The sequence below is a fragment of the Cyanobium sp. ATX-6F1 genome, from assembly GCF_047395825.1.
In the GTDB taxonomy this organism is placed as follows: Bacteria; Cyanobacteriota; Cyanobacteriia; order PCC-6307; family Cyanobiaceae; genus ATX-6F1.
This window is the reverse complement of record NZ_JBCEBF010000001.1, coordinates 53,795-108,951: the sequence shown is the minus strand read 5'-3', so window position 1 is coordinate 108,951 and position 55,157 is coordinate 53,795. Positions and strand designations below refer to the sequence as shown.

Here is a 55,157-nt window from a genome sequence, read left to right as displayed (position 1 = left end):
GGGCTCAGTTCGCCCGCATGCACAAGCTCCAGATCCAGCTCGGCGCCGGCCCCATCCAGCAGCTCCAGCTCTTCAAGGGCCTGATGCAGCAGCTCCGGCTCCACGGCGCCCGTGGCGCGGGCCTGGGCCACCGAAAGGCGCCGCTCGGCGGCCTGCTTGCCGCGCTCGGCCCGCTCGAACAGGATCACGTCGCCGCTGCGCCGGTCGATCACGCCACGGAAGCGGTCGCCGCTGCCGATCGGCCAGTTCACCGGCCAGCAGGTGAGGCCCAGCTCGCTCTCGATCTCATCGATCAGCTCCAGGGGCTCGCGCCCCGGTCGGTCCATCTTGTTGATGAAGGTGAAGATCGGCACCCGCCGCAGCCGGCAGACCTCAAAGAGCTTGCGGGTCTGGGGTTCGAGCCCCTTGGCGGCGTCCTCGAGCATCACCGCGTTGTCGGCGGCGGCCAGGGTGCGGTAGGTGTCCTCCGAGAAGTCCTGGTGGCCCGGGGTGTCCAGCAGGTTGACGGTGTTGCCGGCGTAGTCGAACTGCAGAACAGTGGAGGTGATCGAGATGCCGCGTTGCTTCTCCAGTTCCATCCAGTCGGAGGTGACCTTGCGCTGCTCGCCCTTGGCCTTCACCGCGCCGGCCTGCTGGATCGCGCCCCCGTAGAGCAGCAGTTTCTCGGTGAGGGTGGTCTTGCCCGCATCCGGGTGGGAGATGATCGCGAAATTGCGCCGCCGGGCCACCGCTTCGGCCAGGGACAAGGTGCTGCCTGGGGCCGAGGCGGCGGCGGTGCTGGAGCTGCTGGTCATCGCCCCAGCCTGCCAGCCCCCGGTTCCCTCAATCGCTCTGGTTGGCCACCAGCAGCAGCCCACCGATGATCGCCACGTTTTTCAGCAGCTGAATGCGCTCGGGGAGTTCGGCCACGGCGCCGTGGAAGATCAAGGTGGTGGGGATCAGGAACACCAGCAGCAGCACCGCCCCGAGTCGCCGCTTCCAGCCGCTGATCAGCAGCAGCGAACCCACCGCCAACAGCAGCACCGCCGCCCCCAGCAGCAGGGAGGGGAACGGCAATCCCTTGGCGGCGATCTTGGCGGCGACGGCCTCGAAGCCCGTCAGTTTGCCCAGCAGGGCATGGACGAACACGAGGCTGAGCAGAACCCTGGCGATGCCATCCACCAGGGGGTTGCCGGCGGTGGGGGAGGAGCGCGTCATCCGTCTGACCCGAGGACATCGGTGGGGGCCCAACCCTGGGCAGGGCTGTGGGGCCTGTCAAGGGCGCTGGGCCCACCGACTCCAGCACCTATGCCCCTGACTCGGACAGGTCCTCGAAGCGCTCCACGGCCCGCTCCACGTTGAACAACAACCGCTCGCGGCCGAGGCGCGCTCCCAGCTCCGACTTCTGCACCACCTCCAACACGTGGGGGTTGAGGGCCGCCAGCCAGAGGCTGACGCCATGGCGGGCCATGTTCTGATCGGCTTCGATCATCATGCGCAGGGCCGAGTACTCGATGTCGATCACGGCGCTGCAATCGAGCACCACCACCTTCGGCTGGACCGCATCGATCAGGTGGCGCATCAAGGTGGCCACGGACTGGGCATTGGCAAAGAACAGGCGGCCCTCGGCCCGCAGCAGCAGCAGGCCTGGCCAGGTCTGGTCTTCGGGGTGTTCCGGCGAGATCGGCCGGAACACATCGCTGCCGGGTTTACGGGCCAGGGCGTAGACGGGCGGGTTCACCTCCTGCTGGGCCAGGGCCAGCAGCGACACCACCACCGCCACCAGGATCCCCTTCAAGGTGCCCAGCAGCACCACCCCGGCGAAGGCGATCAGGGCCCAGTGGAACTCGGTGACACGCACGCGCCGGATCGCCAGGAACTCCCCAGGCGCGATCAGCTCGAAGGAGTAGACGACCACCACCGCCGCCAGGGCGGCGATGGGCATGCGGGCGATCAGGGGGCCAGCAGCAGCAGGGTGAGGGCGGCGCCGGCGGCGGTGATCAGTTCCGCCATCTGGGAGCGCGCCCCCGCCAGGCGGTTCACGGCCGTCTGGGTGGTGCCACCGCCGGCGGCCATGGCGCCGAAGCAGGCGCCGCCGATGTTGGCCAGCCCCAGGGCCACCAGCTCCTGGTTGGCCGCGGGCCGGGGCTCGTTGCCGTTGCCGAAGGTGCGGGCGGCGGCGATGCTCTCGGTGAAGCTCATCAGGGCAATGCCGGCGGCGGCGGGCCAGAGCCGCAGCACGTCATCCAGATGGGGCAGCACCAGCGGCGGCAGGCCCGTGGGCACCGGGCCCACCACGGCCACCCCGAAGCGATCAAGCCCCAGCAGGGCCGAGGCGCCGATCGCCACGGCGATCGCCAGCAGCGGGGCGGGCAGGCTCGGATGCCATCGATGCAGCCCCACCAGGAGGACCAGTAACACCAGGGCCAGGGCCGTGGTGGCCAGTGAGGTCTGAGGCAACTGCTGGAGGAGAGAGGAGAGATCGCGGAAGAAGCCGATCTTTTCGACGTGCAGGCCGAGAAGCTTCGGCAACTGGTCGGCCACGATCACCAGACCGATGCCGCTCTTGAAGCCCACCAGCACCGATTCGCTGATGAAGTTGGCGACGAAGCCCAGCCGCAGCAGCGCCGCCAGGGTGAGCATCACCCCCACCAGCAGGGTGAGCGTGGCGCTGGTGGCCAGCAGGCTGGCGGGATCACCGTCCGGGGCGCTGCGCTGCAGTTCCGATCCCACCAGGATCGCCAGGGTGGTGGTGGTGCTGACGCTCAGGGGCCGTGAGCTGCCCAGCAGCGCGTAGATCACCATCGGCACCAGGGCGGTGTAGAGCCCCACTTCCACGGGCAACCCGGCGACGGTGGCGTAGGCCATTGCCTTGGGCAGCACCACCGCTGCCGCCGTCAGGCCGGCCAGCAGATCGGGGCGAAACCACTCCGCTCGGTAGTGGCGCAGCCAGGCGGCGGGGGCGGGGAGGTTCAGCTGGTTCATCTCGGCTCCCCTTGGGCGATGGTGCTGCTTGAGGCGCCCGAGGGCCCCGAGCCATCCGAATCCTTCCTAGGCGCCCCAGGCCCGCTTGCTCGCTTGGACAGCAACACCTGTTGCCCCAGGCCCAAGCCGCTGCCCATGGCTCCACCTGGGAGGTGATCAGCGCCGGGAAGCCTGAGCTGGGAGTGCCGTTCACGGCGTGATCGTGTCGGGCCTCAGCCGAGTGGCTCCTCGATCACCGGGTTGTCCAGCTGGCCGATGCCCTCAATCAGCACACCGACGCGATCGCCGCTCTGAAGCCAGCGGGGTGGATCAGCGGCCATGCCGACGCCGCTGGGGGTGCCGGTGAGGATCACGGTGCCGGGCAACAGGGTGGTGCTGCCGCTGAGGAATTCGATCAGCGCCGGCACATCGAAGATCATGTCGCTGGTGCTCGCGTCCTGCACGGTCACGCCGTTGTGGAGTGTGCGCAGGCGCAGGCTGTTGGGGTCGGGGATCTCATCGGCCGTCACCAGCAGCGGGCCCAGGGGGCGAAGGTGTCGAAGGTCTTGCCGCGGCACCACTGGCCGCCCCCCAGGCGTTTCTGCCAGTCGCGGGCGCTCACATCGTTGGCGCAGGTGTAACCGAGCACCACCTCGAGGGCCCGCTCACGCGGCACGTTCTTGCAGCGGCGGCCAATCACCACCGCCAACTCACCCTCAATGTCGACGGAGTCGCTGGCCAGCGCCCGGGGCAGTTCGATGGGCCCACCGGGGTGCTGCAGGGCGGAGGCGGCCTTCATGAACAGCACCGGCCGCTCAGGCAGGGCGGCGCCGGTTTCGGCGGCGTGCTGGCGGTAATTGAGGCCGATGCAGTAGATGGTTCCTGGCTCCAGGGGCGCCAGCACCCGCTTGACGTCGGCAGCCTCCCCACTGGGGTTGAGGGCGCCGAACAGCTCGCCGTTCAGGCGCTCGTGGGAGCCGTCGGAGTGCTGCACCGCCAGGTGGATGATGCCCTGGGGATCGACGTAGCGAAGCACCTTCATCGGTTCAATCCTGGCCCAGCGGCGGCCTGCCGGGCCTCAAAGCAGATTCGCCGCCAACTCCGCCAGCTCCGAGCGCTCGCCCCGCATCAAGGTCACATGGCCCGCCAGGACCTGGCCCTTGAAGCGCTCCACCAGCCAGGTGAGGCCGTTGCTGTCGGCATCCACATAGGGATTGTCGATCTGATAAGGGTCGCCGGTGAGCACGATCTTGGTGCCCTCACCCACCCGGGTGACGATCGTTTTGACCTCGTGGGGGGTGAGGTTCTGGGCCTCATCCACCACCATGAACTGCCGTGGAATCGAGCGGCCGCGGATGTAGCTGATCGCCTCCACCTCCAGCAGCCCCATGCCCTTGAGGTCGGCCCAGTTGCTGCGCTGGGCCCGGTTCCCCGCCCGCGGCCGGCCCCTGGTTCATCGCTGGCGCTGGATCCGAGCAGGAAATCGAGATTGTCGATGATCGGCTGCATCCAGGGGCCCAGCTTGTCCTGCAGATCGCCGGGCAGAAAGCCGATGTCCTTGCCCAGGGGGATCACCGGCCGGGTCACCAGCAACCGGTCGTAGAGGTGGTCATCGGCCACCTGGTGCAGCCCCGCCGCCAGGGCCAGCAGGGTCTTGCCCGTGCCCGCCTTGCCCACCAGCGTGAGCAGCTGGATGGCCGGATCCAGCAGCAGATCGAGGGCGAAGGTCTGCTCGCGGTTCCGCGGCAGGATGCGCCCCAGCTTGATCCGATGCACCTTCTGCAGCGGCTGCAGGCGGCGGGTCGCCCCGTCGTAGCGGGCCAGCAGGGTGTGGTTGCCCTGGAGTTCATCCACCAGCGTCACCCCTTCATTGGCCTGGAGCGTCACCCCCGAGCGCGCCCCGTCGGGCAACTGATCGATCCCCAGGCCCCCGCCGCCCTTAAACTGCTCCATCAGAGCGGCACTCACCGGCAGTTCACAGAACCCCGGGTAGAGGTCCGCCAGGTCCACCTTGTCAGTGCTGTAGTCCTGGGCGATCAGCCCCACCGCATCGGCCTTGATGCGCAGGTTGGTGTCCTTGGTGACCAGCACCACCGGTCGCTTGCTGCCCATCACCTCCTGCAGCCGCTGCTCCAGGGCCACGGCCAGGATGTTGTTGTCGCCGTTGCCCGCCTTCAGCTCCGGCGGCAACTGGCTGAGGGTCTCGCTCCGGCAGAACACCACCTTGAGGAGGCCGTGGTGAACGTCGTCGATCTCCACCCCGTCGGACAGGTTGCCCTTCTGCCGCAGGCCATCCAGCAGCCGTGACACCTGACGGGCATTGCGGCCTTTCTCGGAGGAGTCCCGCTTGAAGCGGTCGATTTCCTCGACCACCTCGATCGGGATCACCACATCGTTGTCTTCGAAGCGGGTGAGGGCACGGGGGTCGTGCAGCAGGACGTTGGTGTCGAGAACGAAGGTCTTGCGCATGGCGCCCCCTGGGCCTGGCCTGGTTGAAAACCTACCCCCGCCTTGGCCCGACCTACGCTCCCGCAGACCTCACCAGCCCGGCGTGCCTGCCCTTTCCCTTCCGCTCAGCCTGCTCCTGTCGGTGGCCCTGCTGTTCGGGCTCACGCTGCTGGTGCTGGAGTTGCGCCATCGGCTGCGGCCCGCCTCGCCGCTGATCCTGCGTTCGGGTCCCTGGTCCGTGCGCCCCTTCGATCAGGGCCTCAAGGCGATCGGTGAGATCGAGATCGCCAACCCCCACCGGCGCATGGAGGTGATGGTGCCCGAACTGCGCGTGCTGCCCACCCTGCTGGGCACGGGTCGGCTCGACCAGCTCAAGGTCAGCACACGCATCGAGGCGCTTCACCCCGATGAGGAGGCCCGAGCCGATGGCTACTGGGCCGCCTACATCGTCAAAGGCCACAAGCGCACCCGGGCGAGGTTGACCGTGCGCATCGAGGCCCCCGCCGGTATCGATCTCAACTCCCTGATCGACACCCTCTGGGTGGATGTTTTTGGGTGAATTACGGCCCCTTCGGCCGCCTTGAGCGCCGTGATGGCCTGTTGGTGCCCCTGCGCAGGCCCGCTCCCGTGGCACCGGAGGCGGCCCAATGGCGCCTGGGGGATGGCTGCCGCGTTCTTCCGGTGCGCACTCACCTGCTGGGGGTGCTTGACGATCCGATCGAGGTGCTCCGGCGTTATGCGGGCGCCGTGCTCCAGCCGGGCGACATCCTCACCATCGGCGAGACGCCCCTGGCGGTGATCCAGGGGCGTTACCACCACCCGTCCACTGTGCAGCCCTCGGCCCTGGCCCGGCTGCTCTGCCGCGTGTTCCATCCCACCAGCAGCCTGGCCACCGCCTGCGGCCTGCAGACCCTGATCGACCAGGTGGGTCCCGCCCGGGTGCTCTTGGCCTGGATCCTGGGCAGCCTGCTCAAGCTGGTGGGCAGCAAAGGGGGCTTTTATCGCCTCGCCGGCTCCCAGGCCCGGCTGATCGATGACATCACCGGTACCACCCCCTATGACCAGACGATCGTGCTGGGCCCTGATCAGCCCGAGCGCACCTGCCGCGAGCTCGCGGCGGAGCTGGGGGTGCCCGTGGCTGTGGTCGATGTGAACGACCTGGGGCGGGTCAAGGTGCTCGCCTCCAGCGCCGGCTGCGATGAAGCGCTGCTGCAACGGGCCCTGCGCCCCAACCCCGCTGGCAATGCCAACGAGCGCACCCCGCTGGTGGTGGTACGACCCGCCTGATCCCGGCAATCGACCAGGGTCGATACAGTTGAAGCTCAGCGCGAGCCACCCATCAGCGCCACTGCCGTGCGTCACGACCCCCGGGGATTGGTGATCGAACCGCTGCAGGGTTGGCATCTCCCCCTGCTGCACGAGGCCGCCTACCTGGATTTGCAGCCGCTGTTGCAGCGAGCGCTGTTGCTGCAGGGACCGGACTGGCTGCTGAGCATGGTGGCCTCCCGTAGGCCCCTGGCGCCCCAGGTGCTGGTGGCCTCCGGAGCCGATCAGCGACTGTTCGGGCTGGTGGTGAGCCAGCGGCTCAACCGCAGCGGCAGCTGCTGGGAGTTGCGTCACCTGCGGGTGGCCGATGGTGAGGCGGCCGGAGGCGGTGACCGCCCCAGCACCCTGGCGGTGGAAACGGCCCTGCTGCGGGAGGCGATTCAGCGCAGCCATGGCGCCGCCAGCTGGATCGCCAGCGCCTCCAGCCTCGATGGTGACCGCCTGGCCCTGCTGCGCCAGCTGGGCTTCCAGCCCCAGCGCACCGAAATCCTGTGGCGCTGGTCCCCCGCCGCGATCTCCCCCGATCTGGCCGCGCTCCCGACTGATTTGCAGGTGCGGCCCCTCCAGCGCCGCAATGCCCCGCTGCTCTGGCACCTGGAGCAGGCCGCCTGTCCGGCCCACCTGCGCCAGTTGCTGGATCGCCGCGTCGAAGACCTGCTCGACCACAGCGGCGCCCCCAGCCTGTTGTTGATCGATACCAGCCGCCGCCAGGCGGTCGCGGCCGTGCGCCGACTGCGCAGTGAGCCGGGTCAGTCCCTGCCCGAACTGGAACTCACCATCCACCCAGGATGGGAGCAGATGCTGGGGGCGCCGGTTGAGCGCCTGATGTGGGAGGCGGCCGCTGGCCTTGATGGGGTGCTGCTGCGCAGTGATGTGCTCGATCAACCCCGCAACGGCTGGCTGCGCGGGCTGGGGCTGCGGCCCGAGGGAGAAGAGGTGCTGATGGCGCGCAGCGTCTGGCGGCGCCAGGAGCCCCAACCCTCCCGCCAGGCGGCTCGCCGGCTGGAGGCGATGCTCGAGAGCTGGCAGCCCCGTCGGCGGCCCCTGCCTACCCCCGTGCTCCAGCCCCGTTGAAGCCCCAGCTCCTTTGAAGCCCCAGCCCCAGTCCGTGCTGGCCCTTGATGTGGGCCGCCGCCGCCTGGGCCTGGCCGGCTGCGATCCCCTCGGCCTCACCGTCACTCCGCTGCCACCCCTGCTGCGGGGCCGTTATGCCCTCGACCGGGCCAAGCTGCAGCTGGTGGTGTCCCAGCGGCGGGTACGGGCGCTGGTGGTGGGCCTGCCCCTGGACGGGAACCAGCAACCCACCGAGCAGGCACGCCACTGCCGTCGCTACGGCGAACGCCTTGCCCGCGACCTTGATCTGCCCCTGGCCTGGGTGAACGAGCACGCCAGCAGCTGGGCCGCCGCGGACCAGCATCACCTGCACGGCGACCGCAGCGGCGCCCTCGACAGCGCCGCCGCCGCCCTGCTGCTGCAGCAGTGGTTGGTGGAAGGGCCTGAGCCGCTACCGGTCGGAGCGGCGGCCATCGATCCGGGCCGCCGGGACCACGCTGATTCATTCTGAGCAGATCTGAACTCGCACCATGAGCGCCGAAGGCCCCTCCATCTCCGGATCCGGTGACGTGCCCACGGTGCTGGTGCGTGAGCGCGGCAGGGAACTGCTGTGTTTTCTCGAGCAGCTGATTCCCCTCGACGGCCACGACTACGCCCTGCTCACCCCGGTGGACACCCCAGTGTGTCTGGTGCGTCTCGAAGACGACGCTGAACCGGAGGTGATCGAATCGGTGGACGCGGCCGAGCCGATCCTCTCGGTGGCCGATGTGGTCCTCCAGGAGCACGACCTCACCCTGGTGCGCTCTGCCGTCACGCTCACGGTCAGCGGTGAGCTCGAAGAGCCCGATCCCGATGACTTCGACGACGAGGAGGACGACCTCGACGACGACACCGACGCCTATGAACTGCTGATCCAGTTCCGCGCCGACGACCAGGAGTACGGCCTGTTCATTCCCCTCGATCCCTTCTTCGTGCTGGCGCGGATCACCGACGGCGAAGCGGTGCTGGTGGAGGGGAGGAATTTGATCGTGTCCAGCCCCGCATCGAAGCCGAGCTTGAGGAGAGGGAGAGCGAGGATTGAATCTCCCCCAGTTGCTGCAACCCGACTGGCTCGCCAGCGGCACCCTGGCGGAGCTGTCGCTGGAGCGGCTGCTGGCGGTGCCGCTGCGCGCCCTGGTGCTCGATGTGGATCGCACCCTGCTGCCCGCGCGGCGCACGGAGTTGCCGGCACCGATCGAGGCTTGGCTCCAGCGGGCCCAGGAGCACCTGGAGCTGCGGCTGTTCAGCAACAACCCCTCCAAGGCGCGCATCGGCGCCGTGGCCGAGCGGATCGGGGTGCCCTTCACCGCCTCCGCCGGCAAGCCCCGCCGCAGCGCCCTGCGCCGGGTGCTGGCCGAGCTGAATCTGCCCCCGCAGCAGGTGGCCCTGGTGGGTGATCGCCTGTTCACCGATGTGCTGGCCGGCAACCGGCTGGGTCTCTACACGGTGCTGGTCAAGCCGGTGAACGCGGTGGGTCAGCCTTGCGAGCACGACCGGCTGCAGAACTTCGAGCTCCGCCTGGCCCGCTGGGTGGGCAGCGAACTGGGCTGATGCCCGTGCGCCGTGTCATCAAGGTGGGAACCAGCCTGCTGCGGGGGATCGCCGGGCGCGACACCGCCGCCGTGATCGCTGATCTGGCCGCCAGCCTCAGCCGTCAGCGCGCGGATGGCCACAGCGTGGCCCTGGTCACCAGCGGTGCGGTGGGGCTGGGCTGCCGCGCCCTGGAGCTGCCGGGGCGCCCGAAGGAGGTGGCGGCGCTCCAGGCCGCCGCTGCCGTGGGTCAGGGACGCCTGATGGGCCTCTATGACGCCGCCTTTTCCGCCCACGGCCAGACGGTGGCCCAGGTGCTGCTGACCCGCGGCGATCTCGCCTCCCGCCGCCGTTACCAGAGCGCCTGCCGCACCCTGGAGCAGCTCCTGGCCTGGGGCGTGGTGCCGATCATCAACGAGAACGACACCCTGGCCACCCACGAGCTGCGCTTTGGCGACAACGACACCCTCTCGGCCCTGGTGGCGGTGGCGGTGGGGGCCAACGAGCTGATCCTGCTCACCGACGTGGACCGCCTCTACTCAGGGGATCCCCGGCGCGACGCCAACGCCGAGCCGATCGAGGAGGTGGGCAGCCTCGCGGAACTGGAACGGCTCAGCGGCGTGGCCACGGGCGGCGGCCAGTGGGGCACTGGAGGCATGACCACCAAGCTGGCGGCGGCCCGCATCGCCACCTCCAGTGGGATCCGCGTGCGCCTGGCCGATGGCCGCGATCCGGCTGTGCTCGAGGCCCTGCTGGCCGGGGAGAGCCTGGGCACCGTGTTCCAGCCCAGCCCCGAACCCCTGCCGGATCGCAAGGGCTGGCTGGCCCATGCCCTGGTGCCCAAGGGAAAGCTCTGGATCGACCCTGGCGCCGAGCGCGCCCTGCTGGAGCGCGGCGCCTCGTTGCTGGCGGTGGGCATCCGGCAGGTGGATGGTCGCTTCGAGCGCCGCGATGCCGTGCGCCTGATGGCCCTTGATGGCCGCGAGCTCGGCCGCGGCCTGAGCGCCCTGAGCAGTGAGGAGCTGGCCCTGGTGATCGGCCAGAGCAGTGAGACGCTCCAGCGCACCCTGGGCGCCGATGTGGGCGTTGCGGTGGTGCACCGCGACCACCTGGTGCTAACCGCCCCCGCCGCCCTGGCCTGAGGCCGACCTACCATCCGGCCGCGGCTGGCGATCGGCGGAATGCGCTTCAGTGAACTGCTGGCCCGGCTCAGCCCCGGCAACGCCGCCGGTGAGCCCCATCTGGCTGCGGATCCCGAGCTCTCCGGTGCCGCCGCCCTCGATCAGGCGGGCCCTTCCCAGCTCAGTTTTCTGGAGGCGGGCCACAGCCTGGCGGCCCAACTGGCGGCCAGCGGCGCCGGCGCCCTGCTGCTCCCCAGCGACCCGGCCCTGCAGGAGCAGGCGACGTCGGCCGGCCTGGCCTGGGTGGCCTTGAAGAACCCCCGCCTCGGTTTTGCCGAGGCACTCGAAGCGCTCTATCCAGCCAGGCCCCGGCCCAGCGGCATCCACCCCAGCGCCGTGGTCGATCCCAGTGCCAGCCTCGGCGCCGGTGTGTCCATCGCGGCCCATGTGGTGGTGGGTGAGGGCACGGTGGTGGGTGAGGGCTCCACCCTCCACCCCGGCGTGGTGCTCTACGACGACGTGGTGCTGGCGGAGGGCTGCGAGATCCACGCCAACGCCGTCCTCCACCCCGGTTCCCGCCTGGGACGCGCCTGCGTGGTGCATTCCAACGCGGTCGTGGGGTCGGAGGGTTTCGGCTTCGTGCCCACCGCCAGCGGCTGGCGCAAGATGCCCCAGACCGGCCTGGTGGTGCTTGAGGAGGGGGTCGAGGTGGGTTGCGGCAGCACGATCGATCGGCCCTCGGTGGGGAGACCCGCATCGGCGCTGGCACCAAGATCGACAACCTCGTGCACATCGGCCATGGGGTGGTGACGGGCCAGGGCTGCGCCCTGGCGGCCCAGGTGGGCATCGCCGGCGGCGCCCGCCTCGGCAACGGCGTGATCCTGGCCGGCCAGGTGGGCCTGGCCAACAAGGCCGTGATGGGCGACCGCTCGATCGCCTCCTCCAAATCCGGCATCCACGGCGAGGTGGCCGCCGGTGAGGTGGTGAGCGGCTACCCGGCGATCCCCAACCGGCTCTGGCTGCGCTGCTCGGCCGCCTTCAACAAGCTGCCGGAGATGGCACGCACCCTGCGCCAGCTGAGCCGCGACGCAAGCTGAGCCAGGACCGCCCGCCTCGGCGGGCCATCACCGCTGGGGTAGCTTCGCGCCACGCAACCGCCAGCCGCTCCTACCTGCCATGACCCGCTACCGCCTCACCCTGCTGCCCGGTGACGGCATCGGGCCGGAAATCACGGCAGTGGCCCGGCAGCTGCTGGATGCGGTCAGCGCCCGCCACGGCTTCGCGCTCGATTACGACGAGCAGCCCGTGGGTGGGGCCGCCATCGACGCCACCGGCGTGCCCCTGCCCGAGGCCACCCTGGAGGCCTGCCGCGCCAGCGACGCCGTTTTGCTGGCGGCCATCGGCGGCTACCAGTACGACGCCCTGCCCCGGGAACAGCGCCCCGAGACCGGCCTGCTGGCCCTGCGTTCGGGCCTGGGCCTGTTCGCCAACCTGCGGCCTGTGAAGATCCTGAGCGCCCTGATCGACGCCAGCAGCCTGCGCCCGGAGGTGATCAGAGGCGTGGATCTGCTGGTGGTGCGGGAGCTCACCGGGGGGATCTACTTCGGCACCCCCAAGGGCCGCGTCGAGGCCGATGGCCACGTGCGTGCCTTCAACACCATGGCCTACTCCGATGACGAGATCGACCGCATCGCCAGGGTGGGCTTCGAGCTGGCTGCCCAGCGCGGCGGCCGGCTCTGCTCGGTGGACAAGGCCAACGTGCTCGATGTGAGCCAGCTCTGGCGCGATCGGGTCGAGGCGATTCACGCCGACTACCCCGCCGTCGAGCTGAGCCACATGTACGTGGACAACGCCGCCATGCAGCTGGTGCGGGACCCTCGCCAGTTCGATGTGCTGCTGACCAGCAATCTGTTCGGCGACATCCTCAGCGACGAGGCGGCGATGCTCACCGGTTCGATCGGCATGCTGCCCTCGGCCTCCCTGGGCTCCGAAGGCCCAGGCCTGTTCGAGCCGGTGCACGGTTCCGCCCCCGACATCGCCGGCACCGACAAGGCCAATCCGCTGGCGATGGTGCTCTCGGCCGCCATGCTGCTGCGCATCGGCCTGCACCAGGGGCCGCTGCCGCCGATCTGGAGCGTGCCGTTGATCGGGTGCTGGAGGCCGGTTACCGCACCGGAGATCTGGCCGCCGAAGGCGCCACGGTGCTCGGTTGCCAGGCCATGGGCGAGCAGCTGCTGGCGGTGCTCTGAAGGCGGCTCAGCTCTGCCGGCAGCGGGGGCGGGCGGGCGATCTGCGACACTCGAATTCGCTTTTCCTCCCCTTGCTCCGATGTCGAAGCGTCACCCGGTTGTGTCTGTCACCGGTTCCTCCGGCGCTGGAACAAGCACCGTCAAGCGTGCCTTCGAATACATCTTCACCCGCGAGGGCATCCATCCCGCCGTGGTGGAAGGCGACAGCTACCACCGCTTCGAGCGGGGCCCGATGAAGGAAGCCATGGCCGTTGCCGTGGCCAATGGCGAAAACTTCTCCCACTTCGGCCCCGAGGCCAACCTGTTCGACAAGCTCGCCGAACTCTTCGAGACCTACGGCGAGACCGGCAGCGGCCAGAAGCGCTACTACCTGCACTCGGTGGAGGAAGCTGCCGAGCACAACGCCCGCCTCGGCACCAGCCTCCAGCCCGGCCAGTTCACCCCCTGGGAGACCATCCCCGCCGACAGCGACCTGCTCTTCTACGAGGGCCTGCACGGTGGCGTGGTTGGGGAGGGCTACGACCTGCCCAAGTTGGCGGACCTGCTGATCGGCGTGGTGCCGATCGTGAACCTGGAGTGGATCCAGAAGATCGCCCGTGACAACCAGGAGCGCGGCTACTCGGCCGAGGCCACGGTGGACACGATCCTGCGCCGCATGCCCGATTACATCAATCACATCTGCCCGCAGTTCAGCCGCACCGACATCAACTTCCAGCGGGTCTCCACCGTCGATACCTCGAACCCCTTCATGATTCGGAGTATTCCCACCGCAGATGAAAGCTTCGTGATCGTCCACTTCCGCAAGGGGGCTCGCGAGAAGTGGGGGATCGACTTCACCTACCTGCTCGACATGATCCACGACTCCTTCATGTCCAGCCCCACCTCCATCGTGGTGAGCGGCGGCAAGATGGGCTTCGCGATGGAGCTGATCCTCACTCCGATCATCCATCGGATGATTGAAGAGAAGAAGAAGCTGGCCTGATTGCAGCGTCAGCCCTTAGTCTGGTGCTGCCATTCGTACTGGTGAGGCCGATTTCCTTCGCCACACCCACGAAGTCTGCCCCCTCGTTTCTGATCTCGGGCGCCTCCACCAAGGCAGCCCCAGAGTTGCGTCTCGATCAGATCAACAGCCGATTGGTCATCCAGGCCGCCCGTCGGGTTCTGTTCCAGGCCCTCGATCACTGTTTCGCTGGAGCTGATGTCTGCGGCGTGGTGCTCAACGCCAGGTTGAGCACGCTCCAGGGGCGGATCGTCTTTGACCCGCCGGTGCTGCTGCCGGACGAGCAGTTTGTTCCGATCGAGCTGATCTGGGGCCGGCTGGGCCGCGGCGGTTCAGCCCGGCTGCGCCTCCCCCGCAAACCCTCCTCCCCGAAGTCCCTCTGAGGTCCGCTTGAGCGCCACGGCTCCGCTTCTTGCCAGCGTCCAGGTTCTGCCCCTTGGGGCGGCGCTGATCGGGGCCTGCGTCGGCAGCTTCCTGAACGTGGTGGCCTGGCGGGTTCCGCGGGAGGAATCGATCGTTTCCCCCCAGTCACTGCCCCCACTGCGGCACCCGCCTGCGCTGGTACGACAACCTGCCCCTGCTCGGCTGGATGCTGCTGCGGGGCCGCTGCCGCCATTGCCGGGGCCCGATCGCCATCCGCTACCCCCTGGTGGAGCTGCTCACCGCCGGGCTATGGGTGGCGGTGCTGCTGGCGGTTCCCTCGGCCATGGGAGCTCCAGCCCCTGGCTGCTGCTGGCGGCCGGCTGGCTGTTCGTGAGCTGGCTGGTGCCGCTGGTGCTGATCGACCTCGATCAGCTGTGGCTGCCGGAACCGCTCTGCCGCTGGGGGTGCTCCTGGGCTGGGCCGTGACGGCGGTATTGGGGTTCAGCCAGGGGGAGGCCATCGGCCGGCGGCTGTTGCTGGATCATCTGCTTGCCGCCGCCGTCGGTCTGCTGGCCTTTGAAGGGCTCAGTTGGCTGGCCGAGAAGGCCATGGGTCAGCCCGCCCTGGGCCTCGGTGACGCCAAGCTCACCGCCCTGCTGGGGGCCTGGCTGGGGCTTGCCGGGATGGGTCTGGCGGTGGCCCTGGCGGTGCTGGGCGGTGCCCTGCTCGGCAGCCTGGGGCGCCTCACGGGCCGGCTCAAGCGCCATGAGCCCTTTCCCTTCGGTCCCTTCCTGGCGGCCGGCGGCGTGGCCCTGTGGCTGGGGGGCAACGGCTGGTGGCTGCGGCAGTTCGCTGAGCGCCTGGGCTTTGCCGGCCTTTAATGGCTGATTCCCCCAGGGTCCGCTCCGCCGTGTCGCTGTTCGACTGGTTCGCCGATCGTCGCAAGACCACTCCGGTGGTGCGTGCCGCCCAGGAACCCGAAGAGGGGGACGGCCTCTGGAGCAAGTGCCCCGAATGCGGCCTGGTGGTCTACCGCAAAGACCTGATCGCCCATGCCAGCGTCTGCAGCGGCTGCGGCCACCACCACCGCATCCACAGCGAGGAGCGCATCCGGCTGATCGCCGATCCCGGCAGCTTTGAGGTGCTCGATGGCGAGCTCACGCCCACCGATCCCCTGGCTTTCAAGGACCGCCGCAGCTACGCCGATCGTCTGCGGGACAGCCAGCTCAGCACAGGCCTCAAGGATGCGGTGGTCACGGGACTGTGCCGGATCGAGGGTCTGCCCCTGGCCCTGGGGGTGATGGATTTCCGCTTCATGGGCGGCTCGATGGGATCGGTGGTGGGCGAGCGCCTCACCCGGCTGATCGAGGAGGCCACCGCCCGGCGGATCCCGGTGGTGATCGTCTGCGCTTCCGGTGGCGCCCGCATGCAGGAGGGGATGCTGAGCCTGATGCAGATGGCGAAGATCTCCGGGGCCCTGCAGCACCACCGCCAGGCGGAACTGCTCTACATCCCCCTGCTCACGCACCCCACCACCGGCGGGGTGACCGCCAGCTTCGCCATGCTCGGCGACCTGATCCTGGCCGAGCCCAAGGCGCTGATCGGTTTCGCCGGCCGGCGTGTGATCGAGCAGACCCTGCGGGAGCGGTTGCCCGACGGCTTCCAGACCGCCGAATACCTGCAGGACCATGGCTTCGTTGATCACATCGTGCCGCGCACCCGCCTGCGCTCCACCCTGGCGGGGCTGTTGCGGCTCCATGGCTGCACCACCGTCGCCGCGAAGGCCTGAACCTGGATTGAACGTGATGGGCCGTTTCAGACCAATCAAGCTCCTGTGCGCTCTGCTGCTGGCGCTGGTCGTCTGGATGGGGCTGCCGGCGGGGGTTGGGGCGGCCCCGCTGGAGTGGCGCTCGGTGGGCACCACGGCCGAGGGGGAGCAGTGGTGGGATGCGGGCAGCCTGCGGGTCGGCCGCGACGGCCAACTCACGGTGCTGAGCCGTTTCCGCACCGCCTCGGACGAAGCTGATTTGGAGGCCCGGCCCAAACTGGGCACCCTCTATGTGATGGATCTCGACTGCGGCCAGGGGCTCTACCGCGACACCTCCATCGGCGGTTGGCCCCAGTTCGGCGCCCAGTGGCAACCGGCTGGAGGCGATCCGTTGATTGCCGCGGTGCTGCAGGCGGCCTGTGACGCGGGAGCCCCGCTGCTGGCCGCCCGATGAGTGCCGTCCCCGCCACGGCAGGGGCCCCCTTGGCGGCTTCACCTGCGACCCCTTTGAGGGTGGCGATCGCCGGCCTGGGGTTCGGCGAGAAGGTGCACCTGCCGGCCCTGCGGGATCAGCCGCTCACCGAGCCGGTGGCCCTCTGGCATCCGCGCGCCGAGCGGCTGGAGGCCGCCTGTCGCGCCGCCGAGTTGCCCGGTACCTGCGATTTCGAGGCCCTGCTGGCGGATCCGGCGATCGAGGCCCTGGTGATCGCCACCCCCCGCCGTGCGCTTCGATCTGGCCTGTCGGGCCCTGGAAGCCGGCAAGCACCTGCTGCTGGAGAAGCCCGTGGGCCTTGGGGCAGGCCAGGTGGAGGAGCTGCGGCGGCTGGCCCTGGCTCGGCGGTGCTGTGTGGCGGTGGATTTCGAGTACCGGGCGGTGCCGGTGTTCCAGCAGCTCAAGGCGCTGCTGGAACAGGGCACCCTGGGGGAGCCCTATCTGGTGAAGCTCGACTGGCTGATGGGCAGCCGCAGTGACGCGAGCCGCCCCTGGAACTGGTATGCCCAGGCGGACCAGGGCGGTGGCGTGATCGGCTCCCTGGGCAGCCACGCCTTCGACACCCTGCACTGGCTGATCGGGCCCACCCTGGAGCTGACGGCCAGCACCCGGGTGGCGATCCCCGAGCGGCCGCTGTCCGATGGTTCCGGCCGGTTGGCCGCGGTCGATGCCGAGGACATTGCCCTGGCCCAGCTCAGCCTGGGGGCTGGAGTGAACGGAACGGTGCCGGCCCAGTTGACCCTGGCGGCGGTGACGCGGCGGGGGCGTGGCTACTGGATCGAGCTCTACGGCAGTGAGGCCACCCTGGTGCTGGGGTCTGACAACCAGGGCGACTATGTGCACGGCTTCCAGCTCTGGATCTCCCGCGGCGGTGAGCCGCTCCAGAGCGTGAGCCCCGATCCGGCCCTGGCCTTTGCGCGCACCTGGGTGGATGGACGGATCGCCCCGGTGCGGCGGCTGCTGGGCTGGTGGGCCGAGGCCGTCCGCGCTGACAGGCCCATGGTGCCCGGTCTGGCGGAGGCGGCCCTGAGCCAGCGCTGCTGCGATGCGGCCCAGCGTTCCGCCGCCAGCGGCCTGCAGGAGCGGCTCGGCTGAGTGAGGCCCTCTCTTCAGGGGCCCGCTCAGCGATCTCGTCAGGCCATCTGGTGAGAGCACTTTCGCTGTCTGGGGCTCCCTCGCAGGGGTTCAAGGGGCATCCCCTAGAGTTTGAACAGGCTCAGCAAGGTCGGCGTTCAACGCCGTTCAGGCAACCCAGGCAATCCAGGCGACCAAGCCTCCGGGTGAACGTCGTTCATCACGGCTGCCTTCATCCCTGTCATCTCTCTCCACACCCCCGAGGATTCTTCCCATGGCGCTCGTTCCGCTTCGGCTGCTGCTGGACCATGCCGCAGAGAACGGCTATGGCATCCCAGCCTTCAACGTCAACAACCTGGAACAGGTGCAGTCGATCATGGAGGCGGCCTACGAGACCGACAGCCCGGTGATCCTGCAGGCTTCCCGCGGCGCCCGTCAGTACGCCGGTGAGAACTTCCTGCGCCATCTGATCCTGGCGGCGGTGGAAACCTATCCCGACATCCCGGTGGTGATGCACCAGGACCACGGCAACAGCCCCGCCACCTGCTTTGGGGCCGCCGCCAACGGCTTCACCTCCGTGATGATGGATGGCTCGCTCGAAGCCGACGCCAAAACCCCCGCCAGCTACGAGTACAACGTGGCTGTCACCAAGGAAGTGGTGGATGTGGCCCATGCCATCGGCGTGAGCGTCGAAGGCGAACTGGGCTGCCTGGGCTCCCTGGAGACCGGCAAGGGTGAGGCCGAGGACGGCCACGGCTTCGAAGGCGCCCTCTCCCACGACCAGCTGCTCACCGATCCGGCCGAGGCGGCCGACTTCGTCGCCAAGACCAAGGTGGATGCCCTGGCGATCGCCATCGGCACCAGCCACGGCGCCTACAAATTCACCCGCAAGCCCACCGGTGAGGTGCTGGCGATCTCCCGGATCGCGGAGATCCACAAGGCCCTCCCCAACACCCACCTGGTGATGCACGGCTCCTCCTCCGTGCCCCAGGAATGGCTGGACATGATCAACAAGTACGGCGGCGCGATCCCCGAAACCTACGGGGTGCCCGTCGAGGAGATCCAGGAAGGCATCCGCAACGGTGTGCGCAAGATCAACATCGACACCGACAACCGCCTGGCTTTCACAGCAGCCGTGCGTGAAGCCGCCTTCAAAGATCCCTCCAACTTCGACCCCCGCCACTTCAACAAGCCCGCCCGGGCCTACATGAAGCAGGTCTGCCTCGACCGCTATCAGCAGTTCTGGTGTGCCGGCAACGCCAGCAAGATCAAGCAACGCGACATCAACTTCTACGCCGGCCTCTACGCCAAGGGTGCTCTTGATCCGAAGACCGCGGTGGCCGTCTGAATCCGAGACCAGCCCAAGGATGGGTTCAGGGGCCTTCGGGCCCCTTTTTCATGGGACGGTGCGGCTTCTCAGGGCGCTGCTTTGACGGGCGCGGCCGCCTGTTCCAGGGCGGCAAATCCCTGGGCCTCCTGGGCCTTGGGCCCCACCAACCGGGCGAGGGCGTCGTCGAGGCTGCGCTCCATCACGAAGCGGCGACCGTCGGTGACCACCACCCGCACCAGGGTGGGCAGATTGTTGTTTTTCGATTGCAGGTAGATGGGCTCCACGTAGAGCAGGCCCCGGCCCACCGGCAGCAACAGCAGATTGCCTCGAAGCAGCTGGGAGCCCGTGCGGTTCCAGAGGCCAAACTGAAAGCTGATCACCGGGTCCTGCTCGATCAGGGCCGAGATCTGCTGCGGACCCAGCAGCAGCCGCTGCTGGGGAAGCGCACTAGCACCAGCTCGCCGTAATGGGGGGATCGTTGCGCGCCGCCAGCCAGCCCACCAGGTTGGTGCGGCGCAGGGGCGAGAACGGCAGCAACAGCACGAATTCAGGCCGCTCCTTGCCTGGCAGCTGCAGGGTGGCGTGATACGGCTCCACGGGCACGTTGCTGGAGCCGTAGACCTCAAGCGGGATCGACCAGACGTCGTCACCGTTGTAGAAGGTACGCACATCGGTGACGTGGTAACGCAGCAGACGCTCCGACTGGATCGCGAACTGGCTGAGCGGCACGCGGATGTGGCTGAGCAGCGCCGCCGGCATCTCCTGCAGCGGGCGGAACAGCTCAGGGAACGCCCGCTGCCAGGTGCGCAGCACCGGATCGCTGGGATCGTTCACGTAGAGCCACAGGCGCCCGTCGTGGGCATCCACCACCGCCTTCACCGGGTTGCGGAAGTAGCGGATGCCCTTGGCGTTGGCGTCGCTGTAGGGGTAACTGCGGCTGTTGGTGAATCCGTCGAGCATCCAGTACTGATGCTGGGAGGGCTCGAAGCCGGGGAGCCCTCCACCCGCGCCGTGACCAGATACGGCTCGGCCTCGAAATGCAGGAACGGCGCCAGGGCCTCCAGCCGTTCGTTCACCTGCCTGCGGATCAGCAGCAGCGAGTCGGGTGTCAACGAACCGTTGAACAGCAGCCGCGGTTCGCGCAGGTAGACCGCTGCCTTGAGCCGTTGCCAGGAGGAGTCGAGGCGGATTCCGAGCCGCCCCGAGAAATGGGTGTAGACGTTCAGCTCCCCGTCGGGGAAGTCGAATTCCTGCACCTTGGTGGGGGCGATCACATAGGGAGCCGGCGCCGAGGCGTAGTACAGGCGCGGTTCCCCCACCGGCAGAGACGTCTCGGCGGCGGCGTTGCTGATGCCCAGCTTGGGGATGCCCTGCACCCGGCCGCTGCGGCCCAGGTCCTTGACGAAGAACAGAGGCAGGCCGTCAGGGCCGAAGACGTTCACCGGCGAGACGGTGAAGCCGTAGCCGTGGGTGAACACCAGATGGCGGTTGAGCCAGGTGCGCGAGCCGGTCGGCAGGGCGCCGCTGTCGAGTTCCCGCGCCGCGATCAAGACCTGCTGCGAGCCGCGGCGAAGGGGATCCCCCAGCAGCGGATAGCGGTCCACCGCCGCGGAGGGGAAGGTGTAGTACAGCCTTAACTGCTGCAGCTGCCGGTTGGCGGCCAGCAGGGGGCGACTGTCCCACAGGCGGATGTTGGCCAGGGTTCCCGGCGCCGATTCCAGATCGGCAGGGGTGAGCTTCTGCTGGGGATTGAGGGTGCCCTCCTGGATCGCCTCCAGCCCGAAGGCTCGGCGGGTGCCGCGGATGCTGCGCTCGATGTAGGGCGCCTCCATCACCAGCTCCCGCGGCTGCACCCAGAAGCGTTGCGCCAGAGGAGCGACCACGAACTCGGTGATCGGCACCAGCACCAGCGTGGCCAGCAGGGGGAGCAATGCCACTCGCCGCAACCAGTGACGGCGCACCGAGGCCAGCAGGCCCGTGGCGGTGAGCACCAGCAGGGCGGCGAGCAGCAGCCGCAGCGGCAGGCGCACATGCAGATCGACGAATCCGGCGCCGGAGGCCACCCCGCTGCCCTGCACCATCAGATCGAAGGGGGCCAGGGCGGTGCTGAAGGCGGCGAGCAGGCAGAGGACCGCGAACTGGGGCTTGAGCACCCCTTGCTGGGCACGGCTCAGGCCCACGAAGCGCAGATCGCTGAGGCTGGTTCCTTCGCTGAAGGTGAGCCAGAGGCAGGCGGCGAACCCCACGATCGTCTGGGCCAGAAGGATGCTCAGCAGCAGATTCAGCGCCGGCAGCCGCAAGACGGTGAAGCTGATGTCGAAGCCGGTGAGCGGATCCCCCTCGCCGAAGGGGACCGCCAGCAGCGCTGGCAACCAGAGGCTCCAGCCCCGCGCCAGGGCGGTGGCCGAACCGGCCAGGGCCGCCACCAGCGTGAGTTGCAGCGTGGTGAATGGACGGGTCAGCAGGGGCAGGGGTAGCGCCACCAGCAACGCGACCACGAGGGGGATCGGTAGATCGGCCAGGGCCGGCAGGCCGGTGATCACCTCGCCGCTGAACGGAGCGCTGATCAGCCCCTGGCCTGCATGAACAGGTAGGTGAGGCCACCGACCAGCAGCAGCAGCAGCACCGCCAGCATGATCACCAACGGTGCGGGCTCCAGCCGCAGCAAGGTCAGGCGCGGCAGGACCTTGGCCGGCGCGCTGCCGGTTCCGCCTGTGGACCGAAGGCGCCAGCAACGGCCCAGTTGCTGCAGTTGCAGCGGAACCCCCAACCCCATCACGAGCACGAAGGCCGTCAGCTGCAGCAGCCAGCGGCGGAGCAGCACCTGCTGGAAGTCGAACTGGGCGAACCATTCCCACTCGATCGACAGCCGCGAGAGGAGCAGCACCGCGGTGGCGGCGACAAGCAGTCCCAGGGCCGCGGCAAGCCACGGGAACGGCCGGCGAAAGGGACGAAAAGCCACGGCGTGAGGCTAGTTCGCGTCACCAGGGGCGCAAGGGTTCCCCAGGCCTCACTAATCCCGACCAAAAGAATCGGCTATTGAAGGCCAGCTTAGAGAGCGCTGCTAGCTTTCTTCAACTCAGTTTCCGGGATGTGACCGCCACCCTCTCCCGCGCCACCTTCACGGGCCTGCGTTGCAAGGAATGCGGCCATCCCTACGCGGCCACGGCCCGTCACGTCTGCGAAGACGTCTGTTTCGGCCCCCTTGAGGTCGTCTACGACTACGACGCCATCCGCGCCCGCGTCAGCCGCGCCTCGATCGAAGCCGGCCCCGTCTCGATCTGGCGCTACCGCGACTTCCTGCCGATCGAAGGCGATCCGATCGATGTGGGCACCGGCTTCACCCCCTGCTGCGCGCCAATCGCCTGGCCCGCCGCCTCGGCCTCAAGAAGCTCTACATCAAGAACGACGGTGTCAATTCCCCCACCCTCTCCTTCAAGGACCGGGTGGTGTCGGTGGCCCTCACCCGGGCCAAGGAGCTGGGTTTCTCCACGGTGAGTTGTGCCTCCACCGGCAACCTGGCCAACTCCACCGCCGCGATCGCCGCCTACGCCGGCCTTGAATGCTGCGTGTTCATCCCCGCTGATCTGGAGCTGGGCAAGGTGCTCGGCACCTTGATCTACAACCCCACCTTGATGGCGGTGAAAGGCAACTACGACCAGGTCAACAGGCTCTGCTGTGAGGTGGCCAACACCTATGGCTGGGGTTTCGTCAACATCAACCTGCGCCCTTACTACTCCGAAGGCTCCAAGACCCTGGGCTTTGAGGTGATCGAGCAACTGGGCTGGCAGCTGCCCGATCACATCGTGGCGCCATTGGCTTCGGGATCCCTGTTCACCAAGATCCGCAAGGGCTTCGACGAGTTCGTCAAGGTGGGTCTGGTGGACGAGAAGCCCGTCCGCTTCAGCGGTGCCCAGGCCGAGGGCTGCAGCCCGATCGCCCAGGCCTTCGCTGAGGGGCGCGATTTCATCACCCCGGTCAAGCCGAACACGATTGCCAAATCGATCGCCATCGGTAACCCCGCCGATGGCCCCTATGCCCTCGACATCGCCCGCTCCAGCGGTGGCTCGATCGCCGCGGTGAGCGACGCCGAGATCGTCGCCGGGATCCAGCTGTTGGCGGAAACCGAGGGGGTGTTCACTGAAACCGCCGGCGGTACCACCATCGCCGTGCTCAAGAAGCTGGTGGAGCAGGGCAAGATCGACCCGGAGGAGACCACCGTCGCCTACATCACCGGCAACGGCCTCAAGACGACCGAGGCGATCAGTTCCGCCGTGGGCGAACCGCTGACGATCGAACCGCAGCTGGCCAGCTTCAATGCGGCCTGGGAGCGGGCCCAGTCATTGCAACGCGCCTCCTGGGAGCAGCTCACCCCCTGAGCCCCGGCCTTCCCTCCACCATTGCCCATCCCCGAAGCTTCCCCATGGCCGTTCAGGTTCTGATCCCCACTCCGCTGCAGAAGTACACCGCCGACCAGGCCAGCGTGGCGATTGAGGCCAGCGATGTGGACGCGCTGATTCAGGCGCTCGCGGCCATGTTCCCTGGCATCCAGGAGCGGCTCACCGATGAGAACGGCAAGCTGCGCCGCTTTCTCAACGTCTACGTCAACACCGAGGACATCCGCTTCCTCGACAACCAATCCACTCTCCTCAAGGACGGCGATGAGGTGAGCATCGTGCCGGCGGTGGCCGGGGGCTGAACCCAGCTGAGTCGAGCAACCGGGTCGAACAACAAGCTCGAACAACCCTGTCGAAGCTGTTGGTCGCCCGCCCCGGCCTCTGGGTCAATAGGCTCATTCCCATCAAGCGGCTGGATCCATGACCCAGGCACCCCAGGCAACGAATGCAGGGTCTGCCGCCTGCCCAGGGAGCGCCAAGGCCCTGGTGTTCGATTACCGCCAGGCCGCCAATCCGATCCGCCACGGCCTCACCGAGCCGATGCGCGAGCACCGCTGGGGCGCCGCCCTCCATGCCCACGGGCCCACGGCGGTGCTGCCCCTGGATCTCAGCGCCGAGCTGGGCTGCGAGGGTCCGGCCACCAGCCCGGCCCTCTCGGCGAACTTCATCCGGATCCTCGCCGGGGAGGCGATCGAGGTCAGCGCCAAAGCCACCAGCCAACTTTTTTATGTTTGGCGTGGGGCCGGCAGCTGCCGGCGTCCCGCGGACGGCCTTGGAAATGAGTTCAACCAGCCCTGGAATGCCGGCGATCTGTTCGTGTTGCCCGCCGGTGGGCCTGCCCGGCTGGAGGCCTCCGCCGAGAGCGTTCTCTACTGGGTCCATGACGCTCCGCTGCTGAGCTTCCTTGGGGTCACGGCCACCCAGCCCCGCTTCGAGGCCACCCATTACCCCGGGCCCTGGCTGCGGCAGGAGCTGGAGACCCTCGCCGCCGATCCCTCCAGTGCCCGCAGCAACCGACTCAGCCTGCTGATGGCCAATCGAGACCTGCCCGCCAGCCGAACCGTGACCCACACCCTCTGGGCCATGCTGGGCCTGGTGCCCGATGGAGCGGTTCAGCCCCCCATCGCCACCAATCGGTGGCCCTGGATCTGGTGATCGACTGTGATCCCGGCTGCGCGACGCTCTCGGGTTCAGAGCTCAATGGGGACGGCACGATCCGCAATCCCGTGCGCATGGACTGGGAACCCGGGGCCGCCTTCGTGACCCCCCTGGCCTCTGGCACTCGCATGTGAACGAGAGCGGACGAAGCTCCATGCTCCTGCCGATTCAGGACGCCGGCCTGCACACCTACCTGCGCAGCCTCGACATCCGCTTCAGCTGAGGGGCCGGTTGCCTGGAGCCGCGCTCCAGCCTCAGCCCACGGCGGCGATCGCCTCAGCGCTCGCGGGCGCGCTGGATTCAACCTCCGCGGCGACTCCGTCGGCGTTGACGATGCGACGGAACTCATCGCCATCGAGCGTTTCCTGCTCGATCAACTGCTCCACCAGGGCATCCATCAACTCCCGCCGGGGCTCGAGCATGGCCACGGCCTGATCGAGGGCCTGCTGGGCCAGGGCGCGCACCTGGGCGTCGATCTGGCGCCCGGTGCTGTCGGCGTAGTGGGGACGGGACTGCAGCAGATCGCGGCCGATGAAGATCTCACCACCGCCTCCTTCAAGCGCCACCGGGCCGAGGCTGGAGAACCCGTAGCGGGTCACCATCTCCCGGCAGATGCGTGTGACCATCTGCAGGTCCCCGGAGGCCCCCTGGGTGACTTCACTGGGACCGAACACCACCAGCTCCGCCGCCCTCCCGCCCATGGCCACCACCAGCCTGGCCTGGAGATAGGCGCGGCTGATCAGGCCGGAATCGAGGATCTCCTCATCGGGGGTGGTGCGGGCGAAGCCCCCACTCCGCCGGCCCGGGGCAGCAGGGTCACCTTGTCGAGCTTGTCGGCGTGGGGCACCAGGGTGGTGAGCAGGGCGTGGCCCACCTCGTGGTAAGCGATCAGGCGCTTTTTGGCGCTGTCCTGCAGGGGCGCCACCGTCAGGCCCATGGTGATCCGCTCGAGGGCGTCATTGAGCGTCCCGTCGTCGATGCTGCTCTTGTGGCGGCGGGCGGTGAGGATGGCCGCCTCGTTGAGCAGGTTGGAGAGATCGGCGCCGGAGAAGCCCGGGGTGCGCACGGCCCAGCGGGCCAGGGAAACCTCCGGGTCGAGGGGGCGGGTGCGGGCGTGCACCGCCAGGATCGCCTCACGGCCGAGGCGGTCGGGCAGGTCGACGCTGATCTGCCGATCGAAGCGGCCCGGGCGGATCAGGGCGGAATCCAGCACATCGGGGCGGTTGGTGGCCGCCAGCAGGATCACCCCCGAGTTCTCTTCGAAACCATCCATTTCGGTGAGCAGCTGGTTGAGGGTCTGCTCCCGCTCGTCGTTGCCGCCGCCGATGCCGGCTCCTCGCTGGCGCCCCACGGCGTCGATCTCGTCGATGAAGATGATGCAGGGCGCCTTTTCCTTGGCCTTGCGGAACAGGTCGCGCACGCGGCTGGCCCCCACGCCCACGAACAGCTCGACGAATTCCGAGGCGGCCATCGAGAAGAAAGGCACCCCGGCCTCGCCGGCGATCGCCCGGGCCAGCAGGGTCTTGCCGGTGCCCGGCGGCCCGACGAGCAGAACGCCTTTGGGGATCTTGGCGCCGATTGAGGTGAAGCGTTCGGGCTCCTTGAGGAAGGTCACCACCTCCTGCAGCTCCGCCTTGGCTTCGTTGATGCCGGCGACATCCTCGAAGCGCACGCTGACGGTGCCCTCCGGCTGCATCCGGGGCTGGCTGCGGGCAAAGCCCATGGCCTTGTTGGCCACCTGGGCGGAGCGGCGGATCAGCAGGGTGAGCCCGCCGATCAGCAGGGCCACCAGCAGCAGGTTGGCCACCAGGCCAGCGGTGGCGTCGTCCTGGCGGTCGTCGCGAACCGTGAGTGGCACGCGGGTTTCCTGGGAGGTGCGAAGCAGTTGCTGGTCATTGGCGAACACGGCCACCTGGGCGGTGCTGCCGTCCTTGAAGCTCACCTGCACCTCCCGCTGGCGCACCGAGAGTTCCAGGCTCTTGACGGTGCCGGCCTTCATCTCCCTGAGAAGCTGGCTGTAGCTCGGGCCGGGGGCTGTTCGCAGGCCCAGATCCTGAAGCAGGGAAGCAGAGGCGTTGGGGCGAATCGGCGCTGGCGCGCTGCTGGGGGCCCCAGGTGCCGCCGGTGCCGCCGCCTCGGGCGTGGTCTTGGCGGCCTGGGGTGCGGCGGATTGGGGCGCGGCTGTTTGGGGCGAGGTCTTGGGGGCGGTGACCTGCGGCTCAGCCGCTGCCGCCAGCGCCCCGACCCCGGGGGCCGCGAAGGCGGTGACAGGTGCGGCCCCGAGGGCCGCGGATGCAGCCGGAGGAAGGCTTGTGCTCACTGGGCTCGACCACTTCCAAGAGCTTAGCGATTTGACGAATGGCAGGGCCGCAGCGCAGGATCGTTGTTTGGCAGAGCGACGGGGATGGCTGTTCCCAAGAAGAAAACCTCCAAGGGCAAGCGCAATCAGCGCCACGCCCACTGGAAGGCGAAGGCCGGCGAGGCCGCCCAGAAAGCTCTCTCGATCGGCAAGTCCGTGTTGAGCGGCCGGGCCCAGGGCTTCATCTATCCGATCGCTGACGTCGACGAGTCCAGCGACAGCTGATTGAGCGCTGCGGGCGCTTCAGCGCCTGTGCCACTCCAGAGACAACGGCGGCGGCGATCAAGCAGGGCCACCCCCTCGGCCGTGCTCAGCAGCGGGTCCTGGTAGAGCCGGGGGGCAAGGATCCGAGGCTGGCCCGCACCAAAGCCAGCACAGCCGCTGCCGTGAGCCCTGAGCCTGGGGTGCGGCGCCGCTGTCGCGCTTCGGCCTCCAGGCGCCAGCGCCTGGGCCAGTGCCAATCGCCCGGTCGCAGGATCCAGAGGGCGTCCAGTTGTCCCCAGAGGGGCGCATACAACTCCAGGGCGTTGTTCCAGCGGGGCAGCCAGGCGACTTCCGCCGTTGTCAGCCCGAGGCCGGCGGCGCCACCGTGGGCCTCAACGAGGTACTCGAGCTGGTCCGCCGCCAGCGGCCGGCAGCCGAGCAGCCAGCCCTCCAGCAGCACGGCATCGGCCCGTTGCTCCCCCAGCCGCTGCGGTCCCCGTCACCCCCCGCAGGGTCTTGTCGAAGCGGGGCAGGCGCAGCACCCCGCCCTGGCGCCAACGCTCCAGGGCCACCGTGAGCTCCCCGCTCCCGTGGCTGCCGGGGGGCACCCGCAGCACCCCGAAGGGATTGCCCGCCAACACCCGTTGCCGATCCCCCCAGGGGAGGTAGGCGTCGTCGATCGAGGCCGTGGCCAGGCTGAGGCCCGCCTGGGCGGCCAGCGCCCGCAGCACCCGCGCCAGGGTGGATTTGCCGGCCCCCACCGGGCCATTGACTCCGATCACCACCGGCTTGCCGGCGCCCTGGCGCCTCTCCAGCGCCGTCAGCAGCGGCAGCCACAGGCCCCAAATCAGGCTGGGGTGGGCGCGTTCCAGGGCGTCGCGGAGTTCGGGATCACCCTGGTGTTCGGCCTCAGCTGCGGCGGCCTCGAGCCGCTGTTGCCCCAGGAGCCGCCAACGCTCTGGATCCGCTACGCCGCAGGCCGCCAGCAGGGCCGCGCTGGTCACGAACCGAGCTTGAAGGCTTCCAGCACGACGGCGTAGACCAGCCCGATGCGCAGGTTGTCGCAGAGCACCCAGCCCAGGCCGGGGTCGCCTTTGAGCCAGCGGCTGCGCACCCGAACCACCGCTTCGATCAGCAGGACCAACGCCAGCACCACCAGGGGGCGCTGGCCGATGCGCTGCAGGAAGTAGGCGGTCAGGTTGCTGCCGCCATAGAAGCCCAGCAGCAGGGCCAGGATCGCCAGGCTGCGCTCCCGCCAGCTGCCCGCGAGGCCCCCGAAGAGCACGCTCCCCAGTCGCTCCTGGACCCGGCTGAAGCGGGTCGGTTCCACCGGGAGCCGGGTCATGGCCTGGGCACCAGCTGCTCCAGCCAGGAGAGCGTAACCAGCCCCTCGGGGCAAGCCGGACCGCAGCGCACGCTTGCTGGACGGCCAGGATCCCCCAGCCCATCCACCACGGCCACGCTGGTCGTCACAGCGGCGGCGGCGAAGCCCGCGATGGCCTGCTCGGCGCTGTCGAGTCCCAGGGTGATCAGGCAGCTCAGGCCCGCCGCGCTCGCCGCGCCCAGGCCATTGAGCGAATCCTCGATCGCCAGCACCCCCTGGCCGCCTGATTCCAGCTGGGTCAGGGCCAGCTGGTAGGCCTCGGGGTCCGGTTTCTTGCGCCGCACGTCCTCGCCGCAGATCCAGAAGCTCAGCGCCCCGGCCAGGTCAGCGAGCAGGTGCTGGCAGAGGGTCTGCACCGAGCCCCGGCCACTGGTGGTGACGATGCCCTGGCTCAGGCCGGCCGCCGCCGCCGCCGCCATCAACCGGCGCACCCCCGGGCGAAGCTGCAGTTCACCGGCTTCCACCAGGGCGCGGTAGTGCTCCTGCTTGCGCCCCACCAGATCCTCCAGTCGGGCGGGCTCCGGGACCCGCCCTTCGCGCTGCTCCAGGAAGAGCTCCAGCCGTTCGCGGCCGCCGCTCACGTTCAACAGCTCCCGGTAGGTGGTTTCGTCCCACTGCCAGGGCAGGCCGGCGTCGGCCATCGCCCGGTTGAAGGCCACTCGGTGGCCCCTTTGTTCCGTCTCCGCCAGGGTGCCGTCCACATCCCAGAGCAGCGCCCTCAGCGCACACCCCGGGGAACTCTCAGGGGATGAAACCTGCATGGGCGCAGGCTAGGAGGTGCATGGAGTCCGAACGGCACGCAGAATGCGGCGGCCCCAGCGCTCCGCCGTTGCTCCCCTCCCTGCCCGAGCAACGCTGGCACCTGCCTGCCCCCTTGAGGGCCTGGGCTCCGCCGGGCCGAACGACCGGGCTGATCCAGGCGACCTGGAGACCTTCGCCCTTCCCGATGAACTGCTGGCGGTGCTGCGGCGCCGGGGGTTCACCAGCGCCGCTGCGATTGCAGCCCTGCTGGAGCCGCCCGCTGCCCCGGACCCTCAGCTTCATTTCGCCGATCTCTCCAAGGCGGTGGCCCGCCTGCAAACCAGCTGCGCCGCCGGTGAGGCGGTGGCGATCTGCGGCGACTACGACGCCGATGGCATGACCAGCACGGCGCTGCTGGTGGGCGTGCTGCAACGGCTGGGGGCACGGCCGGTGGCGGCGATCCCCAGCCGCCAGGACGATGGCTACGGCCTCAACGCGCCGATGGTGGAGCGCCTGGAAGCCGGCGGGGTGCGTCTGCTGGTGACCGTGGACAACGGCATCTCCGCCCGCGAGGCCCTGGAGCGGGCCCGGGACCTGGGGGTGGAGGTGATCCTCACGGACCACCACAGCCTGCCGGCGGAGCACCCGCCCTACCTGGCCCTGCTGCACCCGGCCTGCACCCCCGAAGGCTCCCCCTACCGCGGCCTGGCGGGGGTGGGTCTGGCCTATGTGCTCGCCCAGGCCCTCTGCCTCAAGCTCAAGCGCGCTGATGCCCTGGCGGTGGCCCTTGATCTGTTCTGCATCGGCACCGTGGCTGACATGGCCCCCCTGCTGGGGGTCAACCGCCGCTGGCTGATGGATGGGCTGCCCCGGCTCGGGGCCAGCGGCCTGCCCGGCCTGCAGGCGCTCGCCCGGGTGGCGGGCCTGGAGGAGGGGCCGATGGATGCCACCACGATCGGCTTCCAGCTGGCGCCACGCATCAACGCCGTGGGCCGCCTGGGGGATCCGCGGCTGGTGGTGGAGCTGCTGACCACCGGCGATCCGGAACGGGCCCTGGAACTGGCGCGGGAGTGCGAGGCCCTCAACCGCCAGCGCAAGGAACTCTGTGAGGCGATCGAGGCCGAGGCGGTGGCCCTGGTGGAGGCCGATGGCCCCCGGCGCTCGGCCTTCCTGCTGCTGGCCCAGGGCCATTGGCACCACGGGGTGATCGGGATCGTGGCGGCCCGGCTTGTGGAGCGATTCGGCCGGCCCGTGGCGCTGCTGTCCAGTGAGGGCAAGGGCCGGTTGCGCTCCTCGGTGCGCTCGCCCAAGGGCTTCGCCGTCGATCAGGCCCTGCAGCAGTGCGCCGACCTGCTGGAGCGTTTTGGGGGGCATCCCGCCGCCGGGGGCTTCACGGTGCGCGCCGAGCAGGTGGCGGCCCTGCAGGAGCGCCTCGAGGGTCTGGCCCAGAGCTGGCTGGCGGAGCGGGGCGAAGGCCTGCCCCTGGAGCCGGAGGCGCACCTGGCCCTGGGGCGCATCGACCGTGCGTTCTGGCAGCAGCTGCGGCGGCTGGAGCCCTTCGGGATCGGCCTGGCGGCGCCCCTGTTCTGGTGTGCCCGCTGCCGCGTGCTGGAGCAACGGCTGCTGCGGGGCGGCCATCTACAACTCACCCTGGAGCAGGGGGAGAGCCGGCTGCGGGCGATCGCCTGGCGCTGGCAGGGCCAGGGCCCCTTGCCCGAGCAGGTGGATGTGGCCTTCCGCCTGCGGCTGGACCGCTGGCAGGGTCAGGAGCGCTTGCAACTGGAGCTGGCGGGGGTGCGCTGCAGCGGTGCGGGCGAGGTGCTGCTGCTGCGCCGGGAGCGCAGCTACTGGTGCCGGCGCCAGGGGAGGGCCTGCTCATCCGCAATGCCGCCGGCGAGGAGGTGGAGGCCGCCATCGGCCCGCTGGGGGAGGCCGCCGCTGAGCACCCCTACATCCGCTCCCTAGTGCAGGAGGCCGCCGTGGCCCTGGGTCTGGTGGCCTGAGATGGAAACGGATCGGTTGTTGCCGCCGCTGCTGAACCAGGGGCAGGCCCTGGCGCGCAAGCTGCTGCAACTGGCGCTTCTGGGGCTGGCGGTGGGGGCGGCCTGCTGGCCCCTGAACCTGATCGACGGGCTCCAGTCCCAGTGGCTGGGCCTGCTGCCGGCCTTCAGTGGCCAGGGCTGGACCACGGCGGGTCTGCTGCTGGCGGCCTCGCCGCTGCTGGTGTTGCCGCTGTTGCTGTGGCTGCAGGCGGATCGCTGGCATAACGGTGCCGGCTCCGGCATCCCTCAGACCATGGCCAGCCTGGAGAATGCCGCCGAGGCCCATGGCCTCATGGCCCCCGGGCCCACCCTGCAGCGGTTGGCGCTCTGGAGCGCGGCCACCCTTGCCCTGATGCCCCTGGGGCGGGAGGGACCGGTGGTGCACGTGGGGGCCGCCGTGGCCCATGGGCTCAGGCGCCGCTGGCCCGCACTGCTCAAGGACCTCCAGCCCCCTGACCTGATTGCCCTCGGCGCCGGCGCCGGTCTGGCGGGTGGCTTCAACACCCCCTGATGGGTGTGGTGTTCATGGCCGAGGAGCTCACCCACAGCTTCCAGCTGCAGCTGATCTGGCCCGCCCTGCTCGTGTGCTCCAGCGCCGCCGCCCTCAGCCACCTGGGGGTGAGCCGATGTTTGGGCTGGGGCTGCTGGGCGGCCCGGCGTTTGAATCCGATCAGTTGGCCTGGGCCGTGCCCGTGGGGCTGCTGGGCGGTCTGCTGGGGGGCAGTTTCTCGCGGCTGCTGCTGCTGGTCAGCGCCAGGCTGTTGCCCCATCTGCGCCGGCGCCCGCTGCGCCTCGGCCTTGGGCTGGGGGGACTGCTGGCGGCCCTCGCCCTGGTCAGTGGCGGCAGCAGCGGCGGCGACGGCGAGCGGCTGATGAGTCAGCTGATCGAGGCCACGGGCGTTCCCTTCACGCCGCTGGGCGGGCTGGGGGTGCTGCTGGCCAGGCTCGTTGGGCCGGTGCTCGCCCTTGGGGCGGGCATCCCCGGGGGCCTGATCGATCCGGCCTTCAGCCTTGGAGCGGTGTTTGGGGTCGGCCTGCTGCAGCTGTTCGGGGCCGACGCGCACCTGGGACTGGCCCTGGGCATGGCCGCCGGCCTGGCGGGCGCCACCCAGTTGCCGGTGATGACGATCGTGTTCGCGATGCGGCTGGCGGGCGACCAGCAACTGTTACCCGGGCTGCTGCTGGCAGCCGCCTTGGCGGCCTACGCCAGCCGGCTGGTGCTCGATCGGCCGATCTACCACGCCCTGGCGGAGCTTCAGAGGGCGCCGCGGCGGTAGAAGAGGATGAAGATCACGGCGGGACCAGCCAGGGTGATCAGGGCCAGGGCGAGAAAGTTGGCGATCAGGTGGACGTCGATGCCCATGGTTGGTCGGCTTGCGGTTGGACGGCGTGCAGATGGTGGGCGGGGATCAACTCCCCGGACCATTGGCCTGGGTGCAGCCTACGGGGCCCTGCAAGCCCGCCATGCTGGCCTGCCGGGCCACTGTGACGGCTTGTCACAGCTGGTGGGGCAGCGGCCATGACTCGCCCGGAGCAGTGGAGTTGCATCAGCGGCTGCGGCGCCTGCTGCCGGCTCGATCCCGAGGAGCGGGGCGAGGCGCTCGAGGCCCTGGGCCCGGAGCAGCGGGAGCTCTATCTGGCCATGGTGGGACCCGATGGCTGGTGCCTCTACTACGACAGCGGTGGCCGCCGCTGCCGCATTTACGACGAGCGGCCGGAGTTCTGCCGGGTGGGGAACCTGGCCGGTCTGTTCGGCGTGGAGGAGGAGGCCGCCGACGGCTTCGCGATCGCCTGCTGCCGCCAGCAGATCCGCGGTGTTTACGGAGGCCGTGGCAGGGTGTATCGACGTTTCGAGCGGGCGATCCAGGGACGCTGATGGTCGATGAGAACCCGTCCGCCACAACTGAGGCCGCTGCCGACCCACCTGCCGTGGTGGAGCCAAGCCCAACGCCTGCTGCCCCAACGGCCGACCTGGGGGCGGGACGCTGGGGCGCCGTGTTCCTCACCACCGCCACCACCGTGTTTCTGGCGGAGCTGGGCGACAAGACCCAGCTGGCGGCCCTGCTGCTTTCGGCCCAGTCGGGGCAGCCCGTGGTGGTGTTCATCGGTGCCGCCCTGGCCCTGGTCTGCTCCTCGTTGGTGGGCGTGTTGCTGGGCCGATGGCTGGCGGGCGTGATGCCGGCCCATCAGCTGGAGCGCCTGGCGGGCATCTTGATGGTGGGCCTGGGGCTGTGGATCGGCCGCCAGGCCGCCCTCGGCCTGATGGCCCCCTGAGATCACCACTCCCATGACCCTTCCCCTGCTGGCCTCCACCTTCATCACGGTCTTCCTGGCGGAACTTGGCGACAAGACCCAGCTGGCGGTGGTGACCATCAGCGGCACCACGAACCGACCCGGGGCGGTGTTCGCCGGCAGCTCCGCCGCCCTGGTGCTGGCGAGCCTGCTGGGGTCCGCCGCCGGGGGCTCCCTCTCCTCGGTGATTGACCCGGAGACCCTTCAGCTCGCGGCGGCCCTGGGCTTTCTGTTGATCGGCGGCCGGCTGATCTGGCGCTCCACCCAGGCCGAGCCGCCCACGGCCTAGGCCTGCGATCCCACCGATCCTTAGAGTCAGGTGTCAAGACGCACGTCCGCCTGGGCTTCGCTGCACGCCCAGACGGCCGAGGTGCCCATCGCCGCCCCACCGCCCCCGATGAAGTTCACGGTCGCCGACCTGCTCGACCAGCTCCCCGCCAGCGATCCGTTGCCGGTCGCCAAGCTGGAGAAAGCGCTCGGTTTGAGCCACAAGGCCGACAAAGAGCAGCTGCGCATCGCCCTCGACGGCCTCAGCCGTGTGGGCCTGCTGGAGGCCGATGGCGAGGCCGTCAGCCGCCGGCCGGACGAGAGCCTGATCGAGGCGCGGCTGCGCTGTTCCAGCAAGGGCTTCTGTTTCGCCCTGCGGGATGACGGCGGCGAAGACATCTACATCCGTGACCACCAGCTCAACCACGCCTGGAACGGCGATCGGGTGCTGGTGCGCATCACCCGCGACGGCGGTCGCCGCCGCTCCCCGGAAGGGGGCGTGCAGTGCATCCTCGAGCGGGGCACCACCTCGCTGCTGGCCCAGGTGGCCCAGCAGAACGAGCGGTTGGTGGCGCTGCCCCTGGATGACCGCCTGCTCACCACCGTCGAGCTGCCCGAGACCGACAGCGCCCACCTGAGCCCTCAGCAGGACTCCGTGGTGGAGGTGCGCATCGACCGCTACCCGGTCGGCCAGTTCGCCCCCCAGGGCCACGTGGCCCGCAGCCTGGCCATCAACGGTGGCCCTGAGGCCGACCTGGATCTGCTGATCACCAAGCACGGTCTTCGGGAGCGGCCCGCCGCGCCCCGCGCCACGCTCAAGAGCTTGCCGGAAAAGGGCCGCGACGATCTCACCGCCCTCCCCACCCTGCTGCTGGAGGGCTGGAGCGGCGCTGAGGCCCCCTGCTGCCGGCCGTGTCCCTCGAGGACACCGGCGAGGGCTGGCGGCTGTGGGTCCACGCCCCGGCGGTGGCTGAGAGGCTGAGCCCGGGCGGAAGCTTCGATCTCTGGCTGCGGGAGGAGGCGGAGGCCCTGTGCATCGGCCCCCGCTGGCTGCCCCTGCTCAGCCCCGCCCTCACCAAGGCGGCCGCCCTGGGCAGCGGTGAGAGCCAGTCGGCCCTGTCGGTGGCCCTGGACCTCGATCGCCAGGGGAGCTTGCAGCACTACACCTTCAGCCGCAGCAGCGTGCGCGTCGATGCCCGCGTCGACGCCGGGACGCTCCAGGCGCTCGCCGAGCGCAAGCCCAAGGCCCGCACCGTGCCGGCGGCCCTCAAGGCCCTCAAGGATCAGTTGCCCCTGCTGGAGCAGCTCATTGAGCTGGCGGGTCTGCTGCGTCAGCAACGGTGGCAGGCCGGCTCGATTGATCTGGACCTACCGACCCCGGCGATCGAGAGCCTGGGGGATCTGACCACGGCGCCCCCGGATGAGAGCCGCGAAGGCTGGCTGGTGTCCCTGGACGAGACCCATCCCTTCGCCCTGTTGCGGGAACTGCTGATCCCGGCCCACCGGGCCCTGGGCCGCCACCTGGCTTCCCTGGATCTGCCGGGTCTCTATGCCACCAACGAGGCCCCCGACCCTGCCGACTTGAACGAGGTCGCCAAGGCCGCCCTGGCCCTGGAACTCCCCCTGGAGCTTTCGGCCGACGGCAACGCCACCGCCTCGGAACTGGCCACGGCCTTCGCCAGCAGCGACCGCGCCCGGGTGTTGCAGCAGCAGCTCAAGGACAGTCTGCGGCCGGTGCTGCTGAGCGAAACCCCTGGCCCCAACCACGTGGTCGGCGAGGACACCGCCTACGCCCCCTGGACCCTTCCCGCGCTCCACTACGCCGACATCTGGAACCAGCAGGTGCTGGTGCTGCTGCTCACTGAGGGCAAGGACCGTCCCTCCGTGCGCCACAAGACCAAGGTGGAGCTGGCCTCCGACAGCTGCCACGGACAGGTGGACTGGCCGCTGCTGCCCCCCAGCACCCTGGCGCCGATCCAGGAGGCCCGCAGCAGCGCCCTGCTGCACCGCCTCAACACCCGCTCCCGCTTCGTGCAGGAGCTGCACGCCGACGCCCTGGCCCTGGCCCAGGCGCGCCAGGCCGAACCCTTGGTGGGCCAGACCCTGCCGGGGGTGATCAGCGGCGTGCAGAGCTACGGCTTCTTCGTCGAGGTGCCCCCATCGCAGGTGGAGGGGCTGGTGCACGTGAGCTCCCTGAAAGATGACTGGTACGAGTACCGCTCCCGCCAGAACCGTCTGGTGGGCCGCAAGAACCGGCGCACCTACATGCTCGGCGATGCCGTTGATGTGGTGATTCAGAAGGTGGACGTGCTGCGTCACCAGATCGACCTGGTCGTGGTTCAGCCCGATGGCGACGACGGAAGTGAGTCCGGCTCCGCTGGGGCCTCTGGTTTCGATGGCCCCGAACCCCTGACGATGGCCCCCAGCGAGGATTGAGCATGGACCCGGTGGTGCTGGCCGTGTCCGGCGCTTCCGCCCAGCCCCTGGCCCAGCGGGCCCTGCAGTTGCTGCTGGAGGCGGGCGAGACGGTGGAGCTTGTGACCAGTCGCGGGGCGATCGGGGTCTGGCAGGCGGAGCTGGGGCTCAGGGTGCCGTCGGAACCGGCGGCCCAGGAGGCCTTCTGGCGGGAGTGCACGGGCACCAGTTCCGGCACACTCCATTGCCACCGCTGGAACGACCAGGCCGCTGCGATCGCCAGCGGCAGCTTCCGCACCCGCGGCATGGTGATCCTGCCGGCGAGCATGGGCACCGTGGGGCGGATCGCTTCGGGGGTGGCCCTGGATCTGATCGAGCGGGCGGCGGACGTGCACCTCAAGGAGGGCCGGCCCCTGGTGATCTCCCCCGGGAGATGCCCTGGAGCCTGGTGCACCTGCGCAACCTCACCGCCCTGGCCGAGGCGGGGGCCCGCATCGCCCCGCCCGTGCCCGCCTGGTACCACCGCCCCAGCACGATCGAGGAGATGGTGGATTTTCTGGTGATTCGGGTGTTCGATTGCCTCGGCTACGACCTCGGCTCGCTGCGCCGCTGGCAAGGTCCCCTTCCCCCACCTGAACGGCCCGTGCTCCGTCGCCTGCTGCTGATTCCCCTGCTGGCGCCGTTGCTGGCGGTGTTTCTGGTGGGCGCGCTCAATCCACGGCCTGTCCTGCCGCTGCGGTTGCTGGTCTGGAGCGCACCGGCCCTGCCGATCGGAATCTGGATGGCCCTGGCGGCCGGTGGTGGTGCCCTGCTCAGCGGCGGGGCCACGGCCCTGGCCCTGCGCTCCGGGGCTCCGGCCCTGCGTCGCCGGCTGCGCCAGGGGCCCGCCGGTGCGCCCTGGGAGGGGCCCACCCGCCCGCGCCCGGCCGCAGAACCGGAGCGGGCCCCAGGCTCTCGCCGCCCCCGAGGTCGCCATACCGACCGGAGGCCAGTGGCCGCGCCGCGCCCCCAGGACCCTCCCCCCACCGTGTCGGTGCCGTTTCGGGTGATCCGCAAGGGCAAGCCCGCCGCGGCGGCCCAGGCCACCGTCGCCACGGGCCCGTCCCACGGGCGCTCCGCCGCGGCGGCCGATCCGGATGTGAGCTGGGACAGCCCCGAACAGGACGACTGGTAGAGCGCTTCGCTTCTACAGTCCTGCCACCCGCCTACGTCAGGTTTGCGCCGTGAGCGATCCGACCAGCCCAGAGACCAACTCCACGACCAACCCCACGACCAGCCCCGCTGCGGCGCCAGCCGCCGCCAAGCCTGCGGCGGCCAAGGCCAAGCCCCCGCCCCGGAGGATCAGCCCTTCGCCGTGTTCATCCCCGAGCTGTTCCTGCCGGCCCTGCGCGAGCGCATGGAGGCTTCCGGCGCTGCCCTGGATGAGCTGGTGTTCGAGCAGGGGGCGATCCCCGTGGTGGCCAGCAGCGCCTGGCAGGTGAAGGGGGCCTCCCCGGGGGGCGACGTTTCTGGCTGAGCTTCATCGACGCCGACATCAACGGCGCCAAGACCTTCGCCCTGGCTGAGGGAGGGAGCGAGCCCACCCTGCTGGAGTCGTTCCTGGTGGATGAGAAAAAGAGCACCCTGGCGCTGCTGGTGTCGCGGGTTGTGTCAAGGCTCAACGGCCAGAAGTGGCTGGGACCCAACTGAGGGGTCCAGCCCCTTACGATGCACCTTCAGACGTAAGCCTGGTCCGCGATGGTGCCCCCGCCGCCACAGCCACCGCCACAGCCACCGCCACAGACACCCTTCCTGGCGCCGCCCCAGGAGCTGCCGCCACCTTCAAGGAACCGGTCAAGGACACGATTCTGACGCCGCGGTTCTACACCACAGATTTCGAGGCCATGGCGGCCATGGACCTGCGGCCCAACGAGGTGGAACTCGAAGCGATCTGCGAGGAGTTCCGCAAGGATTACAACCGCCACCACTTCGTTCGTAACGAGGAATTCGACGGAGCGGCCGACAAGCTCGATCCCGAGACCCGAAAGGTGTTTGTGGAGTTCCTCGAGCAGAGCTGCACCTCCGAGTTCTCCGGCTTCCTGCTTTACAAGGAGCTCAGCCGCCGCATCAAGGAGAAGAACCCCCTGTTGGCGGAGTGCTTCGCCCACATGGCCCGTGATGAGGCCCGCCATGCTGGTTTTCTGAACAAGTCGATGGGCGATTTCGGGCTCCAGCTCGATCTCGGCTTCCTCACCTCCAGCAAGTCGTACACCTACTTCAAGCCCAAGTTCATCTTCTACGCCACCTACCTCTCCGAGAAGATCGGCTATTGGCGCTACATCGCCATTTACCGCCACCTCGAGCAGCACCCCGAGAGCAAGATCTTCCCGATCTTCAACTTCTTCGAGAGCTGGTGCCAGGACGAGAACCGTCACGGTGACTTCTTCGACGCCCTGATGAAGGCCCAGCCAGGCACCGTGCGCGGCCTCTCCTCCCGGCTCTGGTGCCGTTTCTTCCTGCTGGCGGTGTTCGCCACCATGTACGTGCGCGACGTGGCCCGCAAGGAGTTCTACGAAGCCCTCGGCCTTGATGCCCGCGACTACGACAAGTACGTGATCGCCAAGACCAACGAAACCTCCGCCCGGGTGTTCCCTGTGGTGCTCAATGTCGAGCATCCCAAGTTCTACCCACGCCTGGAGCGGATCGTCAGCAACAACGCCGCCCTCAGTGCCGTCGAGGCCTCAGGTGGCCCTGCGCCCCTGAAGCTGCTGCGCAAGCTGCCCTATTGGACCGCCAACGGTCTGGTGATGGCCAAGCTGTTCCTGACGGCCCCGATCCGCAGCGAACAGTTCCAGCCAGCCGTCCGCTGATCCCCATCCACCACCCCTACGAGCCCGCCATTGCTGTCTTCCCCTGTCGCCGTAAGGGCGGTTGAACCCTTTGACCAGCTGTGGCAGCCGCAGTTGGAAGCCCTCCTGGCCGCCGGCTGCGGGGCTGGGGCTGATCTGGTGGAGGTGTTCCTGGAACGCACCGATGTGGTCGGTGTGCTGGCGGAGCAGGACCGCATCACCAGTGTCAGCCCCGGCCTGGGCCGGGGCGCCGGGCTGCGGGTGTTCCTCGGGGAGCGCGATGGTTTCGTCAGCACCAATGACCTGAGCGAAGCGGGCCTGCTCACGGCCCTCGATCAAGCCCTGGGAATGCTCGGGCTGGAGCGCTCAGCCCAGGCCCGCAGCGTTTTCGAGGGTCTGCCGGCCCTGCGCGATTTCGGGCTCCTGAAGTCCGAATGGCTTGGCCGTTGCCCGGCCCTGGGGGAGGCCACCGACCGGCTGCTGGAGGGCACGGCCCAGCTCGATCGCCTCGGCCAGCACCTGCAGGTGCGCCGCGGCAGCTATTCCCGCGACTGGCAGGAGGTGCTGGTGGCCGCCAGCGATGGCACCTTCGCCCGCGACATCCGCCTGCATCAGTCGGTGGGGCTGAACGTGCTGGCGGCCGATGGCGATCACCGGGCGAGCCTGGGGCGCCGCTACGGCACCTCCGGTCGACCCGATGATCTGCGCGAGTGGGATGCCGAGGCGGCCGCCCGCGACCTCTGCGCCAGCACCGGAACGATGCTCTACGCCGACTACGTGGAGGCCGGCCAGTGGCCGGTGGTGCTGGCCAACCGTTTCGGCGGCGTGATCTTCCACGAGGCCTGCGGGCACCTGCTGGAAACCACCCAGGTGGAACGCGGCACCACCCCCTTCGCTGAACGGGTTGGGGATGTGATCGCCCATCCGGCGGTCACGGCGATCGATGAGGGCCTCAGTGATGGCGCCTTCGGCAGCCTGTCCATGGACGACGAGGGCATGGAGCCCCAGCGCACGGTGCTGATCGAAAACGGGGTGCTCCAGCGGTTCCTCTCCGACCGGGCCGGGGAGCGGCGCACGGGCCATGCCCGCACGGGCAGCGGCCGCCGGCAGGGCCACGCCTTCGCTGCCGCCAGCCGCATGCGCAACACCTTCATCGCCGCCGGCCCCCACACCCCCGAGCAGTTGATCGCCTCGGTGGATCGGGGCCTTTACTGCAAGACCATGGGCGGCGGCAGCGTCGGGCCCACCGGCCAGTTCAACTTTTCCGTCGAGGAGGGTTACCTGATCGAGAACGGCCAGCTCACCAAACCCGTGAAGGGGGCCACCCTGATCGGCGAGGCCAAGGAGGTGATGCCGAAGATCTCGATGTGCGCCGATGATCTGGAACTGGCGGCGGGCTACTGCGGCTCGGTGAGCGGCAGCATCTATGTCACCGTCGGCCAGCCCCACATCAAGGTGGATTCGATCACCGTGGGGGGCCGTTGAGTCATGGCCGTTGAGTCAAGTGAGGCCAGCTCCATCGGCGCCCCATCCATCACCAGCAGCAGCATCGACTCCGACCGTCTGCGGGGGCGCCTTGAGGATCTGGCTCGGGAGCTCTCGATTTCCCGCTGGGACCTCGGGGCCGCCTGCAGCACCGACACCTCGGTGCAGGTGGACCGGGGCGAGGCCAAGCAGCTCAAGGGGGCCCAGCGCAGCTCGATCACCGTGCGGGTCTGGAACGGTGATGGGCTGGTGGGGATCACCAGCACCTCCGATCTGACCGACAGCGGCCTGGCCCGGGCCCTGGCCAGCGCCGGCGAGGCCAGCGCCTTCGGTAACCCCGAGGACACCCCCGCCTTCTCGCCCCTGGCCACGGCGCCCCTGCCCCCGCTGGAGCAACCGCTGCACGCACCCCAGGGGATCCTGCAATTGCTGGGCACCCTCAAGGAGGCCGAGCGTGACCTGCTCGGACGCCACGCCGCCATCACCACCGTTCCCTACAACGGCCTGGCGGAACGCAGCAGCGAACGCCTGTACCTCAACAGTGAGGGGGCCAGCCGCCACCAGCGGCTCACCACCGCCAGTGTCTATCTCTATGCCCGCGCCGAGGAGACGGGCCGCAAACCGCGCAGCAGCGGAGCCGTGCGCCTGGCCTACGGCGCTGATTCCCTCGACGTCGCCGGCTGCATCGACGAAGCGGCCGAGCGCACCATCCGCCACCTCGACTACGCCCCGATCGAGACCGGCTACTACACCTGCTGTTTCAGCCCCGAGGCCTTCCTTGACCTGATCGGAGCCTTCAGCAGCCTGTTCAATGCCCGCGCCGTGCTCGACGGGGTGAGCCTGAGCAAACGGGACTCCTTGGGGCAGCCCCTGGCGGTGCCCTTCTTTCAGCTCCATGACAACGGCCTCCATCCCGGCAACGTTGGCGCCAGCGCCTTTGATGGCGAAGGCACCCCCACCCGTCGTCTGGCGCTGGTGGAGAACGGGGTGCTCTCCAACTTCCTGCATTCCGAGGCCACCGCCCGGGCCTTCGGCGTGGCGCCCACGGGCCATGCGGGTCTGGGGGCGAAGGTGTCGGTCGGACCCGACTGGTTCGAAGTGGGTGCCCAGGGCGGGCAGCAGGGGCTCGATCGCCACAGCGCCGATGGGATCGTCTGGATCGATTCGCTCTCGGCCCTGCATGCGGGCGTCAAGGCCAGTCAGGGCTCCTTTTCCCTGCCCTTCGACGGCTGGCTGGTCAAAGGCGGTGAAGCCCGCTCGATCGAGGCGGCCACCGTCGCCGGTGACATCCGCTCGGTGCTCAACGGCATCGTGGGTTTTGAAGGCGCAGCCAAGATCACCCCCGATGGCCTCTGCCCCCATGTGTGGGTGGAAGGGCTCTCGATCACCGGCGACGCCTGAGGCGTCCGGCCTTGAACGTTCTGTTCTGGGGCACCCCCGCCTACGCGGTGCCCACCCTTGAGGCACTGGTGGCGGCGGGCCACGAGCTGGTGGGGGTGGTGAGTCAGCCGGATCGGCGCCGGGGTCGGGGCAAGGAGCTGGTGCCTTCGCCCGTGAAGGCCCGGGCCCTGGAACTGGGCCTGTCGGTGTTCACGCCCGAGCGGATCCGCAGGGAGCCCGCCACCCAGCAAGCCCTGGCCGCCCTCGGCGCTGAGCTGTCGGTGGTGGTGGCCTTCGGCCAGATCCTCCCCCGAGGTGCTGGCCCAGCCGCCCCTGGGCTGCTGGAACGGCCATGGCTCGCTGCTGCCCCGCTGGCGCGGTGCCGGCCCGATCCAATGGAGTCTGCTGGAGGGCGATGCCGTCACCGGGGTGGGGATCATGGCCATGGAGGAGGGCCTCGACACCGGGCCGGTGCTGCTCGAGCGAGCGATCCCGATCGGCCTGCTGGAGAATGCCCAGCAACTGGGGGAGCGGCTTAGCCAGCTCACGGCGGAGCTGTTCGTTGCGGCCCTGCCACGCATTGAGGCGGCCGGCCCCGGTCCCCAGGCTGAGCGCTGGGGGCGGCTGGGGGTGCGGCCCCAGGGCGAAGCCGGCCTGAGCTACGCCCGGATGCTGACCAAGGCCGATTTCAGCCTCGACTGGAGCGCTTCGGCCCTGGCCCTGCACCGCCGGGTGATGGCGCTCTACCCCGCGGCCCACACCAGCTGGCGGGGTCTGCGCCTCAAGCTGCTGGCCAGCGAGCCCCTGGTGCGGCGCCTGGCGCCCCAGCTCAGCGCTGAGGGCGCCGCCCTGGCGGAGCGTTGGGCGCCGCCTTCGGGCGCCGATCCCGTGGGGGAGCCGCCGCCCCGGGCACGGTGCTGGAGCGGGTGGAGGCCACGGGGCTCGTGGTCGCCACCGGCGGCTGCCCACTGCTGCTCCGCGCCTCCCAGCTGGAGGGCAAGCGGGCCGCGGCCGGCCAGGCGCTGCTGCAGCAACTGGGGGCCGAGGTGGGGGAGCGGTTGGGCGAGCCGCTGGTCGAGCGCGCCCAGAACTGATCGGTGCTGAACCCCGCCCGGTTGCGCCTGATCGCCGTTGGCAAGTTGCGCAAACGCTGGGTGAGTGAGGGGGCGGCCCTTTACCTCAAGCGGCTGCCGGGGTTGCAGGTGCTGGAGCTCAAGGACTCCAACCCCGCCAGCGAAGCCCAGGCGGTCCTGGCGGCCCTGCGGCCCGATGAGCGGCTGGTGGCGCTCGCTGAGGAGGGCGAGCGGCTGGGCTCGGTGGATCTGGCCCGTCGCCTGGAGGGGTTCGGCTCCGAGCGGCTGGCCTTCGTGATCGGTGGCGCCGATGGCCTCGATCCAGCCCTCAAGGCCCGTGCCAGCTGGTTGCTGAGCCTCTCAGCGCTCACCTTTCCCCACGAACTGGCGCGCCTGTTGCTGCTGGAGCAGCTCTACCGGGCCCGCACGATCCTTCAGGAGGGCCCCTATCACCGGGGCTGAGCTGCCTGTGGGGCCTCCGCTCAACTCAGCTGGGCGATCACGCCGCTGAGGGCTAGGGCGTAGAGCACCACGCTGGTGAACACGCCAATCACGAATCCCGGAGCCCGCTGCTGAGCTGCGCGGGTGTAACCGATGGCGTAGGCGATGCGGCCGCCCACCCACACAAAGCCGAGGGCCGCCGCCAGGCGTGGATTGTTGAACAGGGCCGCCATCCACAGGGATGGCAGGAAGAAGGCCAGTTGTTCAAGGGTGTTCTGCTGCACCCGCAGCACGCGCTCGAACGCCTCAGGGCCCTGGATCGAGGGAGGTTTCACCTGGTGGGCCACCCGGGCCCGCCCCACCAGCATCGCGCTGACGAAATAGACGGCCAGGGCCAGCAGGGTGACCAGGGCTGGCAGGGCGAGGGCCTGGAGCAGGGGCGACAGGTCGCTTGGCATCTCAGCCCCTGCCCCGGGGACGGCTGTCGCGGGAGAGGGCCGCGTTGCGGGGCGAACCGCTGCCCCGCGGGGATCCCTGGGAGCCGCCGCGGCGACCGCCGCCCCCTTGCCACGGCCACCACTGAGATCCAGGGGCGGTGCCTTGTGGATCTTGGGTTCAAAGCCCGGTACCTCCTGGCGGGGCAGGGGGCGCCGATCACGCGCTCAATCGCCCGCAGCAGTTCATGCTCCTCGGCCGCCACCAGCGAAAGGGCATGGCCCGTCTGGCCGGCCCGGCCGGTGCGGCCGATGCGGTGCACGTAGTCCTCGGCCACGTTGGGCAGATCCAGGTTGACCACGTGGGGCAGCTGGTGGATGTCGATGCCGCGGGCGGCCAGATCCGTGGCCACCAGCACTCGCACCTCGCCGCTCTTGAAGCCGGAGAGGGCCCGGGTGCGTGCCCCCTGGCTCTTGTTGCCGTGGATGGCGGCGGCGTTGATCCCTTCGCTGGCGAGGCGGTCGGCCATGCGGTTGGCACCGTGCTTGGTGCGCGAGAACACCAGCACCTGGCGCCAGTCATTGCTGCGGATCAGGTGGCTGAGCAGGTCGCCCTTGCGGGCCATGTCACAGGGGTGCATGACCTGCTCCACCAGCGGCGCCGCCTGGTTTTCCGGGGTGGCCTGGAGCTGCACCGGGTTGTGGAGCAGACCCGTGGCCAGCCGGCGGATCTCGCCGGAGAAGGTGGCCGAGAACATCAGGTTCTGGCGCTTGGGGGGCAGCAGGGCGAGGATTTTCTGGATGTCGCGGATGAAGCCCATGTCGAGCATGCGGTCGGCTTCATCGAGCACCAGAATCTCGAGGCGGTCGAAACGGATCGCGTTCTGCTGGTAGAGGTCCATCAGCCGGCCGGGGGTGGCCACCAGCACGTCGGCGCCACGGCGCAGCCGCTGCATCTGGGGGTTGATCTTCACCCCGCCGAAGACCACATCAGCGCGCAGGTCGAGGTAGCGGCCGTAGGCCACCACGCTCTCGGCCACCTGGGCCGCCAGCTCACGGGTGGGGGTGAGCACCAGGGAGCGCACCTGGTTCTGGCGCGCCAGTGGACCGTGGCGCAGACGCTCCAGCATCGGCAGGGTGAAGCCGGCGGTCTTGCCGGTGCCCGTCTGGGCCGCCGCCATCACGTCGCGGCCGGCCAGCACGGCGGGAATGCACTGCAGCTGGATCGGAGAAGGGTGGCTGTAGCCCTTGGCGGCCACGGCCTCCAGCAGTGGTTTGGAGAGCCCCAGGTCGGCGAAATCACCGCTGGGGCTGACGCTGAGCTCAGGGCCGGCCGTTGCTCCTGGCTTGGCCTGGCGATCGGGGGAACGCGCTCCTGTCCCGGAGCTGGGTGGGTCAGGAGGGAAATGGCGTGTACCGCAGGGTCGGCCAAGCCTAGGGGGGAGTCGTTAACGGGGTCGATGGTGGGTGCAGCGCTCGCAGGGGCCCTCCGGCAGCACGGCGCAGCGCAGCAGCGGCGTGCGGGCGTTGTAGCGGCAGAGGGGATCGCCGATCACCCAGCCGCCATTCCACCAGCGGGCGTCGTCGGGTTGGCGCTGGGCCTTCACCTCCAGGGCGATGGCGGCCAGTTCGTAGCGGCCCTGGCGCAGGCGGTAGCGGTGCTGGCGTTGCAGCACCAGAAAACTGCGTTCCCCCAGCTGAAGCCAGCGGCCCGGATAGGGCACCTCCTCCAGTTCCACGGATTCGAGCAGGCGGTTGCTGCCTGCCTGCCGCAGTTCCACCCGCGTGGTGCTCAAGGCAGTTCAGGGCCCGTGGCCTGGGGTCCCTGGGTCAGTGGACCGGGGGAGTGGGCCGGGGGGAGTTGCGCGCCCGGTTCCTCGAGCCGGCGGGAGAAGCCCCAGGCGAACAGCGCGGCCACCGTGAGCAGCAGCACCCATTCCGGCGGCACCAGGTCCTCAGCGATCAGGCGCAGCATCAGCCGCAGGCCCACCAGAGCCACCGCCAGGTAGCCGGCCTTTTCCAGGCGCTGGAAGATCGCCAACCAGCGCACGAACAGACCCGCCGTCACCCGCAGGGCCAACACACCGAAGGCCCCTCCGGCCATCACCAGCCACAGGCGATCACTGACCGCCACGGCAGCGGCCACGGAATCCAGTGAGAAGGCCAGATCGGTCACCGCCAGGGTGGCCACCACGCTGCCCAGGGTCACGGACGGGGCGTGAGCCGCTGTCGGGGCCTGCTCCGAGGCCTCACCAGCTTCCGGGGGGCCGTCGTCGTCCCTGGCCAGAAGGCTGGTGCCGGCGAGCCAGAAGAGGTAAAGGGCGGCAGCCAGCTGCAGGGGCCAGTAGTCGATCACCCACTGGGCGGCCACGATCAGCAGCAAGCGGAACACCAGGGCCAGGGCCAGGCCGAAATTGAGCGCTTGCCCCTGGCGCTGGGGGTCCTTGAGCCGGCGCGAGATCGCCGCGAGGGCGATGGCGTTGTCGGCGGAGAGCACCACCTCAAGGGCCACCAGCAGCGGCAGCAGCAACAGCACCTCACCCCATTGGTCCGCCTGGTCGATCAGGGGAGATAACGAGGTGATCGACTCCGCTTCCATCGCGTCGCAGCGGCTGCCGAAAGACGGCACTCTAGAAAAACGTTTCCTTCGGGCCGGAGCCGGTGATGCCGTTGCGCACACAACTGGTGCATGCCGAAGCCGGCCGGCGGGTGGTGCGGGCCAGTGCCTGGGAGGCGGGGGAGTGTCTCGGCAGCGCCCTGGGGGAGGCGGCCACGGCGGAGGAAGCGGAAGACCGGGCGATTGAGCGGCTCAGGCGACGCCTGGCTCTGGCGGGGGGCCAGCGGCCCCAGCTCAGCCCGCAGCTGCGGCTCCCGCAGATCCAGCGACCAGGATCACGGCCGCGACGTCGGCTTCGGCGGCCCCGGCGAGCTCGCCGGGCTCCGGATCGGGGCGAGGCCAGATCAGGCAGCCCAGCCTGCCCTCGCCGCCGCCCGCCCACGGCGGACCTGGGGCCACGGCGGGCCCGCCCAGCTTGCCGTCCACCTCGCCGGCAGCCTCGCCGTCAGCCGCGCCAAGCGCTTCCCCCTGCCGCCACGGCTCCAGGCTCCACCGGCGGACCTGGCGGTTCCGGGCCCGGCCGTTGCATCCGCGGCCGTTGCCGTCGCAACGCCTGGAGCCAGCGCGCCGGAGCCGCCCCCCGACCCCGAAGACTGGAGCGATGAGCTGGCCCAGGTGGAGCTGGAGCTGCAACGGCTGGGCTGGGGCCGGGAGCAGGAGGCGGCCTACCTCGAGCGCGTCTTCGGTCACCCCAGCCGCGGCCGGCTGACGCGTTATGCCGATCTAGGTGCCTACCTGGGGGTGCTGCGACGCGCACCGATCGGTGCCGATCCCGCCGCACTGCCGGCCCCCTGCGGCGCCGGGACCTGCTGGAGCAGTCGGATCTGCTGCTGGGCCAGCTCCACTGGGAGGCCGCCCAGGGGCGGACCTTCCTGGAGCGGCACTTCGCCCTGAGCAGCCGCCAGCAGCTCAGCGATGAGCAGTTGCTGCACTTCAATCTGTTGCTGGAGGAGGAGGCGGGTGCGGGGTCTCTGGGCTGAGCTGGACTGGTCGCTGGACCCCAGTCAGACTTCTGTTGCAACCTGCGCGCCCCTGCCGGATGCCGATGCCAGCGACCGCGCCCGGGCGCTGCACCCACGGATCCCTGATCACTCCTCCAGGAACCCATGACCACGGCCGAGGGCGGCTCTGACGGCGACGCGGTCCTGATCCGCCACGGTGAGACCGCCTGGAGCCTCAGCGGCCAGCACACCAGCACCACCGACCTTCCCTTGACCGGGAACGGACGGCTGGCGGCCCAACGCCTCGCACCGGTGCTGGCAACGATGGAGTGGGCGATGGTTCTGTGCAGCCCGCGCCAGCGGGCGCTCCAGACCTGTCAGCTGGCTGGCCTGGGCGATCGGGTGCGGATCGAGGAGGATCTCGCCGAGTGGAATTACGGAGCGTTCGAGGGCCTCACATCCGCTGAGATTGACCAGCGCCATCCCGGTTGGCTGCTGTTCGAGGCTGGCGCTCCAGGGGGTGAAACCCCTCATCAGGTCGGTGAACGGGTGGATCGGGTGATCGCCAGGGTGCGGAACGCCGAAGGCCGGGTGGCCCTGTTCGCCCATGGCCATGTGCTCCGGGTGTTCGCGGCCCGTTGGATCGGCCTGCCGCCTGGCCATGGCCGCCACTTCCTGCTCAATACCTCCACGCTCTCGGTTCTTTCCTACTACCGGGGAATCCCGGCGGTGAAGGGCTGGAACGCACCGGGGGAGAGGCCTGATCGAGAGTCACGAACAGGGCCACCAGCGAGCGGGCCTCCACCTGCAGATGGCTGCTGGTCACCACGGGGGCTGAACTCCAGTCGCTGATGTCCGCGGGTGGAAGCCAGGGCGGTATCGATCCAGCGCTGCCACTGGCGCTCTTTGCTCTCCGCGGCGGGTAGTTCAAAGCGAAGCGCCTCCCAGTAGGCATTGACCATCAGGTGGATGCGGAAGCGGTTGTTGAGGCTGTGGATCGTTGTGGAGAACGAACGGGACGCCTCTGACCAATCCGGTTCCTGGACCGCCACACCGTGGAATTCGATCACGGATTCCGCCAGCAGATCGTTAAGGGAGACATGGCGCTGGTCGATCACGATGTCGCGGCGCATTCGATGGGCGATCAACGCTTTCACGAAGCGGTGGATGTCGCCATGGCGCTCCAGCAGCGACCAGTCGAACCAACTGAGCTCGTTGTCCTGGCAGTAGGGGTTGTTGTTGCCCTGCTGGCTGCGGCCCACCTCGTCGCCCATCAGCAGCATCGCCGTGCCGTTGGAGAGCATCAGCAGGGCGAGGAAGTTGCGAATCTGCTTCTGGCGCAGGGCCAGCACCCGGGGATCGTCTGTGGGGCCTTCCACCCCACAGTTCCAGCTGGCGTTGTCATTGGTGCCGTCGCGGTTGTCTTCTCCATTGGCCTCGTTGTGCTTGCCGTTGAACGACACCAGATCGGCCAGGGTGGAAGCCGTCATGGCAGGTGATGAAATTGACGCTCTGCTCGGCCTCCCGTTCCTCGTGGCCATAGATGTCCGGGCTGCCCAGTAGGCGCAGGGCTGCCTTCTTCGCCATTCCGGCATCACCTTTGACGAAGCGGCGCAGGTCATCGCGGAAATGCCCGTTCCATTCCTGCCAGCTGTCGCCGATGAAACTGCCCACCTGATAGAGCCCTGCGGCGTCCCAGGCCTCGGCAATCAGCTTCGTGCCCGCCAGGGCAGGATCGGTCTCGATGTCCCAGAGCACCGGTGGCAGCGGCATCGGATCACCACGTTCATCGCGGGCCAGCACGGAAGCCAGATCGAAGCGAAAGCCATCCACGTGCATGGCTTTCACCCAATGGCGCAGGCTGTGGCGGATCAACCGCCGCACGATCGGGTGGTTGGCGTTGAGGGTGTTGCCGGTGCCGCTGAAATTGCAGTACTGACTCGGGTCGTGGTCCTCCAGCAGGTAGTAGGCCTCGTTGGCGAACCCCTTCCAGCAGAAGCTGGGTCCGCTCGCGTCTCCTTCTGCGCTGTGGTTGTAGACGACATCGAGGATCACCTCGATGCCGGCCCGGTGCAGGGCCTTCACCATGTCGCGGAATTCATCGAGTGGCCCCAGCGCCTCCCGGTTGGAGCTGTAGGCGGCATGGGGGGCAAAAAGGAAATGGGTGAGTACCCCCAGTAATTGGTTTGGCCTGCTGGGGCATCGAGGGGATCGAAGGCGAACACCGGCAGCAACTCCACCGCCGTGATGCCCAGATCCCGCAGGTAGGGAATCTTTTCGATCAACCCCGCATAGGTGCCGGCTTGTTCGGGCGCCACCCCTGAACTCGGATGGCGCGTGAAGCCGCCCACATGGAGCTCATAGATGATGGTTTCCCTGCGGGGCCGCCGCAGGGGGCGATCACCCTCCCAGTCGTAGCGCTCTGGATCGACCACGATCGACTTCATCGCTACGGCCAGGTCATGGCCGCTGGGATCGTTCTCGCTTCGCCGGTGGCCCGGTGGTGTCGCGACCGCTAGCCCGTAGGGATCAAGCAGCAGCTGGCGAGCATCAAAGCGAAGACCCCGCTCCGGCTGCCAGGGACCATGGACCCGGTAGCCGTAGAGCTGGCGCTCGCCGATGCCTGGAACCAGGCAGTGCCAGTAGTGGTAGGTGCGGTGCAGGGCGGGATCGAGTTCGAAGATCTGCGAGGGCTCAGCGTCCGTTTCGTGATCAAACAGCAGCAATTCGATCCGATCGGCGTATTTGGAATAGACGTTGAAATTGACCCCATCCCCGGCGAGCGAGGCCCCGAGCCTGGCCGTGTCACCGGGCTTGGGGCTTGTTGTTGCACCACCCATGGCAGAGCACAACCCAGAATCTTGACCCTACCGCTGGCGATGACGTCTGTCCCAGCAGCGGCGAGGCCCCTTCATCTCCGGCAATTCGCCCTCAGCAACGCCACCCCCAGCTCCAGCTGCTGCTGGTTGCTGTAGGCCTCCCGCTCAAGCAGCCGCTGGTTGGCCGACAGGCCGGCATAGACGGGGCTGGCCAGAAAGCGCTCGACGGCAGGGGTGGAGGCGGTGGGCAGCCCGAGGGGTTGGGGCATGGCCCGCAGGCTGCCGCTGCGGCAACTCTGGGCCACGTGGATGGCCTCGTGGTTGATCACTTTGGCGAATTCCGAGCTCCCCTTGGCAGGCACATCGGGGCGGATGCGCAGGATGCCGGCCCGTGGTTCCCATTCCCCCGCCGCCCCTGCCTTGCGCGTCGGACCGAAGACCACCAGCACCCCCGGGAGCGCAGTTCACCCAGCTGCGCCGCGATCGCCGCCCGTTCGCGATCGAAGCGGGGCGGGTAGAGGATCAGCAACTTGATCTGCTCGATGTCCAGCGGCGGGTCGTCCTGGCGGCGCTTGTAGGTGTATCGGATGCCGCCACCCGGCAGGCTCTGGGCCCGGGGCCGCCAACTCTCATCGGCTTGATCCAAGACGGCCATCAAGGCGCTGTCGTTGGCGGGTTTGAGCGGGCGATCGTCGGGCCGGGGCTGGGCCTTGAAGGTCTGGGTGCTGGAGAAGGCGGTGATTGCCGCCGCCCCCACGGCCGCGAACACCGCCAGGGCGACCAGGGCCTTGAGCGGACTGGGGGCCCGCTGCGTCTGGAGCGGTCGTCCGCAGTGGTGGCAGATCCGCGTCCCGTCGCTGCTGCGGGCGGTGCGCAGGGGCTGGGAGCGGCAGGCGGGGCAGCGGTCGATGCTCATGGCGGTGCGGCCGGATCCAAGGGTTCCCGTCCGCCGGCCCTCATTCTGGCGGTCTGGTTGCGAAGATCGTCCCTCGATCCCGCCGCTGTCCCGATGCCCCTCACCGCCCTGGTGCGCCAGCTGGAGCAGGTGCCCCTCACCGGTGAGGTGCAGGCCCGCATCGAGCGGCCCGAGCGCCTCAGCCTTCGAGGCGCCGGCCGGGCCGCCCGGGCGCTGGTCAGCTCGGCCCTGGCACGCCAGCGGCGCGCGCCGCTGCTGGTGGTGGTGCCCACCCTGGAGGAGGCGGGCCGCTGGACGGCGTTGCTGGAGCTGATGGGCTGGCCGACGGCCCAGCTCTATCCCACCAGCGAAGGTTCGCCCTACGAGCCCTTTGATCCCACCAGCGAGATCACCTGGGGGCAGCTGCAGGTGCTGGCGGAGCTGGTGGGCCCCAACCCCTGGCAGGGCGCGATCGTCGCCACCGAGCGCGCCCTGCAGCCCCATCTGCCGCCGCCGCAGGCGCTGGCGTCCCAGTGCCTGACCCTGGCCAAGGGGGCCACGGTCGATCTGGAGGAGCTGGCGGAGACCCTGGCGCGGCTGGGCTACGAGCGGGTGCCCACGATCGAGCAGGAGGGCACCTGGAGCCGTCGCGGCGACATCGTCGACCTGTTTCCGGTCAGCGCCGAGCTGCCGGTGCGGCTGGAATTCTTTGGCGAGGAACTCGAGAAGCTGCGGGAGTTCGATCCCGCCAGCCAGCGCTCCCTCGATCCAATCGAGGTGGTGCGGCTCACCCCACGGGCTACGGGCCCCTGGTGGCGGAGGCCCTGCGCGAGGCCATGCCCGAGGGGCTCGAAGCCCTGCTCAGCCCCGAAGCGCTGGAGCAGTTGCTGGAGGGGGCACCCCCGAGGGGATGCGCCGGCTGATGGGGCTGGCCTGGGGACGGCCCGCCTCGCTGCTCGATTACCTGAGCGAAGCCACCCTGGTGGCCGTCGATGAGCGGCGCCAGTGCCTGGCCCACGGCCAGCAGTGGTTCGATCACGCCGCTTCGCATCACGGGGAGTTCCCTCAGCTTCCGCCCTTGCATTGGCCGCCGGCCGAGGCCCTAGGGGCGGCGGCGGCCTTCGCGGGCTTTGATCTCTCGGAGCTGGCCGAAACCGACGGCCACCCCAATGCCTTTGATCTGGCCAGCCGGCCGGTGCCCGCCCACCCCAACCAGTTCGGCCGCCTGGCGGCCCTGGTGAAGGGCTACCAAATCGAGAAGGCGCGGGTGTGGCTGCTCTCGGCCCAGCCCTCCCGCGCCGTGGCCCTGCTGGAGGAGCACGACTGCATCGCCCGCTTCGTGCCCAATGCCGCCGACTGGCCGGCGATCGATCGGCTGGTGGAGCAGGGCACCCCCGTGGCGCTCAAGCTCAAGGGCACCGCCGAGCTCGAAGGGCTGCAATTGCCGGCCTGGAAGCTGGTTCTGCTCAGCGACCGGGAGTTCTTTGGTCAGCACTCCCTGGCGGCCAGTGGCTACGTGCGCCGGCGGCGCAAGGCGGCCAGCCGCACGGTGGACCCGCTCAAGATGGTGCCGGGCGATTTCGTGGTGCACCGCAACCACGGCATCGGCCGCTTCCTGAAGCTGGAAAAACTCGCCCTCAGCGGCGAGTCCCGCGACTATCTGGTGGTGCAGTACGCCGACGGCACCCTGCGGGTGGCCGCCGACCAGCTGGGCAGCCTCGGCCGCTACCGCGCCAGCACCGACGCCCCGCCGGAGCTCAACCGCATGGGCGGGGTGGCCTGGGCCAAGGCCAAGGAGCGCGCCCTCAAGGCCGTGCGCAAGGTGGCCCTCGATCTGGTCAAGCTCTACGCCGAGCGCCACCAGGCGCCGGGCTTCGCCTTCCCCCGATGGCCCCTGGCAGCTGGAGCTCGAAGACTCCTTCCCCTATGAGCCCACCCCCGACCAGCTCAAGGCGATCGTCGAGGTGAAACGCGACATGGAGGCCGCCCAACCGATGGACCGGCTCGTCTGCGGTGATGTGGGCTTCGGCAAGACCGAGGTGGCGATCCGCTCGATCTTCAAGGCCGTCACCGCCGGCAAGCAGTGCGCCCTGCTCGCCCCCACCACCGTTCTGGCCCAGCAGCACTGGCGCACCCTTTCAGAGCGCTTCGCCCCCTACCCGCTCAAGGTGGCGCTGCTCAACCGCTTCCGCACCGCCGCCGAGCGCAGGACGATCCTCGAGGGCCTCGCCGCCGGCACCATTGATGTGGTGGTCGGCACCCACCAGCTGCTGGGCAAGGGCACCAACTTCCAGCAGCTGGGGCTTCTGGTGGTGGATGAGGAGCAGCGCTTCGGGGTGAACCAGAAGGAAAAGATCAAGGCGCTGCGAAAAGACGTGGACGTGCTCACGCTCAGCGCCACGCCGATCCCCCGCACCCTCTACATGAGCCTTTCCGGGGTGCGTGAGATGAGCCTGATCACCACCCCGCCGCCCCTGCGGCGTCCGATCAAGACCCACCTGGCCGCCCTTGATGGCGAGGCGGTGCGCAGCGCCATCCGCCAGGAGCTCGACCGCGGCGGCCAGGTGTTCTATGTGGTGCCGCGGGTGGAGGGGATCGAGGACGTGGCGGGCCAGTTGCGGGAGATGCTGCCGGGGTTGAAGCTGCAGGTGGCCCATGGCCAGATGCCCGAGGGCGAGCTGGAGAGCGCCATGGTGGCGTTCAACGCCGGTGAGGCCGATGTGATGCTCTGCACCACGATCATCGAGAGCGGCCTGGATATTCCCCGGGTGAACACGATCCTGGTGGAGGACGCCCACAAATTCGGCCTCGCCCAGCTCTATCAGTTGCGCGGCCGCGTGGGCCGCAGCGGCATCCAGGCCCATGCCTGGCTGTTCTATCCCGGTGACGCCTCGCTTTCCGAGGCGGCGCGCCAGCGCCTGCGGGCGATCCAGGAATTCGCCCAGCTGGGCTCCGGCTACCAGCTGGCCATGCGTGACATGGAGATCCGCGGCGTCGGCAATCTGCTCGGGGTGGAGCAGAGCGGCCAGATGGAGGTGATCGGCTTCGACCTCTACATGGAGATGCTGCAGGAATCGCTGGCCGAGATCCAGGGCCAGGACATCCCTGTGGTGGATGACACCCAGATCGATCTGCCGATCACGGCCTTCATTCCCGCCGATTGGATCAGCGAAGGCGACGAGAAGATGGCCGCCTACCGCTCGGTGGCGGGTTGCAGCAGCAAAGGCGAACTGCTGGAGCTGGCGGCCGCCTGGATCGACCGTTATGGCGCCCTGCCGTCCCCGGTGCAGGCGCTGCTGCAGCTGATGGAGCTCAAGCTGCTGGCCAAGCGCTGCGGCTTTTCGCGCCTCAGGGCCGAACAACCCAATTTGGTGCTCGAAACGCCGATGGAGGAGCCCGCCTTCCGGCTGCTGCGCCAGGGCCTGCCCCAGCACCTGCATGGGCGCTTGGTGTATCAGGGGGCTCCGGCAGCACCGCCAAGGTGCTGGCCCGGGGGCTGAGCGTGCTCCCTTTCGAGAAGCAGCTCGACACCTTGATGGAGTGGCTGCAGGCGATGGCGGAGCAGATCCCTGGGGCCGATGGCTTGAGCGAAGCCCAGCGGGCGGAGGCTCTCAAGGCCAAGAATGCCGAGGTGCTGGCTGTTTGAGCAGATCAGCTGTTTGAGCAGACGGGCTGCTGGGGGAGGCTGGAGCTGGGGGAGCGCCCCATCCTCATTTGGCGCAATATGGCGTTACAATTCAGGTCATTCGTTAACAGGAGTTTTCCATGGGTGAGTTGCTGCAGGGATCCAGTGCTGTGACCAGCGGCTTCAGCCTGGTGTCCGCCCTGGTGAGCGTGGCGGCCCTGGGCCTGTTCGCCCTGTTCCAGAACTCCAGCGAAAACGACGACGACGACTCCACTCCCGGCGGCGGCCTGATGCAGCCGGTGGCCTGAGGCGCAGGGCCTCGCCGACGTCCAGCGGTCGGCTGGCCCCGCAGAGATGCCTTTGATCCCCTGACCTATTTGGTGCCTAGGGCCTCCGGCAGGTTCGCACTGGTGGGGTTGTAGACCCTTTTGGCATTGCCACCGGCGGCCTGCACCTTCTTGAGCAGGGTGGTCTCTGCCGCCCGGTACTGGCTGTCCTTGCGGGTGCCGATGTCTTCGAACTTGAGCTTCTGGGCGTCAAGGTCGCTGAGCTTGGCGGACACATCCGGGGCGATGCCGTGGTGGTGGATGTCGCGGCCGCTGGGGGTGAGGTACTTGGCGATG

The 55,157-nt window shown here is 69.2% G+C and carries 51 protein-coding genes and 17 pseudogenes (2 of these 68 running past the window's edge); 41 read left to right on the top strand and 27 right to left on the bottom strand.

Annotation, left to right across the window (positions count from 1 at the left end; all coding sequences use genetic code 11):
- The 6 genes and pseudogenes from AAF143_RS00675 to AAF143_RS00650 form a co-directional block, all read right to left on the bottom strand.
- Positions 1 to 794 (bottom strand): annotated as a pseudogene (locus AAF143_RS00675) (peptide chain release factor 3) (it extends 861 nt beyond the left edge of the window).
- Positions 795 to 822: 28 nt separating this feature from the next.
- A complete protein-coding gene (locus tag AAF143_RS00670; protein WP_255005043.1) occupies positions 823 to 1,197 on the bottom strand; it encodes a DoxX family protein in 375 nt (124 codons plus the stop codon).
- 88 nt (positions 1,198 to 1,285) lie between these two features.
- A complete protein-coding gene (locus AAF143_RS00665; protein ID WP_414026366.1) occupies positions 1,286 to 1,924 on the bottom strand; it encodes an STAS domain-containing protein in 639 nt (212 codons plus the stop codon).
- An 8-nt stretch (positions 1,925 to 1,932) separates the two neighbouring features.
- Complete coding sequence (locus AAF143_RS00660) at positions 1,933 to 2,964, bottom strand: SulP family inorganic anion transporter (protein WP_414026365.1); 1,032 nt, start codon at positions 2,962 to 2,964, stop codon at positions 1,933 to 1,935.
- A 212-nt stretch (positions 2,965 to 3,176) separates the two neighbouring features.
- Positions 3,177 to 3,985: pseudogene (locus AAF143_RS00655) on the bottom strand (fumarylacetoacetate hydrolase family protein).
- A 36-nt stretch (positions 3,986 to 4,021) separates the two neighbouring features.
- Positions 4,022 to 5,412, bottom strand: a pseudogene (locus tag AAF143_RS00650) (PhoH family protein).
- A gap of 82 nt (positions 5,413 to 5,494) precedes the next feature.
- Here AAF143_RS00650 and AAF143_RS00645 point away from each other — a divergent pair.
- From AAF143_RS00645 to fba, 16 genes and pseudogenes are all read left to right on the top strand, one after another.
- Positions 5,495 to 6,678 (top strand): annotated as a pseudogene (locus AAF143_RS00645) (F420-0:Gamma-glutamyl ligase).
- A 66-nt stretch (positions 6,679 to 6,744) separates the two neighbouring features.
- Entirely contained in the window at positions 6,745 to 7,791 is a 1,047-nt protein-coding gene (locus tag AAF143_RS00640; RefSeq protein ID WP_255005038.1) for a hypothetical protein, read from the top strand.
- Positions 7,792 to 7,804: 13 nt separating this feature from the next.
- A complete protein-coding gene (gene ruvX, locus AAF143_RS00635) occupies positions 7,805 to 8,281 on the top strand; it encodes a Holliday junction resolvase RuvX (RefSeq protein ID WP_255005037.1) in 477 nt (158 codons plus the stop codon).
- Between the two features lie 19 nt (positions 8,282 to 8,300).
- A pseudogene (locus tag AAF143_RS00630) lies at positions 8,301 to 8,851 on the top strand (DUF3727 domain-containing protein).
- Between the two features lie 11 nt (positions 8,852 to 8,862).
- The gene (locus AAF143_RS00625) at positions 8,863 to 9,360 is read left to right on the top strand and encodes a YqeG family HAD IIIA-type phosphatase (RefSeq protein ID WP_414026364.1); all 498 of its coding nucleotides are present in this window, start codon (positions 8,863 to 8,865) and stop codon (positions 9,358 to 9,360) included.
- Entirely contained in the window at positions 9,360 to 10,481 is a 1,122-nt protein-coding gene (gene proB / locus AAF143_RS00620) for a glutamate 5-kinase (RefSeq protein WP_255005034.1), read from the top strand. Before AAF143_RS00625 ends, proB begins: the two co-directional genes overlap by 1 nt.
- A gap of 39 nt (positions 10,482 to 10,520) precedes the next feature.
- Positions 10,521 to 11,557: pseudogene (gene lpxD, locus AAF143_RS00615) on the top strand (UDP-3-O-(3-hydroxymyristoyl)glucosamine N-acyltransferase).
- Between the two features lie 79 nt (positions 11,558 to 11,636).
- Positions 11,637 to 12,709 (top strand): annotated as a pseudogene (leuB, locus tag AAF143_RS00610) (3-isopropylmalate dehydrogenase).
- A 79-nt stretch (positions 12,710 to 12,788) separates the two neighbouring features.
- A complete protein-coding gene (locus tag AAF143_RS00605; protein ID WP_255005031.1) occupies positions 12,789 to 13,691 on the top strand; it encodes a phosphoribulokinase in 903 nt (300 codons plus the stop codon).
- A gap of 23 nt (positions 13,692 to 13,714) precedes the next feature.
- Positions 13,715 to 14,092, top strand: a complete 378-nt coding sequence (locus AAF143_RS00600; protein ID WP_414026363.1) for a hypothetical protein — start codon at positions 13,715 to 13,717, stop codon at positions 14,090 to 14,092.
- 97 nt (positions 14,093 to 14,189) lie between these two features.
- Positions 14,190 to 14,466 (top strand): annotated as a pseudogene (locus AAF143_RS00595) (prepilin peptidase).
- A 70-nt stretch (positions 14,467 to 14,536) separates the two neighbouring features.
- Positions 14,537 to 14,953, top strand: coding sequence for a hypothetical protein (locus tag AAF143_RS00590; RefSeq protein ID WP_414026362.1), 417 nt, complete (start codon positions 14,537 to 14,539; stop codon positions 14,951 to 14,953).
- Positions 14,954 to 14,982: 29 nt separating this feature from the next.
- Complete coding sequence (gene accD, locus AAF143_RS00585) at positions 14,983 to 15,861, top strand: acetyl-CoA carboxylase, carboxyltransferase subunit beta (RefSeq protein WP_255005815.1); 879 nt, start codon at positions 14,983 to 14,985, stop codon at positions 15,859 to 15,861.
- A 16-nt stretch (positions 15,862 to 15,877) separates the two neighbouring features.
- Entirely contained in the window at positions 15,878 to 16,294 is a 417-nt protein-coding gene (locus AAF143_RS00580) for a hypothetical protein (RefSeq protein ID WP_255005028.1), read from the top strand.
- A pseudogene (locus AAF143_RS00575) lies at positions 16,291 to 17,428 on the top strand (Gfo/Idh/MocA family protein). The gene AAF143_RS00580 and the pseudogene AAF143_RS00575 overlap by 4 nt, the downstream one beginning before the upstream one ends.
- Before the next feature lie 253 nt (positions 17,429 to 17,681).
- On the top strand, positions 17,682 to 18,755 hold the full coding sequence (gene fba / locus AAF143_RS00570; protein ID WP_255005026.1) for a class II fructose-bisphosphate aldolase: 1,074 nt from the start codon (positions 17,682 to 17,684) through the stop codon (positions 18,753 to 18,755).
- Positions 18,756 to 18,823: 68 nt separating this feature from the next.
- Here the strand turns inward: fba and AAF143_RS00565 are convergent, their stop codons facing one another.
- From AAF143_RS00565 to AAF143_RS00550, 4 genes are all read right to left on the bottom strand, one after another.
- Complete coding sequence (locus AAF143_RS00565; protein WP_414026361.1) at positions 18,824 to 19,117, bottom strand: hypothetical protein; 294 nt, start codon at positions 19,115 to 19,117, stop codon at positions 18,824 to 18,826.
- A 67-nt stretch (positions 19,118 to 19,184) separates the two neighbouring features.
- A complete protein-coding gene (locus tag AAF143_RS00560; RefSeq protein WP_414026360.1) occupies positions 19,185 to 19,697 on the bottom strand; it encodes a UPF0182 family protein in 513 nt (170 codons plus the stop codon).
- Positions 19,613 to 21,280 (bottom strand): UPF0182 family protein, encoded by a 1,668-nt coding sequence (locus AAF143_RS00555; RefSeq protein ID WP_414026359.1) that lies wholly within the window; start codon positions 21,278 to 21,280, stop codon positions 19,613 to 19,615. The genes AAF143_RS00560 and AAF143_RS00555 overlap by 85 nt, the downstream gene beginning before the upstream one ends.
- A gap of 23 nt (positions 21,281 to 21,303) precedes the next feature.
- Positions 21,304 to 21,699, bottom strand: a complete 396-nt coding sequence (locus tag AAF143_RS00550) for a hypothetical protein (protein ID WP_414026358.1) — start codon at positions 21,697 to 21,699, stop codon at positions 21,304 to 21,306.
- 131 nt (positions 21,700 to 21,830) lie between these two features.
- On the opposite strand from AAF143_RS00550, the pseudogene thrC reads away from it, so the two are divergent.
- The 4 genes and pseudogenes from thrC to AAF143_RS00530 all read left to right on the top strand — a co-directional run bounded on the left by thrC (position 21,831) and on the right by AAF143_RS00530 (position 24,426).
- A pseudogene (gene thrC, locus AAF143_RS00545) lies at positions 21,831 to 23,116 on the top strand (threonine synthase).
- Positions 23,117 to 23,160: 44 nt separating this feature from the next.
- Positions 23,161 to 23,436 carry a MoaD/ThiS family protein gene (locus tag AAF143_RS00540; RefSeq protein ID WP_255005023.1) on the top strand — a complete coding sequence of 92 codons (276 nt, stop codon included), beginning with the start codon at positions 23,161 to 23,163 and terminating at the stop codon, positions 23,434 to 23,436.
- Positions 23,437 to 23,554: 118 nt separating this feature from the next.
- On the top strand, positions 23,555 to 24,289 hold the full coding sequence (locus tag AAF143_RS00535) for a cupin (protein WP_414026357.1): 735 nt from the start codon (positions 23,555 to 23,557) through the stop codon (positions 24,287 to 24,289).
- Complete coding sequence (locus AAF143_RS00530) at positions 24,271 to 24,426, top strand: hypothetical protein (RefSeq protein WP_414026356.1); 156 nt, start codon at positions 24,271 to 24,273, stop codon at positions 24,424 to 24,426. Before AAF143_RS00535 ends, AAF143_RS00530 begins: the two co-directional genes overlap by 19 nt.
- A gap of 120 nt (positions 24,427 to 24,546) precedes the next feature.
- On the opposite strand, the pseudogene ftsH reads toward AAF143_RS00530, so the two are convergent.
- Positions 24,547 to 26,291 (bottom strand): annotated as a pseudogene (gene ftsH, locus AAF143_RS00525) (ATP-dependent zinc metalloprotease FtsH).
- Positions 26,292 to 26,696: 405 nt separating this feature from the next.
- Between ftsH and rpmF the strand changes: the two are divergent.
- Positions 26,697 to 26,876, top strand: a complete 180-nt coding sequence (rpmF, locus tag AAF143_RS00520; RefSeq protein WP_255005021.1) for a 50S ribosomal protein L32 — start codon at positions 26,697 to 26,699, stop codon at positions 26,874 to 26,876.
- 85 nt (positions 26,877 to 26,961) lie between these two features.
- On the opposite strand, the gene AAF143_RS00515 is transcribed toward rpmF, so the two are convergent.
- Genes AAF143_RS00515 through AAF143_RS00500 form a run of 4 tightly spaced genes read right to left on the bottom strand, consistent with a single transcriptional unit; the run spans position 26,962 to position 29,000 of the window.
- Complete coding sequence (locus tag AAF143_RS00515; RefSeq protein ID WP_414026355.1) at positions 26,962 to 27,315, bottom strand: hypothetical protein; 354 nt, start codon at positions 27,313 to 27,315, stop codon at positions 26,962 to 26,964.
- Positions 27,248 to 27,859, bottom strand: coding sequence for a hypothetical protein (locus tag AAF143_RS00510; protein ID WP_414026354.1), 612 nt, complete (start codon positions 27,857 to 27,859; stop codon positions 27,248 to 27,250). Before AAF143_RS00510 ends, AAF143_RS00515 begins: the two co-directional genes overlap by 68 nt.
- On the bottom strand, positions 27,856 to 28,200 hold the full coding sequence (locus tag AAF143_RS00505) for a DUF565 domain-containing protein (protein ID WP_255005019.1): 345 nt from the start codon (positions 28,198 to 28,200) through the stop codon (positions 27,856 to 27,858). The genes AAF143_RS00510 and AAF143_RS00505 overlap by 4 nt, the downstream gene beginning before the upstream one ends.
- Positions 28,197 to 29,000, bottom strand: coding sequence for an HAD-IA family hydrolase (locus AAF143_RS00500; RefSeq protein ID WP_255005018.1), 804 nt, complete (start codon positions 28,998 to 29,000; stop codon positions 28,197 to 28,199). Before AAF143_RS00500 ends, AAF143_RS00505 begins: the two co-directional genes overlap by 4 nt.
- A 43-nt stretch (positions 29,001 to 29,043) precedes the next feature.
- Between AAF143_RS00500 and recJ the strand changes: the two genes are divergently transcribed.
- The 3 genes from recJ to AAF143_RS00485 all read left to right on the top strand — a co-directional run bounded on the left by recJ (position 29,044) and on the right by AAF143_RS00485 (position 32,299).
- A complete protein-coding gene (recJ, locus tag AAF143_RS00495; protein ID WP_414026353.1) occupies positions 29,044 to 30,945 on the top strand; it encodes a single-stranded-DNA-specific exonuclease RecJ in 1,902 nt (633 codons plus the stop codon).
- A 39-nt stretch (positions 30,946 to 30,984) separates the two neighbouring features.
- The gene (locus AAF143_RS00490; RefSeq protein WP_414026352.1) at positions 30,985 to 31,533 is read left to right on the top strand and encodes a chloride channel protein; all 549 of its coding nucleotides are present in this window, start codon (positions 30,985 to 30,987) and stop codon (positions 31,531 to 31,533) included.
- Positions 31,534 to 31,648: 115 nt separating this feature from the next.
- On the top strand, positions 31,649 to 32,299 hold the full coding sequence (locus AAF143_RS00485; protein ID WP_414026351.1) for a chloride channel protein: 651 nt from the start codon (positions 31,649 to 31,651) through the stop codon (positions 32,297 to 32,299).
- On the opposite strand, the gene psb30 is transcribed toward AAF143_RS00485, so the two are convergent.
- Positions 32,278 to 32,385 carry a photosystem II reaction center protein Ycf12/Psb30 gene (gene psb30, locus AAF143_RS00480; RefSeq protein WP_255005015.1) on the bottom strand — a complete coding sequence of 36 codons (108 nt, stop codon included), beginning with the start codon at positions 32,383 to 32,385 and terminating at the stop codon, positions 32,278 to 32,280. The genes AAF143_RS00485 and psb30 overlap by 22 nt on opposite strands.
- Positions 32,386 to 32,541: 156 nt before the next feature.
- Here psb30 and AAF143_RS00475 point away from each other — a divergent pair, with 156 nt between their 5' ends.
- The 13 genes and pseudogenes from AAF143_RS00475 (at position 32,542) to AAF143_RS00415 (ending at position 43,224) form a co-directional block, all read left to right on the top strand.
- Positions 32,542 to 32,898, top strand: coding sequence for a YkgJ family cysteine cluster protein (locus AAF143_RS00475; RefSeq protein WP_255005002.1), 357 nt, complete (start codon positions 32,542 to 32,544; stop codon positions 32,896 to 32,898).
- Positions 32,898 to 33,296, top strand: a complete 399-nt coding sequence (locus AAF143_RS00470; RefSeq protein WP_255004995.1) for a TMEM165/GDT1 family protein — start codon at positions 32,898 to 32,900, stop codon at positions 33,294 to 33,296. Before AAF143_RS00475 ends, AAF143_RS00470 begins: the two co-directional genes overlap by 1 nt.
- 13 nt (positions 33,297 to 33,309) lie before the next feature.
- Complete coding sequence (locus tag AAF143_RS00465) at positions 33,310 to 33,603, top strand: TMEM165/GDT1 family protein (protein WP_255004993.1); 294 nt, start codon at positions 33,310 to 33,312, stop codon at positions 33,601 to 33,603.
- 81 nt (positions 33,604 to 33,684) lie between these two features.
- Complete coding sequence (locus tag AAF143_RS00460; protein WP_414026350.1) at positions 33,685 to 34,563, top strand: hypothetical protein; 879 nt, start codon at positions 33,685 to 33,687, stop codon at positions 34,561 to 34,563.
- Positions 34,494 to 36,017 carry an RNB domain-containing ribonuclease gene (locus AAF143_RS00455; RefSeq protein WP_414026349.1) on the top strand — a complete coding sequence of 508 codons (1,524 nt, stop codon included), beginning with the start codon at positions 34,494 to 34,496 and terminating at the stop codon, positions 36,015 to 36,017. Before AAF143_RS00460 ends, AAF143_RS00455 begins: the two co-directional genes overlap by 70 nt.
- 2 nt (positions 36,018 to 36,019) lie before the next feature.
- Positions 36,020 to 36,621, top strand: a pseudogene (locus tag AAF143_RS00450) (flavin prenyltransferase UbiX); the annotation flags it as partial.
- Positions 36,622 to 37,350: 729 nt separating this feature from the next.
- Positions 37,351 to 37,685 (top strand): annotated as a pseudogene (locus tag AAF143_RS00445) (DUF2996 domain-containing protein).
- Between the two features lie 38 nt (positions 37,686 to 37,723).
- Positions 37,724 to 38,845 (top strand): magnesium-protoporphyrin IX monomethyl ester (oxidative) cyclase, encoded by a 1,122-nt coding sequence (gene acsF / locus AAF143_RS00440; RefSeq protein WP_414026866.1) that lies wholly within the window; start codon positions 37,724 to 37,726, stop codon positions 38,843 to 38,845.
- Between the two features lie 33 nt (positions 38,846 to 38,878).
- On the top strand, positions 38,879 to 40,309 hold the full coding sequence (locus tag AAF143_RS00435) for a TldD/PmbA family protein (RefSeq protein WP_409995594.1): 1,431 nt from the start codon (positions 38,879 to 38,881) through the stop codon (positions 40,307 to 40,309).
- 3 nt (positions 40,310 to 40,312) lie between these two features.
- Entirely contained in the window at positions 40,313 to 41,710 is a 1,398-nt protein-coding gene (locus tag AAF143_RS00430) for a TldD/PmbA family protein (RefSeq protein WP_255004978.1), read from the top strand.
- Positions 41,674 to 42,442 (top strand): annotated as a pseudogene (locus tag AAF143_RS00425) (methionyl-tRNA formyltransferase); the annotation flags it as partial. The gene AAF143_RS00430 and the pseudogene AAF143_RS00425, both read left to right, overlap by 37 nt.
- 161 nt (positions 42,443 to 42,603) lie before the next feature.
- Positions 42,604 to 42,783, top strand: coding sequence for a hypothetical protein (locus AAF143_RS00420; protein ID WP_414026865.1), 180 nt, complete (start codon positions 42,604 to 42,606; stop codon positions 42,781 to 42,783).
- Positions 42,784 to 42,789: 6 nt separating this feature from the next.
- Entirely contained in the window at positions 42,790 to 43,224 is a 435-nt protein-coding gene (locus AAF143_RS00415; RefSeq protein ID WP_255005790.1) for a 23S rRNA (pseudouridine(1915)-N(3))-methyltransferase RlmH, read from the top strand.
- A 20-nt stretch (positions 43,225 to 43,244) separates the two neighbouring features.
- Here AAF143_RS00415 and AAF143_RS00410 read toward each other — a convergent pair whose 3' ends face one another.
- The 5 genes and pseudogenes from AAF143_RS00410 to AAF143_RS00390 all read right to left on the bottom strand — a co-directional run bounded on the left by AAF143_RS00410 (position 43,245) and on the right by AAF143_RS00390 (position 46,411).
- A complete protein-coding gene (locus tag AAF143_RS00410; RefSeq protein ID WP_255004972.1) occupies positions 43,245 to 43,661 on the bottom strand; it encodes an MAPEG family protein in 417 nt (138 codons plus the stop codon).
- 1 nt (position 43,662) lies between these two features.
- A pseudogene (locus tag AAF143_RS00405) lies at positions 43,663 to 44,839 on the bottom strand (DEAD/DEAH box helicase).
- 246 nt (positions 44,840 to 45,085) lie between these two features.
- Positions 45,086 to 45,433, bottom strand: coding sequence for a DUF6464 family protein (locus AAF143_RS00400; RefSeq protein WP_255004971.1), 348 nt, complete (start codon positions 45,431 to 45,433; stop codon positions 45,086 to 45,088).
- Positions 45,430 to 46,236: a TerC family protein gene (locus AAF143_RS00395; protein WP_414026864.1), complete on the bottom strand. Its 807-nt coding sequence runs from the start codon at positions 46,234 to 46,236 to the stop codon at positions 45,430 to 45,432. The genes AAF143_RS00400 and AAF143_RS00395 overlap by 4 nt, the downstream gene beginning before the upstream one ends.
- Before the next feature lie 31 nt (positions 46,237 to 46,267).
- Entirely contained in the window at positions 46,268 to 46,411 is a 144-nt protein-coding gene (locus AAF143_RS00390; protein WP_414026348.1) for a hypothetical protein, read from the bottom strand.
- Positions 46,412 to 46,437: 26 nt separating this feature from the next.
- Between AAF143_RS00390 and AAF143_RS00385 the strand changes: the two genes are divergently transcribed.
- The gene (locus AAF143_RS00385; protein ID WP_414026347.1) at positions 46,438 to 47,148 is read left to right on the top strand and encodes a hypothetical protein; all 711 of its coding nucleotides are present in this window, start codon (positions 46,438 to 46,440) and stop codon (positions 47,146 to 47,148) included.
- 212 nt (positions 47,149 to 47,360) lie between these two features.
- A pseudogene (locus AAF143_RS00380) lies at positions 47,361 to 47,882 on the top strand (histidine phosphatase family protein); the annotation flags it as partial.
- A 23-nt stretch (positions 47,883 to 47,905) separates the two neighbouring features.
- Here AAF143_RS00380 and AAF143_RS00375 read toward each other — a convergent pair.
- Genes AAF143_RS00375 through AAF143_RS00355 form a run of 5 tightly spaced genes read right to left on the bottom strand, consistent with a single transcriptional unit; the run spans position 47,906 to position 50,930 of the window.
- Positions 47,906 to 48,685 carry a hypothetical protein gene (locus AAF143_RS00375; protein WP_414026346.1) on the bottom strand — a complete coding sequence of 260 codons (780 nt, stop codon included), beginning with the start codon at positions 48,683 to 48,685 and terminating at the stop codon, positions 47,906 to 47,908.
- On the bottom strand, positions 48,597 to 49,283 hold the full coding sequence (locus AAF143_RS00370) for a hypothetical protein (protein WP_414026345.1): 687 nt from the start codon (positions 49,281 to 49,283) through the stop codon (positions 48,597 to 48,599). The genes AAF143_RS00375 and AAF143_RS00370 overlap by 89 nt, the downstream gene beginning before the upstream one ends.
- Entirely contained in the window at positions 49,277 to 50,047 is a 771-nt protein-coding gene (locus AAF143_RS00365) for an alpha-amylase family glycosyl hydrolase (RefSeq protein WP_414026344.1), read from the bottom strand. The genes AAF143_RS00370 and AAF143_RS00365 overlap by 7 nt, the downstream gene beginning before the upstream one ends.
- Before the next feature lie 59 nt (positions 50,048 to 50,106).
- Entirely contained in the window at positions 50,107 to 50,343 is a 237-nt protein-coding gene (locus AAF143_RS00360; RefSeq protein ID WP_414026343.1) for a hypothetical protein, read from the bottom strand.
- On the bottom strand, positions 50,340 to 50,930 hold the full coding sequence (locus AAF143_RS00355; RefSeq protein ID WP_414026342.1) for a hypothetical protein: 591 nt from the start codon (positions 50,928 to 50,930) through the stop codon (positions 50,340 to 50,342). Before AAF143_RS00355 ends, AAF143_RS00360 begins: the two co-directional genes overlap by 4 nt.
- Before the next feature lie 93 nt (positions 50,931 to 51,023).
- Between AAF143_RS00355 and mfd the strand changes: the two are divergent.
- Positions 51,024 to 54,555 (top strand): annotated as a pseudogene (gene mfd / locus AAF143_RS00350) (transcription-repair coupling factor).
- A gap of 119 nt (positions 54,556 to 54,674) precedes the next feature.
- Positions 54,675 to 54,842 carry a hypothetical protein gene (locus AAF143_RS00345; RefSeq protein WP_255004955.1) on the top strand — a complete coding sequence of 56 codons (168 nt, stop codon included), beginning with the start codon at positions 54,675 to 54,677 and terminating at the stop codon, positions 54,840 to 54,842.
- A gap of 65 nt (positions 54,843 to 54,907) precedes the next feature.
- Here the strand turns inward: AAF143_RS00345 and AAF143_RS00340 are convergent, their stop codons facing one another.
- Positions 54,908 to 55,157 carry the 3' end of a S41 family peptidase gene (locus tag AAF143_RS00340; protein WP_414026341.1) on the bottom strand. The gene runs 1,085 nt beyond the window's last position, so only the last 250 of its 1,335 coding nucleotides appear in the window; the start codon falls outside the window, past its right edge — the gene reads right to left on this strand; it ends in the stop codon at positions 54,908 to 54,910.

Bases quoted from the DNA above. Each gene is read 5' to 3' on its own strand.
- AAF143_RS00535 (WP_414026357.1), top strand. From the start codon at position 23,555: ATGACCCAGGCACCCCAGGCAACGAATGCAGGGTCTGCCGCCTGCCCA.
- AAF143_RS00375 (WP_414026346.1), bottom strand. From the start codon at position 48,685: ATGACGGCTTCCACCCTGGCCGATCTGGTGTCGTTCAACGGCAAGCAC.
- recJ (WP_414026353.1), top strand. From the start codon at position 29,044: ATGCGGCGGCCCCAGCGCTCCGCCGTTGCTCCCCTCCCTGCCCGAGCA.
- AAF143_RS00355 (WP_414026342.1), bottom strand. From the start codon at position 50,930: ATGAGCATCGACCGCTGCCCCGCCTGCCGCTCCCAGCCCCTGCGCACC.
- AAF143_RS00395 (WP_414026864.1), bottom strand. From the start codon at position 46,236: ATGGAAGCGGAGTCGATCACCTCGTTATCTCCCCTGATCGACCAGGCG.
- AAF143_RS00345 (WP_255004955.1), top strand. From the start codon at position 54,675: ATGGGTGAGTTGCTGCAGGGATCCAGTGCTGTGACCAGCGGCTTCAGC.
- fba (WP_255005026.1), top strand. From the start codon at position 17,682: ATGGCGCTCGTTCCGCTTCGGCTGCTGCTGGACCATGCCGCAGAGAAC.
- AAF143_RS00605 (WP_255005031.1), top strand. From the start codon at position 12,789: ATGTCGAAGCGTCACCCGGTTGTGTCTGTCACCGGTTCCTCCGGCGCT.
- AAF143_RS00410 (WP_255004972.1), bottom strand. From the start codon at position 43,661: ATGCCAAGCGACCTGTCGCCCCTGCTCCAGGCCCTCGCCCTGCCAGCC.
- AAF143_RS00560 (WP_414026360.1), bottom strand. From the start codon at position 19,697: ATGCTCGACGGATTCACCAACAGCCGCAGTTACCCCTACAGCGACGCC.
- proB (WP_255005034.1), top strand. From the start codon at position 9,360: ATGCCCGTGCGCCGTGTCATCAAGGTGGGAACCAGCCTGCTGCGGGGG.
- AAF143_RS00660 (WP_414026365.1), bottom strand. From the start codon at position 2,964: ATGAACCAGCTGAACCTCCCCGCCCCCGCCGCCTGGCTGCGCCACTAC.
- AAF143_RS00500 (WP_255005018.1), bottom strand. From the start codon at position 29,000: ATGCAGGTTTCATCCCCTGAGAGTTCCCCGGGGTGTGCGCTGAGGGCG.
- AAF143_RS00670 (WP_255005043.1), bottom strand. From the start codon at position 1,197: ATGACGCGCTCCTCCCCCACCGCCGGCAACCCCCTGGTGGATGGCATC.
- AAF143_RS00470 (WP_255004995.1), top strand. From the start codon at position 32,898: ATGGTCGATGAGAACCCGTCCGCCACAACTGAGGCCGCTGCCGACCCA.
- AAF143_RS00475 (WP_255005002.1), top strand. From the start codon at position 32,542: ATGACTCGCCCGGAGCAGTGGAGTTGCATCAGCGGCTGCGGCGCCTGC.
- psb30 (WP_255005015.1), bottom strand. From the start codon at position 32,385: ATGGGCATCGACGTCCACCTGATCGCCAACTTTCTCGCCCTGGCCCTG.
- AAF143_RS00485 (WP_414026351.1), top strand. From the start codon at position 31,649: ATGTTTGGGCTGGGGCTGCTGGGCGGCCCGGCGTTTGAATCCGATCAG.
- AAF143_RS00370 (WP_414026345.1), bottom strand. From the start codon at position 49,283: ATGGTGAAGGCCCTGCACCGGGCCGGCATCGAGGTGATCCTCGATGTC.
- AAF143_RS00505 (WP_255005019.1), bottom strand. From the start codon at position 28,200: ATGACCCGGCTCCCGGTGGAACCGACCCGCTTCAGCCGGGTCCAGGAG.
- rpmF (WP_255005021.1), top strand. From the start codon at position 26,697: ATGGCTGTTCCCAAGAAGAAAACCTCCAAGGGCAAGCGCAATCAGCGC.
- AAF143_RS00430 (WP_255004978.1), top strand. From the start codon at position 40,313: ATGGCCGTTGAGTCAAGTGAGGCCAGCTCCATCGGCGCCCCATCCATC.
- AAF143_RS00540 (WP_255005023.1), top strand. From the start codon at position 23,161: ATGGCCGTTCAGGTTCTGATCCCCACTCCGCTGCAGAAGTACACCGCC.
- AAF143_RS00665 (WP_414026366.1), bottom strand. From the start codon at position 1,924: ATGCCCATCGCCGCCCTGGCGGCGGTGGTGGTCGTCTACTCCTTCGAG.
- AAF143_RS00465 (WP_255004993.1), top strand. From the start codon at position 33,310: ATGACCCTTCCCCTGCTGGCCTCCACCTTCATCACGGTCTTCCTGGCG.
- AAF143_RS00580 (WP_255005028.1), top strand. From the start codon at position 15,878: ATGGGCCGTTTCAGACCAATCAAGCTCCTGTGCGCTCTGCTGCTGGCG.
- AAF143_RS00490 (WP_414026352.1), top strand. From the start codon at position 30,985: ATGGAAACGGATCGGTTGTTGCCGCCGCTGCTGAACCAGGGGCAGGCC.